The organism is Psychrobacter sp. DAB_AL62B (genome assembly GCF_028895345.1).
GTDB lineage: Bacteria > Pseudomonadota > Gammaproteobacteria > Pseudomonadales > Moraxellaceae > Psychrobacter.
Genome location: NZ_SAXC01000005.1, coordinates 1 through 57,671, shown reverse-complemented (window position 1 = coordinate 57,671; position 57,671 = coordinate 1). Strand labels below are relative to the sequence as shown.

At 43.0% G+C, this 57,671-nt stretch carries 47 protein-coding genes, 2 tRNA genes and 1 rRNA gene (1 of these 50 running past the window's edge); 23 read left to right on the top strand and 27 right to left on the bottom strand.

Features of this window, described 5'->3' with window-relative positions:
- The 5 genes from EPB74_RS08405 to rsmH form a co-directional block, all read right to left on the bottom strand.
- On the bottom strand, nucleotides 1-624 hold the 5' end (the start) of the coding sequence (locus tag EPB74_RS08405) for a UDP-N-acetylmuramoyl-tripeptide--D-alanyl-D-alanine ligase (protein WP_274903808.1). It extends 834 nt beyond the left edge of the window; the window shows 624 of its 1,458 coding nt (coding positions 1-624); it begins with the start codon at nucleotides 622-624; its stop codon lies off the left edge, out of view.
- Nucleotides 625-714: 90 nt separating this feature from the next.
- On the bottom strand, nucleotides 715-2,460 hold the full coding sequence (locus EPB74_RS08400; RefSeq protein WP_274903807.1) for a UDP-N-acetylmuramoyl-L-alanyl-D-glutamate--2,6-diaminopimelate ligase: 1,746 nt from the start codon (nucleotides 2,458-2,460) through the stop codon (nucleotides 715-717).
- Between the two features lie 69 nt (nucleotides 2,461-2,529).
- Nucleotides 2,530-4,638 carry a peptidoglycan D,D-transpeptidase FtsI family protein gene (locus EPB74_RS08395; protein WP_274903806.1) on the bottom strand — a complete coding sequence of 703 codons (2,109 nt, stop codon included), beginning with the start codon at nucleotides 4,636-4,638 and terminating at the stop codon, nucleotides 2,530-2,532.
- Nucleotides 4,635-5,171, bottom strand: a complete 537-nt coding sequence (ftsL, locus tag EPB74_RS08390; protein WP_274903805.1) for a cell division protein FtsL — start codon at nucleotides 5,169-5,171, stop codon at nucleotides 4,635-4,637. Before ftsL ends, EPB74_RS08395 begins: the two co-directional genes overlap by 4 nt.
- A 250-nt stretch (nucleotides 5,172-5,421) precedes the next feature.
- Entirely contained in the window at nucleotides 5,422-6,591 is a 1,170-nt protein-coding gene (gene rsmH, locus EPB74_RS08385; RefSeq protein ID WP_274903804.1) for a 16S rRNA (cytosine(1402)-N(4))-methyltransferase RsmH, read from the bottom strand.
- Nucleotides 6,592-6,863: 272 nt separating this feature from the next.
- On the opposite strand from rsmH, the gene gltX reads away from it, so the two are divergent.
- The 7 genes from gltX to EPB74_RS08350 all read left to right on the top strand — a co-directional run bounded on the left by gltX (nucleotide 6,864) and on the right by EPB74_RS08350 (nucleotide 11,249).
- Entirely contained in the window at nucleotides 6,864-8,402 is a 1,539-nt protein-coding gene (gltX, locus tag EPB74_RS08380) for a glutamate--tRNA ligase (protein WP_274903889.1), read from the top strand.
- Between the two features lie 153 nt (nucleotides 8,403-8,555).
- The gene (locus EPB74_RS08375) at nucleotides 8,556-8,921 is read left to right on the top strand and encodes a hypothetical protein (protein WP_274903803.1); all 366 of its coding nucleotides are present in this window, start codon (nucleotides 8,556-8,558) and stop codon (nucleotides 8,919-8,921) included.
- Between the two features lie 122 nt (nucleotides 8,922-9,043).
- Nucleotides 9,044-9,119, top strand: a tRNA-Ala gene (locus EPB74_RS08370).
- Nucleotides 9,120-9,274: 155 nt separating this feature from the next.
- Nucleotides 9,275-9,350, top strand: a tRNA-Glu gene (locus EPB74_RS08365).
- A gap of 234 nt (nucleotides 9,351-9,584) precedes the next feature.
- Entirely contained in the window at nucleotides 9,585-10,238 is a 654-nt protein-coding gene (locus EPB74_RS08360) for a LysE family translocator (protein WP_274903802.1), read from the top strand.
- A 138-nt stretch (nucleotides 10,239-10,376) separates the two neighbouring features.
- Nucleotides 10,377-10,727, top strand: a complete 351-nt coding sequence (locus EPB74_RS08355) for a glutaredoxin family protein (protein WP_274903801.1) — start codon at nucleotides 10,377-10,379, stop codon at nucleotides 10,725-10,727.
- 63 nt (nucleotides 10,728-10,790) lie between these two features.
- Nucleotides 10,791-11,249, top strand: coding sequence for a hypothetical protein (locus EPB74_RS08350; protein WP_089555948.1), 459 nt, complete (start codon nucleotides 10,791-10,793; stop codon nucleotides 11,247-11,249).
- A 111-nt stretch (nucleotides 11,250-11,360) separates the two neighbouring features.
- On the opposite strand, the gene acnA is transcribed toward EPB74_RS08350, so the two are convergent.
- Both acnA and EPB74_RS08340 read right to left on the bottom strand, forming a co-directional pair.
- Complete coding sequence (gene acnA, locus EPB74_RS08345; protein ID WP_274903800.1) at nucleotides 11,361-14,168, bottom strand: aconitate hydratase AcnA; 2,808 nt, start codon at nucleotides 14,166-14,168, stop codon at nucleotides 11,361-11,363.
- A 294-nt stretch (nucleotides 14,169-14,462) separates the two neighbouring features.
- Nucleotides 14,463-15,476 carry a DUF3025 domain-containing protein gene (locus EPB74_RS08340; RefSeq protein WP_274903799.1) on the bottom strand — a complete coding sequence of 338 codons (1,014 nt, stop codon included), beginning with the start codon at nucleotides 15,474-15,476 and terminating at the stop codon, nucleotides 14,463-14,465.
- 113 nt (nucleotides 15,477-15,589) lie between these two features.
- On the opposite strand from EPB74_RS08340, the gene EPB74_RS08335 reads away from it, so the two are divergent.
- Nucleotides 15,590-16,315, top strand: a complete 726-nt coding sequence (locus EPB74_RS08335) for a metal-dependent hydrolase (protein WP_274903798.1) — start codon at nucleotides 15,590-15,592, stop codon at nucleotides 16,313-16,315.
- Nucleotides 16,316-16,365: 50 nt separating this feature from the next.
- On the top strand, nucleotides 16,366-16,914 hold the full coding sequence (locus EPB74_RS08330) for a YchJ family protein (RefSeq protein ID WP_274903797.1): 549 nt from the start codon (nucleotides 16,366-16,368) through the stop codon (nucleotides 16,912-16,914).
- 20 nt (nucleotides 16,915-16,934) lie between these two features.
- Here EPB74_RS08330 and EPB74_RS08325 read toward each other — a convergent pair whose 3' ends face one another.
- The 3 genes from EPB74_RS08325 to EPB74_RS08315 form a co-directional block, all read right to left on the bottom strand.
- Nucleotides 16,935-17,843: a class II glutamine amidotransferase gene (locus EPB74_RS08325; RefSeq protein ID WP_079692864.1), complete on the bottom strand. Its 909-nt coding sequence runs from the start codon at nucleotides 17,841-17,843 to the stop codon at nucleotides 16,935-16,937.
- The gene (locus EPB74_RS08320; RefSeq protein WP_089556036.1) at nucleotides 17,844-18,104 is read right to left on the bottom strand and encodes a DUF2007 domain-containing protein; all 261 of its coding nucleotides are present in this window, start codon (nucleotides 18,102-18,104) and stop codon (nucleotides 17,844-17,846) included. It lies immediately after the preceding gene.
- A 62-nt stretch (nucleotides 18,105-18,166) separates the two neighbouring features.
- Nucleotides 18,167-19,399: a homoserine kinase gene (locus EPB74_RS08315; RefSeq protein WP_274903796.1), complete on the bottom strand. Its 1,233-nt coding sequence runs from the start codon at nucleotides 19,397-19,399 to the stop codon at nucleotides 18,167-18,169.
- Between the two features lie 190 nt (nucleotides 19,400-19,589).
- Here EPB74_RS08315 and hisF point away from each other — a divergent pair, with 190 nt between their 5' ends.
- The 7 genes from hisF to glmS all read left to right on the top strand — a co-directional run bounded on the left by hisF (nucleotide 19,590) and on the right by glmS (nucleotide 27,707).
- On the top strand, nucleotides 19,590-20,372 hold the full coding sequence (gene hisF / locus EPB74_RS08310; RefSeq protein WP_274903795.1) for an imidazole glycerol phosphate synthase subunit HisF: 783 nt from the start codon (nucleotides 19,590-19,592) through the stop codon (nucleotides 20,370-20,372).
- Between the two features lie 177 nt (nucleotides 20,373-20,549).
- Nucleotides 20,550-21,071, top strand: a complete 522-nt coding sequence (ribH, locus tag EPB74_RS08305) for a 6,7-dimethyl-8-ribityllumazine synthase (protein WP_079692868.1) — start codon at nucleotides 20,550-20,552, stop codon at nucleotides 21,069-21,071.
- 242 nt (nucleotides 21,072-21,313) lie between these two features.
- Entirely contained in the window at nucleotides 21,314-22,525 is a 1,212-nt protein-coding gene (nusB, locus tag EPB74_RS08300; protein ID WP_274903794.1) for a transcription antitermination factor NusB, read from the top strand.
- A 2-nt stretch (nucleotides 22,526-22,527) separates the two neighbouring features.
- The gene (gene thiL, locus EPB74_RS08295) at nucleotides 22,528-23,562 is read left to right on the top strand and encodes a thiamine-phosphate kinase (protein ID WP_274903793.1); all 1,035 of its coding nucleotides are present in this window, start codon (nucleotides 22,528-22,530) and stop codon (nucleotides 23,560-23,562) included.
- Nucleotides 23,563-23,565: 3 nt separating this feature from the next.
- A complete protein-coding gene (locus EPB74_RS08290; RefSeq protein WP_274903792.1) occupies nucleotides 23,566-24,156 on the top strand; it encodes a phosphatidylglycerophosphatase A family protein in 591 nt (196 codons plus the stop codon).
- A gap of 172 nt (nucleotides 24,157-24,328) precedes the next feature.
- A complete protein-coding gene (gene glmU, locus EPB74_RS08285; RefSeq protein WP_274903791.1) occupies nucleotides 24,329-25,705 on the top strand; it encodes a bifunctional UDP-N-acetylglucosamine diphosphorylase/glucosamine-1-phosphate N-acetyltransferase GlmU in 1,377 nt (458 codons plus the stop codon).
- 157 nt (nucleotides 25,706-25,862) lie between these two features.
- The gene (gene glmS / locus EPB74_RS08280) at nucleotides 25,863-27,707 is read left to right on the top strand and encodes a glutamine--fructose-6-phosphate transaminase (isomerizing) (RefSeq protein ID WP_274903790.1); all 1,845 of its coding nucleotides are present in this window, start codon (nucleotides 25,863-25,865) and stop codon (nucleotides 27,705-27,707) included.
- A gap of 250 nt (nucleotides 27,708-27,957) precedes the next feature.
- Here glmS and EPB74_RS08275 read toward each other — a convergent pair whose 3' ends face one another.
- Together EPB74_RS08275 and EPB74_RS08270 are read right to left on the bottom strand one after the other, a co-directional pair.
- Nucleotides 27,958-28,431, bottom strand: coding sequence for a hypothetical protein (locus EPB74_RS08275; protein WP_274903789.1), 474 nt, complete (start codon nucleotides 28,429-28,431; stop codon nucleotides 27,958-27,960).
- Nucleotides 28,432-28,685: 254 nt separating this feature from the next.
- The gene (locus tag EPB74_RS08270; protein ID WP_274903788.1) at nucleotides 28,686-29,159 is read right to left on the bottom strand and encodes a hypothetical protein; all 474 of its coding nucleotides are present in this window, start codon (nucleotides 29,157-29,159) and stop codon (nucleotides 28,686-28,688) included.
- Between the two features lie 257 nt (nucleotides 29,160-29,416).
- Between EPB74_RS08270 and EPB74_RS08265 the strand changes: the two genes are divergently transcribed.
- Complete coding sequence (locus EPB74_RS08265) at nucleotides 29,417-29,743, top strand: hypothetical protein (protein WP_274903787.1); 327 nt, start codon at nucleotides 29,417-29,419, stop codon at nucleotides 29,741-29,743.
- 617 nt (nucleotides 29,744-30,360) lie between these two features.
- On the top strand, nucleotides 30,361-30,612 hold the full coding sequence (locus tag EPB74_RS08260; RefSeq protein ID WP_274903786.1) for a hypothetical protein: 252 nt from the start codon (nucleotides 30,361-30,363) through the stop codon (nucleotides 30,610-30,612).
- A 345-nt stretch (nucleotides 30,613-30,957) separates the two neighbouring features.
- Here the strand turns inward: EPB74_RS08260 and EPB74_RS08255 are convergent, their stop codons facing one another.
- The 8 genes from EPB74_RS08255 to recG all read right to left on the bottom strand — a co-directional run bounded on the left by EPB74_RS08255 (nucleotide 30,958) and on the right by recG (nucleotide 43,948).
- Nucleotides 30,958-31,791 (bottom strand): sulfite exporter TauE/SafE family protein, encoded by an 834-nt coding sequence (locus tag EPB74_RS08255; RefSeq protein WP_274903785.1) that lies wholly within the window; start codon nucleotides 31,789-31,791, stop codon nucleotides 30,958-30,960.
- A gap of 87 nt (nucleotides 31,792-31,878) precedes the next feature.
- Nucleotides 31,879-32,394, bottom strand: a complete 516-nt coding sequence (locus EPB74_RS08250; RefSeq protein WP_274903784.1) for a flavin reductase — start codon at nucleotides 32,392-32,394, stop codon at nucleotides 31,879-31,881.
- Nucleotides 32,395-32,450: 56 nt separating this feature from the next.
- Entirely contained in the window at nucleotides 32,451-33,497 is a 1,047-nt protein-coding gene (locus EPB74_RS08245) for a methionine synthase (protein WP_274903783.1), read from the bottom strand.
- 69 nt (nucleotides 33,498-33,566) lie between these two features.
- Nucleotides 33,567-34,574 carry a DUF1852 domain-containing protein gene (locus tag EPB74_RS08240; protein ID WP_274903782.1) on the bottom strand — a complete coding sequence of 336 codons (1,008 nt, stop codon included), beginning with the start codon at nucleotides 34,572-34,574 and terminating at the stop codon, nucleotides 33,567-33,569.
- Between the two features lie 296 nt (nucleotides 34,575-34,870).
- Nucleotides 34,871-37,972, bottom strand: coding sequence for an efflux RND transporter permease subunit (locus EPB74_RS08235; protein ID WP_274903781.1), 3,102 nt, complete (start codon nucleotides 37,970-37,972; stop codon nucleotides 34,871-34,873).
- Entirely contained in the window at nucleotides 37,969-39,351 is a 1,383-nt protein-coding gene (locus EPB74_RS08230) for an efflux RND transporter periplasmic adaptor subunit (RefSeq protein WP_274903780.1), read from the bottom strand. The genes EPB74_RS08235 and EPB74_RS08230 overlap by 4 nt, the downstream gene beginning before the upstream one ends.
- A gap of 523 nt (nucleotides 39,352-39,874) precedes the next feature.
- Entirely contained in the window at nucleotides 39,875-40,969 is a 1,095-nt protein-coding gene (locus EPB74_RS08225) for an OmpW/AlkL family protein (RefSeq protein WP_274903779.1), read from the bottom strand.
- 606 nt (nucleotides 40,970-41,575) lie between these two features.
- Nucleotides 41,576-43,948, bottom strand: a complete 2,373-nt coding sequence (recG, locus tag EPB74_RS08220; protein WP_274903778.1) for an ATP-dependent DNA helicase RecG — start codon at nucleotides 43,946-43,948, stop codon at nucleotides 41,576-41,578.
- A 283-nt stretch (nucleotides 43,949-44,231) separates the two neighbouring features.
- Between recG and EPB74_RS08215 the strand changes: the two genes are divergently transcribed.
- Nucleotides 44,232-45,272 carry a patatin-like phospholipase family protein gene (locus EPB74_RS08215; RefSeq protein ID WP_274903777.1) on the top strand — a complete coding sequence of 347 codons (1,041 nt, stop codon included), beginning with the start codon at nucleotides 44,232-44,234 and terminating at the stop codon, nucleotides 45,270-45,272.
- A 187-nt stretch (nucleotides 45,273-45,459) separates the two neighbouring features.
- Here the strand turns inward: EPB74_RS08215 and EPB74_RS08210 are convergent, their stop codons facing one another.
- On the bottom strand, nucleotides 45,460-46,047 hold the full coding sequence (locus EPB74_RS08210) for a hypothetical protein (protein WP_079693136.1): 588 nt from the start codon (nucleotides 46,045-46,047) through the stop codon (nucleotides 45,460-45,462).
- A gap of 405 nt (nucleotides 46,048-46,452) precedes the next feature.
- Between EPB74_RS08210 and argA the strand changes: the two genes are divergently transcribed.
- The gene (gene argA / locus EPB74_RS08205; RefSeq protein ID WP_089556013.1) at nucleotides 46,453-47,775 is read left to right on the top strand and encodes an amino-acid N-acetyltransferase; all 1,323 of its coding nucleotides are present in this window, start codon (nucleotides 46,453-46,455) and stop codon (nucleotides 47,773-47,775) included.
- 219 nt (nucleotides 47,776-47,994) lie between these two features.
- On the opposite strand, the gene EPB74_RS08200 is transcribed toward argA, so the two are convergent.
- A complete protein-coding gene (locus EPB74_RS08200) occupies nucleotides 47,995-48,726 on the bottom strand; it encodes an FKBP-type peptidyl-prolyl cis-trans isomerase (protein WP_089556012.1) in 732 nt (243 codons plus the stop codon).
- 403 nt (nucleotides 48,727-49,129) lie between these two features.
- On the opposite strand from EPB74_RS08200, the gene EPB74_RS08195 reads away from it, so the two are divergent.
- Nucleotides 49,130-50,911 carry a mechanosensitive ion channel gene (locus EPB74_RS08195; RefSeq protein WP_274903776.1) on the top strand — a complete coding sequence of 594 codons (1,782 nt, stop codon included), beginning with the start codon at nucleotides 49,130-49,132 and terminating at the stop codon, nucleotides 50,909-50,911.
- 143 nt (nucleotides 50,912-51,054) lie between these two features.
- Here the strand turns inward: EPB74_RS08195 and EPB74_RS08190 are convergent, their stop codons facing one another.
- A complete protein-coding gene (locus EPB74_RS08190) occupies nucleotides 51,055-52,467 on the bottom strand; it encodes a hypothetical protein (protein WP_274903775.1) in 1,413 nt (470 codons plus the stop codon).
- Between the two features lie 273 nt (nucleotides 52,468-52,740).
- Here EPB74_RS08190 and EPB74_RS08185 point away from each other — a divergent pair, with 273 nt between their 5' ends.
- A complete protein-coding gene (locus tag EPB74_RS08185; protein WP_274903774.1) occupies nucleotides 52,741-53,406 on the top strand; it encodes an SDR family NAD(P)-dependent oxidoreductase in 666 nt (221 codons plus the stop codon).
- A gap of 158 nt (nucleotides 53,407-53,564) precedes the next feature.
- Here the strand turns inward: EPB74_RS08185 and EPB74_RS08180 are convergent, their stop codons facing one another.
- The 3 genes from EPB74_RS08180 to EPB74_RS08170 form a co-directional block, all read right to left on the bottom strand.
- Entirely contained in the window at nucleotides 53,565-54,257 is a 693-nt protein-coding gene (locus EPB74_RS08180) for a lysophospholipid acyltransferase family protein (protein WP_274903773.1), read from the bottom strand.
- Nucleotides 54,258-54,401: 144 nt separating this feature from the next.
- Nucleotides 54,402-56,288 (bottom strand): DNA topoisomerase IV subunit B, encoded by a 1,887-nt coding sequence (gene parE, locus EPB74_RS08175; RefSeq protein WP_274903772.1) that lies wholly within the window; start codon nucleotides 56,286-56,288, stop codon nucleotides 54,402-54,404.
- A 110-nt stretch (nucleotides 56,289-56,398) separates the two neighbouring features.
- On the bottom strand, nucleotides 56,399-57,055 hold the full coding sequence (locus EPB74_RS08170; protein ID WP_274903771.1) for a YqiA/YcfP family alpha/beta fold hydrolase: 657 nt from the start codon (nucleotides 57,053-57,055) through the stop codon (nucleotides 56,399-56,401).
- A 174-nt stretch (nucleotides 57,056-57,229) separates the two neighbouring features.
- Between EPB74_RS08170 and EPB74_RS08165 the strand changes: the two genes are divergently transcribed.
- Nucleotides 57,230-57,493 carry a DUF1289 domain-containing protein gene (locus EPB74_RS08165; RefSeq protein ID WP_274903770.1) on the top strand — a complete coding sequence of 88 codons (264 nt, stop codon included), beginning with the start codon at nucleotides 57,230-57,232 and terminating at the stop codon, nucleotides 57,491-57,493.
- Nucleotides 57,494-57,588: 95 nt separating this feature from the next.
- On the opposite strand, the gene rrf is transcribed toward EPB74_RS08165, so the two are convergent.
- Nucleotides 57,589-57,671: ribosomal RNA gene (gene rrf / locus EPB74_RS13445) — 5S ribosomal RNA — on the bottom strand; the annotation flags it as partial.

Here is a 57,671-nt window from a genome sequence, read left to right as displayed (position 1 = left end):
AGGTTGGACAATTTCAGCTGTATAAGCAATCTCACCAATATGATTGGCGCCCAATTCCAAGATGGCATAGCGATGATGATCCGATAGCTCAAGTAGCATCATCGGTACACCCAAGTCATTATTTAGGTTGCCACGCGTAATCAATGTCGGTGCCAATCTACCAAAGATGCTACCGAGCATCTCTTTGCAAGTCGTCTTGCCACTCGAGCCGGTGATGGCAATGACCGTTAAGTCTTTATGCTGCTGACGACGATAAGCGGCCAATTGCCCTAACGCTAAGCGCGTATCACTAACGATTAGCTGTGGGATATTAGTAGTGATGGGACGAGAGACGATCGCCGCTACCGCACCTTGTGAGGCAGCCAACTCAATATAATCGTGACCATCAAAATTATCACCGCTCAGGGCTAAAAAGATATCACCAGTTTTTATCGTGCGAGTGTCAGTGGCGATACGAGTGCTTGTCACTTGCTTGTTCGTGTCTGCAATAGTATTACTGAATTCTGCTTGCTCTGCATCTGGCTGCCAACGCCCATCAAGTGCCGCTGTCGCCGCGAGCAAATTCTCGACTTGCCAAACATACAGCCCTTGCGACTGAATGGTGTTATCGTTGTCGGCTGTCATAGTGATTACCTTATATGATGATTACTTATTTTTATCGTTAAATATTAAAATCATTTGGAGAAATTAAAAACTGGTCGCAATAGCTATGACCTATATTCGTCCAGCCTGCGCCAAAGCGTTATGCAAAATCACACTATCATCAAAATCATAACGGACGTTATTAATTTCTTGATAAGTCTCATGACCTTTGCCAGCGATAACTACGATATCATCAGCAGCTGCTTGATTGACCGCATATTCAATCGCTGTTTGCCGCGCAGGCTCAATATGGGTGCGCTGATATTGCTCAGTGCTCATCCCTGCTTGCATATCTTGCAAAATCGCGTTGGGGTCTTCAGTACGTGGATTGTCCGCTGTCAATATGACTTTATCCGCGCCTACCAGCCCTGCTTGCGCCATCAATGGGCGCTTGCCTGTATCACGGTCACCGCCACAGCCAAACACTGCCCATAACTGACCTTTACAATGGGTTTTTAGACTGGTCAATACCTGACATAAGGCATCAGGCGTATGGGCATAATCAACGATAAAACAGCCATCATTAGACGGTACGCGCTGCATACGCCCAATAGCGCCTTGCAGTTGTGGGACAACTGCGGTAATGCGCTCAATGTTGTCGTTAATATCATTATCATTATCAACATCAATATCGTTATCCGTATTAGCACCAAGTGCCACTGAAGCGGCAACAGCCGCCAGCAAATTCGCCACGTTAAAACGTCCGAGTAATGGACTGACGATATCTAAACTATTAACTTTCCCATCATCGAAATCTGTACGCAGGCTAATCTCGACACCTTGTAAACTTGGCTTGATATCAGCAGCGACAAAGGTAGCCGTTTTTGATGGCTCTAAGCTATATGTCCAAACAATCAAATTGCTGGCGTGCGCCGTATCAAGCATAATCTGCGCATACTCGTCATCAATATTGATAATGGCATGGGTCAACTCTGGAAAGTGTGCTTTATCAAATAGTTTGGCTTTGGCCGCTGCATATTCTGCCATGTCAGCATGATAATCTAAATGATCACGGCTCAAGTTGGTATAAATCGCCACCGACACTGGCATGCCTTGTAAACGCTGCTGATCCAAACCATGCGAGCTGGCTTCTAATGCCAGTAACTCAGCACTTTCGCTGCCCATTTGATACAAAAACTGCTGTACGGCTAATGCGTCACCCGTGGTATGACTGGCCTGAACCAAGGCGCCAAGCTTACCATTACCCGCCGTACCCATAACGGCACTGCTCATACCGGTTAGCTGGGTGAGTTGCGCCACCAATTGACTGATGGTCGTTTTGCCATTAGTGCCTGTCACGGCTATCACCGCCGGTAGTTTTACTGGTTGCTGATACTGCAAACGTGCTTGGATCAAACTACCTAAAAAATCACGAATATTGGGCACGTATAATACGGGGCAAGATAGCGATGCTAATTGCTGCTTGGCTGAAGACTGCGAATGCTCAGTCGTCAGTGTAATATTGGCATGAGGCGGCACATTGGCCTTAGTAAGCAAAGCGATAGGATCAATTTCTGATAGGATAAAAGCCGCATTGTTAGCGGCTTGATAAAGATAATCACGACTTTTCTGACAATTTGCGATTTGGCTTTTTAATAATACAAACACGTCATTGCTGGCTAGCTGACGGCTGTCTAAACGAAACTGCTGGAATGGAATGTTGACAACCGAAGCCATTTGATTCGATGAGCTATGCATAGATGCCTTTAACATCGCTGTTAATGCTTGCTGTAAGCTGCGATTATTACTGCCGCTGGCTTCAATCAGCTGCTGCAAGGTGACAGTAACGCTGCTTGGCGATGAGGGTGACATGGTCATTGGCAAATCCTAAACGGTTAAAACAAATCAAATAGTTAAAAACTGAACATTAAAAAAAGACCGCTACGACTACTGAGCTTCGGTTTTTAACGGTTTATCCAAAGGCACATTATATAAACGCAGCGCCTCTTTCATGACATTATGAAAGACGGGTGCCACTGTTAAACCGGCATAAATCTGACCACGTGGGTCTTCGATTAACATAACACCGACTAGCCGTGGATTCGACGCTGGCGCCATACCAGCAAAGACGTTACGATACTGATCGGTATAATAACCACCCTTCGGATTGATACGGCGTGAAGTACCTGTTTTACCGGCGACTCGATAGCCATCAATGGCCGCACCTTTAGCAGTACCACCATTCTCAGTGACACTTTCCATCATCTGGACGATGGCCATTGCCTGTTCGTGCGCCATAATGCGTTTACTTGGCTGCGCTTTGTCATTCTTAGTCAACGTTAGCGGATGCATCACGCCACCTGCCGCCAGCGCTGAGTAAGCTTGCGCTACCTGTGCCAGCGTCACTTGTATACCATAGCCATAACTGACTGTTGCACGTCTTGAGGTTTCTTTTTCTTTTGGTGTGACCACAAGCCCACTACCTTCACCTGGGAACTGCAGCGGTGTTTTTGTCCCAAAGCCAAACTGCTTTTGCATATTGGTAATGCCATCAGGTGGTAGAGACAAAGCAATCTTGGTCGAGGCGACGTTACTCGATTTCTGTAGTAGCGTTGCCATCGTGATCCGCCCGAGATTGTTATGGTCACGAATCGTATAACCACGGACACGGATAGAGCCAGGATTGGTATCGATCAAGGTGGTGGCCGTATATTTCCCTGAATCTAAAGCCGCAGCCACAGTAAATGGCTTCATCACTGAACCGGGTTCAAAGACGTCAAGAAGCGCACGGTTACGCTGATTTTCACCGGTCATCTCATTCAGGTTATTGGAGTTAAATGACGGCCATGTCGATAGCGCCAGTACTTCACCGGTTTGTACATCGACCACCATACCCGTTGACCAGCGCGCTTTTTGCAAACGCCCCGCCTTTTCCAGCTCTTTATAAAGCAAATATTGTAGGCGCGAATCAATGGTCAACTTCACATCTTTGCCCGGCACTTCTGGCTCAATCTGTTTAATTTCTTTAAGACTGTTTTGTTTGGCATCTTTAAGTACCAAAACCTTACCATCATCGCCCGCCAGCTCTTTTTCATACTGACGTTCGATACCAGCACGCCCCTCGTAACCGCCTTCAGGATCGTTGGCATTTTGCCCCATAAAACCCAGCAATTGAGAATTGGGTTGCGGCTGCGGATAATAACGCTGAAAGAAGTTTTTCTCATTGACACCAGGAAAGTCAAGCGAGCTGACACTTTGGGCAATCTCCGGCGTCACTTTATTTAATAGTGGCAAATAATGCGAGCCTGCACCCGATGGCAGCGCCGCTTTGACCGCTACCTCATCAGTCACATCGATACTATCGTCGATAGCAGTGACTTTTTTTAGCTCAGTAACTGAAATATTGGCAGCAGCAGCTAGGGTGGTCAAATCCATATTATCCAAGCGCTTCTGCATACGTGCGATAAGCTGCGGACTCTCAGGATTGGTGATAATAATACGCTTCAGCTCATAATATTCACGGGCATAATCATGCGGGCTAAAAGAAACGGTCGCCAGTGGCGCACTAACGGCCAATGGCAGATCGTTGCGATCCGTAATCATGCCACGATAGGAGCTTTGCGTGCGCACACTGGTGATAAGCTCATTGCCCTTATCTTGATAAAACTGAGTGTTGAGAACTTGAATATAGTAAGCACGACCGATGAGCGCTACTAAAATAATAAGCGCTATTGCCCAAATCAGACGAAAGCGGTTTTTATCCTGCTCAACGCCACCGCGAGAGGAAGCACCAGACGCTTTACCCAAAAACGCTCTTTTACTTTTTAGGTTTTTAACACTGGTATAAGCACCCTGCTCTTCATTGTTTTTTAAGCGACCAAATAGCTTGGCTTTGCGACTGTCGGATGATTTATTATCAGGTTTGCTGGTCGTTTGCCCAGACTTTGCAGCACTGGCTCGGCGCAACGGCTTAGTAACCTTGCCGCTGGCTGACTTTTTGCTGGCATTCTTTGCAGCGGTTTTAGCAGTATTGGCGTTGGGCTTTTTATCACTCATTGTCCTGCCTCCGCTAGCTCAGAATCGGTAGCAGAAACCTCAACGGCTGCATCACTCGCCGCACCATTAGCAGTATCATTGGCAATATCAGTTTCGATAATATCTGAATCATTGGCTGCTACGACATCTGAGGTACTGGCATCAGGGTCAACCAGTGCAACAGCGGTTGCAGCACCCGGCTGGATAATCAGCTTGTCTTTGAGCGTCGGTGAAAACATACCCAACTCAGCAACCGCACGACTGGCAATTTGCGGCGTCGCACTAAAAGTCTGCTGCTCAATAAGCAAGCGCTGATGTTCAACTTGTAGCTTGCGCTCTTGTTTTTTCATGTCTTGCAAGGTCTTATAATCCTGATGATATTGCTGGACGCCTTCGGCCGTTTTGATACCACTCCATACAATAGCAGCCGCCAACAATATTAATATGGCCACATAAATATTTGATAACTTAAATTTACGCACAAATAGCTCGCCAACATCGGCATTGGGTGGCGTGGCGGCGCGGCGGCTTGCAGGTTTGTCAGATATTGCCATGACCATCTCAAAAAAGTGAACTACAACATATAAGAAGCGATAACTGGTTATGAGTTCTGTTGTGGGTTATATAAACCTCAGCACTCATCAGCACCATCAATAAAAGTAAAACAATAAAAGTAAAACCAAGCGATAAAATCAGAACCAAAGCAACTGCCGAGCCTAGCAGATAATGTTTACAGCTTTTTAACAGCTGCGTAATCATTAAGACATTCAGTCATATTTAAACCACATAATTTAATAAGGGTTTTTACGATTGAATATCTGTCACATAGTCAGTATCAGTACGAGTTGCCATGCGTAACCATGCACTACGCGAGCGTGGGTTATGGCTTATTTCCGCTTTACTTGGACCGACACGTTTCGGCTTACTAAAGTAACGAGGGCGGTTAGGCGGCATCGGCAAATTCTCATCTTCTGGATATTGCCCTTTACTATGACGCTGCAAAAACTGCTTAATACGGCGATCCTCTAACGAATGAAAGCTAATCACTGCTAGCTGTCCGCCTGCTTTTAAAACCGGAATACTTTGTGCTAAAAATTCATCAACATCACCAAGCTCGTTGTTGATAAAAATTCGCATGGCCTGAAAACTTTGTGTCGCTGGATGTTTGCCTTTTTGCCATTTTGGATGCGCAACCTTGATTACTTCTGCTAATGCCAAGGTAGAGTCGTAACTGTCCATCTGCTTAATAGCACGCGCAATACGGCGGCTATGACGCTCCTCGCCAAAATCATAAAGTACATTGGCTAAGGTTTCATCATCAACAGTTTCAAGCCACTGGGCGACCGACTGTCCGCGACTGGTATCCATGCGCATATCAACTGCGCCATCACGCATAAAGCTAAAGCCACGGCTGCCATCGTCAATCTGCGGTGATGAAATACCCAAATCTGCCATCAAACCGTCGACTTGCTTAATTCCCATTTCCGCTAAACTGTCCGTCAATGTCGCAAAGCTATCATGCACCACTTTTACACGGCTATCAGCATTTGCTAATTCGCGAGCAACGGCAATCGCTGTCGGATCTTTATCAAAGACAATTAAAGTTGCATCATCGGCTAATTGACTAAGTAGCAAGCGGCTATGACCACCACGCCCAAAGGTCGCATCGACGTAAATGCCACTCATCTTTAAGCTATTTTGGCTTTCACTGCTTTGTTCATCAATGCCTGTTTGCTTTGGTAGCGATTTGACGCCCAAAACGGCAGCGACTGTTTCTTGTAATAGCACCGCATCATGGACAAAACTTAATTCATCAGAGGTAGCTTGAGGTGATACAGACTCTTGAGCAAGCTGATTAGCAGAATGGTTTTCGACAGCAGATAAATGAACCGCTGACTCAGAGTTATCAGTAGCTGAAGAAGGATTTTCTTTAGAATTTGGCGTATTTTTTGGCTTACTATGCGATATGGACACAAACAACTCAGTAAATGACGGTCATTTTGACCGGTAATAGTAAAAAATCAGATGAAAATAAACAAGTTATGACTTACTTGACATTATTATCGCAAGGATACACGGGTAGTCAAGCGCTAGAGGGGCATTTCGTTAAAAATATTCCCGCGCTCTGTTATACTAGCGCTATATTTTACGCTATTTTTCTACTTTGACCGCTATTGTTTCAGTCGTATTTTCATTCATATTTTAATAGTCATTTCCTCTGACAACCACATTCCGAGATTTCTATGATGCAAACCTCCAGCCATAACCAAAATGCTGCAACCAGCAGTCGTCCTGTTCGTACTCGTATCGCGCCTTCACCGACCGGTTTTCCGCACGTTGGCACCGCTTATATCGCCTTATTTAACTTAGCCTTTGCTAAAGCCCATGGCGGCGAATTTATTTTACGTATCGAAGATACCGATCAAACGCGCTCAACCGAGCAATCTGAAAAAATGATTTTGGATGCGCTGCGTTGGGTCGGTCTTGATTGGGCAGAAGGTCCAGACATCGGTGGACCGCACGCGCCTTATCGTCAGAGCGAGCGTAGTGGCATTTACAAAAAACATGCCGAGCAGCTTATAGATAGCGATCATGCGTTTCGTTGTTTTTGTAGCAGCGAAGAATTAGATACGATGCGCGCTGAGCAAATGGCCAATGGCGAAACACCACGCTATGACGGTCGCTGTGCGCACCTCGCGCCAGAAAAAACTGCGCAATTGGTCAGTGAGGGGAAACCTCATGTGATTCGTATGCGCGTTCCAACTACAGGCGTCTGTCAGGTACAAGATATGCTACGCGGTACGGTTGAGATTCCTTGGACGCAAGTGGATATGCAAGTGCTACTAAAAACCGACGGTATGCCTACTTATCATCTCGCCAACGTCGTCGATGATCACTTAATGGACATCAGCCATGTATTACGCGGTGAAGAGTGGTTGAATTCTGCTCCTAAGCATCAGCTACTTTATGAGTATTTTGGTTGGGAGATGCCCGTACTTTGCCATATGCCATTACTGCGTAACCCAGATAAATCAAAACTGTCTAAGCGTAAAAACCCAACGTCTATCACCTACTATCGTGATGCCGGTGTATTACCTGAAGCGCTGCTAAATTACCTTGGTCGTATGGGCTACTCAATGCCTGATGAAGCTGAAAAGTTTACCTTGGATGAGATGATTGCCAGCTTTGATATTCAACGCGTCTCACTTGGCGGCCCTATTTTCGATATCGAAAAGCTTAACTGGCTTAATGCAGAATGGCTACGTGCGCTCACGCCTGAAGAGCTAAAAAACAAAATCCTTGTTTGGGCAAGTAACAGCGATAAATTAACGGCTATCGCCGCCGCTATTCAGCCTCGTATCGAATTGCTGTCTGATGCGGTTAATTGGAGTGGCTTTTATTTCCAAAATTTACCTGATATCAACGCTGAGAGCTTTACGCATAAATCACTAACGGCTGAGCAAATTGTAGAGATGCTACAACTGGCGCTTTGGCAGCTAGAAACCTTACCAACGTGGTCGGAAGAAAACATCTACGCCACGCTAAAAGGTCTTGCTGCCCATCTTGATATTAAAATGCGTGACTTTATGGCACCATTCTTTGTCGCTATCGCTGGTAGCACCTCATCAACGCCAGTCATGAACTCTATGGCGATTATCGGCGCTGATATGACGCTGATACGTTTGCGTCATGCGATTGATGTATTGGGCGGTTTGGGTAAAAAGAAACTGAAAAAACTAGAAAAACAAGCGGCTGAATTGCCAGACTTTTTGGCAGCAGAATAGTTTTTTAGCCGTTTGTTAATAACATTGTTGATTCATAACATTATTAATGAATAAAAAAGAGGGGTCAGGCTATTACTGACCCCTCTTTACGTTACTCTCATTATTTGAGTACGAATACTGATTCTTTATTTAACATCTTAATTGGAAATAAATATGGTAGCCAAAACCGTTACGATAGAAAGCAAAGATTATGTCTTTAACACACTAAAAGAAGCGCAAAGATACTATGATGCAATCGTAAAAGAGCTATACGACGCCAAGCTAACCCTCACGAGCGGTCAAGACTTTGAAGATTTAAAATGGATATACGCCTCTTATTGCAGTTATACCAATCATAATGTAGATCGATTAAGGGAATCTGATATTGTTGGCTTTAAAGGTATCAGTACAGTACAACAAAAAGGTGGGCAATATATCCCCACTGAATGTGGTGCAGTTATTTTTTCAGATGGTACTGAAGAAGAATTCTTTACCGATAAAGCCATTAAAGAGATTGCTATTAAGCAAAACCCACGCTAATTTGGGCTTGTTAAGTAACTAAAACAGCTTTAATCACACTTTTTCACATATTTATGCATTATTTTTAAAATAGCGGTTGACAAGACTGCTGCACTTACATAAAATACGCACACTCTTAGCGAGGGGCTATAGCTCAGTTGGTAGAGCACTTGCATGGCATGCAAGGGGTCAACGGTTCGACTCCGTTTAGCTCCACCATACTATTTATTGCAAAGCTCAGTTCACTGAAACTTTAACATAAGTACTCGCTAGTAGGACGATATCAGCACCTAGGCACAGCTTGCTCTATTATTAGATAAGCTCTCTGATATTGTGAAGTACCGTTGTAACCGCTTGGTTATAACACTCTATGCGTCCCCATCGTCTAGAGGCCTAGGACACCGCCCTTTCACGGCGGTAACGGGGGTTCGAATCCCCCTGGGGACGCCACTATACGGCGTCACTTATTAGCACTTTTGCTTAGCAGCTTTAAGCATCAGATTAGACTAGTAAGCGAACAATAAAAAAGCCCAGTCATCATACGGTGACTGGGCTTTTTTATGTCTGTCGTTTCTGTAAAGTGCTAGCAAAGCTATATAAACCGTTAGAAATATTGATAGAATGCAATATAAAGGCGCTCTATAAAATATCGAGCTTCACTGCTATCACAAGGAAGTATTGGCTATGTTCGGTATTGAGAATTATCTAGGGTTTGTCATGGCTGCTATTTTGTTAAACCTAACACCAGGCACAGATAGCATGTACATCATCACTCGTAGTATATCTCAAGGACAGACGGCAGGATTTTATTCGGTACTAGGGATTACTTCAGGTATTTTAGTCCATACTTTATTGGCTGCATTTGGGTTGTCCGTATTATTAGCCAGCTCACCACTTGCCTTTACGCTGGTAAAATATATTGGAGCAAGCTACTTATGCTATCTAGGCTTTAAGATGCTGACCAGTAAACAGACGCCTTTACTTGCCAATCATTTACCTGATGAGGGAAAACTGACGACTGCTCGACCGTTAGATAGGTGGCAGATATATAAGCAAGGGGTGATCACCAATACCTTTAATCCAAAAGTTGCTTTGTTTTTCTTGGCATTCTTCCCACAGTTTATCGACTCCAGTTATGCCAATAGCATGCTGTCCTTTTTATTATTAGGATTAAGCTTTGCCACAACCGGTTTTATATGGTGCTTGTGTTTGGCATTATTGGCGTCAAAATTTAGTGAAAATCTGCGTAAAAACCCTACTGTGGAAGTTATTTTAAATAAAATAAGCGGAGCGGTGTTTATTGGCTTGGGTATTAAGTTACTGACTGACAAGGCTTAATGTTTTCTTGCTTGAGCTAAGCTTGTATATAACTCACTTCACTCTATTCTTTTTGCGCAGCGATTAGACTTCATGTTTTAACCCTACTATACTCATTGCCAATGAATCAGCTTAAAATAGAAATAAATAGGTAGTTCTATGAGTTTTGTGAAAGTATTTTCAGGCGTCCTCAGTGTTATTGTATTGATTGGTTGTGTGTACCTCATCAATGCAAGTACCGTAACTCCAGACTCTGTCGCCTGTGACGCCTCTGAAAAAAACGATATTGTTTTATACGGTGCCGTCTGGTGTGGTTACTGCGAACAGACGAGACAGTTACTAGCTTCAAACAATGTCGACTACTGCGAATACGATATTGAACGCTCTGCTGAAGGATTTAGACAGTACGAAAGTCTAGGCGGTGGCGGGGTACCATTGATGCTATTTAATGGCGAATTGATCCAAGGATATAACAAACCTGAGATTGAATTACAGATACGAAAGCAGTAAGTTGTGCTGAAGCTGACTTGTCTTATACTAACCTTATAACTTTAGGTAATAGGAAAAACAATAATGGATGATGATGCTAAGAAAAAAATCACATTATTACTTGAAGAGTTACTTAACGCCACATGCTCAGAATCAAGGCAAATGGAAATAAACCTTGAACTAAACAAACTGTCTCCCGACCCTTTTTGGAGTGATTATATATTCTGGAGTGAGGAATATGTAAACGAAGACTTGAGTATCAATTATGAGAAATTTTTTGATAAAATTTCTGAGTATCCGAATTCACAAGAGTATAAAACAAAGAGTCGCCTTTTAGAGCTGGCTGAAAGGCTTATTATCAGAGATTTTTCTGAAATTAGTGAAGTTGATATCGTAAATGAAATCAATGAACTATCTCCTAATATCAGCTGGACGAATTATCTTTTTGTCGATAAGACTTGCTTGAAAAATGACGGTAGCATCGATAAAAAACAATTCCTAAATAAAATATTTAAGGAGAGCTGGAATGAGAATTTTAGATAACCAATGAAAATAAAAATTCAAATACTTGTTTCCCCTTTCTTCACCTAATAAAAAAGCCCAATCCCAGTAAAGAATAGGGATTAGGCTTTCTGTCATATGAATAACAAGCTATTACGCAGCGTCTTTACTCTCAGCTGCCAATTGACGTAGTACATAGTGTAATACGCCGCCATGACGCACGTATTCACGCTCTTTTGGTGTCTGTAGCATGACGTTGACATCAAAGCTCTCAGTCGAGCCATCGGCGCGTGTCGCAGTGACTTTTGCCGTTTTGCTCTCACCGTTATCTAAACCAGTAATGCTAAGTACTTCAGAACCGTCTAGTTTGTATGTTTCTGCATTCTTGCCATTTTTAAAGGTCAATGGCAACACACCCATACCAACTAAGTTTGAGCGGTGAATACGCTCAAATGAGCTGGTCAATACCGCTTTTACGCCAAGCAAAATAGTACCCTTCGCTGCCCAGTCACGACTTGAACCAGAGCCATATTCTGCGCCACCAAGTACCACGAGCGGACGCTTGTCTTCTTTATACTTCATTGCGGCATCATAGATGGCCATTTCTTCGCCATCTTGTAGCGTGGCGCTATCACCGTTGAAGTAATAGGTATAACCGCCCTCTTTGCCAGCCATCATGGTATTTTTGATACGGATATTGGCAAAGGTACCGCGAGTCATCACTGCATCGTTACCACGGCGTGAGCCATAGCTGTTGAAATCGGCTTGCATGACGCCGCGCTCTTGCAAGTACTTGCCAGCAGGTGAGTCTGGATCGATATTACCAGCCGGTGAGATGTGGTCGGTAGTGATTGAGTCACCGAATAAACCTAAGATACGCGCGCCTTCGATATCGAGGATACCTTCTGGCTCCATGGTCATCCCATCAAAGAACGGTGGGTTTTTAATATAAGTAGACTCCTCGCTCCATGGATATAGCTGGCTATCAGCTGAACTAATAGCATTCCATGCTTCACTACCCTTAAACACTTCGCCGTAGTTTTTGCGGAACATATCAGCATCGATATTATTGGCGATCAACTCATTGATCTCATCCGACGTTGGCCAGATATCTTTTAAGAAGACATCATTACCTTCTTGATCTTGCCCTAACGGATGTGTTGTCAAGTCAATATCGACAGTACCTGCCAGTGCATAAGCGACGACCAATGGTGGCGACGCTAAATAGCTTGCCTTAACATGCGAGTGAATACGACCTTCAAAGTTGCGGTTACCTGACAGTACAGCAGCGGCAACCAGATCACCTTCTTCGATAGCGCCTTCAATCGCTCCTAATAGCGGGCCTGAGTTACCGATACAAGTGGTACAACCATAACCGACTAGATAAAAGCCAATTTTCTCTAGCTCATCCATCAGCTTAGCTTTTTCAAGGTAATCAGTGACAACTTTTGAACCCGGAGCAAGAGAGGTCTTGACCCATGGTTTAGCCGTCAGACCTTTTGCCGCCGCTTTTTTGGCGACTAAGCCTGCGCCAATCATCACTGCCGGGTTTGAGGTATTGGTACAAGAAGTAATGGCGGCGATAACAACGGAACCATCGCGCAATCTATACTCTTCATCTTCAATTTTGACCGTACAATACGTACTGCCTTCAGCACAGAAAGGTTTGGGTTTGGCCGCTAAGGCCTTGGCTTGCTCTTGCTCACCGCCTTCTTGGTCAAAGCGTATTTTTCCAGCAATCTCTGATTTGCGTTCTTTGGTCATTTTCTCTAATGTTTCGCCGAATTTTTTATGCATATCAGATAGGTTAATGCGCTGCTGTGGCAAGTTAGGACCAGCAAGCGCTGGCTGAACACAAGACAAATCTAACTCTAGCTTACTTGAGTAGGTCGCAGATGGGGTATCAGCATCGTGCCATAAACCTTGCGCCTTGGCATATTTTTCGACTAGCTCGATTTGGTTTTCTTCACGACCTGATAGGCGCAGATAATCAATCGCCATTCGGTCAATAGGGAAAATACCACAAGTTGCGCCATACTCGGGTGCCATATTAGCAATCGTGGCTCGATCCGCAAGCGGCATGCTGTGTAAGCCTTCGCCATAAAACTCGACAAACTTGCCAACCACGCCATGGGCACGCAGCATCTCAACGACGCGTAATACTAAATCGGTAGCGGTGACGCCTTCCGTTAACTTACCCGTCAGCTCAAAACCAACGACTTGCGGAATCAGCATCGATGACGGTTGACCGAGCATTGCCGCTTCGGCTTCAATACCGCCTACGCCCCAACCAAGCACTCCGATACCATTAATCATGGTGGTATGACTATCGGTACCAAATACCGTATCAGGATAAGCCGTTAGCTCACCATCGACATCAGCGGCCATCACAACACGCGCTAAATACTCAAGGTTTACCTGATGCACAATACCGGTCGCTGGTGGTACGACGACGAAGTTTTTAAAGGCATTTTTGCCCCAATGCAAAAACTCATAGCGCTCGTTATTACGCTTAAATTCAATTTTTTCGTTCAGATCTAGCGCATCTTCGCGGCCATAGACGTCAACTTGTACTGAGTGATCGACGACCAATTCACTAGGGATAAATGGATTAATTTGCTCCGCTCTGCCACCAAGCTCAACGACAGCATCACGCATCGCGGCCAAATCGACGACTGAAGGCACGCCTGTAAAATCTTGCAAGACGACACGCGCTGGCATAAAGGCAATTTCTTTTGACGCTTCCGCACCAGCATCCCAATTGGCAACGGCTTCGATATGATTTTTACCGACAGACTGACCATCATCTTCGTTACGTAATAGGTTTTCTAAAACGATTTTCATACAGAATGGCAGTTTACTGATGTTCTCATAGGTTTTAGTTAGCGCTGGCAAGCTGTAATAGGCATGTTCCTTGCCATCGACTACAATCGTATCTTTTACATTAAAAATATCACTCATGGTCGCTTCCTTATCGTTGTTATGAATAATTATAAAATTCGTCTTGATAACAGGTGGCTAAATGGGAGCTTTCTTTGGTTATTATAAATTTGATATTTAGTTAACAAGTATTGAATAAAACTAGTGAAAGTAGAATAGTTTGCTTGAATAAGTTGTATAGCATAGACACCGTTAACAATCACTTGCTATAACCATAACAAATAAGCCTAGACTTGTTAACGCTAATTGGTTATTGAATCGTGGCACAATCGTAACCGTAACAATGCTTTAGGCGGTTGTTGGCAAGCTATGAGCTTATACTTTCTGACGGCGACCACTACGAAAGACTTGGTTGTCCTCATAAAAGCTAGGATCAGCGTTTTCAGCCCAAAAGTGTGGCACACCCAAAATGGGCAACGGAGACAGTTTGCGCGGCGTCACATCCTCTCGTGATAATAAATCATGCATGTACTCAGCCAGCTGATTATCCAAATATTCTATACGCTCTGACCGCTTTAATTTAAAGAACTCAGCACTGACATAAATAATGACACTGTGAGCGCATAAAGGTTTGCGCGGCTGCAGCAGTTTCTCAAGCAAGGCATGACCGAAAATATAAACCGCTGCCTTAGCATTATTTTTGTCGTCTGCACTTATCTGTTGTGGATTATCCCAGCACTCGCGCGGCGTTATCAAGCTTGCTTGCCAGTCGAAACTCACCAATGCCTCACCGATACTTGGCTCAGCTGTTACCAATATCGCGCCATTTTCATCAAATACAGTAATGGTATCGCGCACGCGCCCACGGCTTGTACTAATACCTTTTTTAGCAATTTCACACATATGGTAGTAGTTAAGCAGCGCTTTGGTTTTTGGAAAGGTCAGCCAAATGCTACCGTTAAATAAATCATGCAAATTATCACGCGTCGGAATATTGCCAGTTGTGGCAATAAAGCTTTCGTACGCTTCGCCTTCGGGTAGCGCATTTTGGGAGACAAACCTTAAGGTTTGGGCTCGATTATTCAGCGCAGGTTTGGTTTGTGGCAATGACTGTTGTAAATCGTCAGCTTGTTGCTGCAATGCTGTATTTAAGACCTTAGCAATAACATCAGGCGTATTTTCAATTTTATCTGTCTGAGCAGACTCAGTATTTGTACCACTTAGTTGGATGATGGCTTTACTGATATAGCTTAACTGATTTAAGTGGCACAACCACGGCGCTTGCCAGTCAATTTTTGCAAAGCTTTCATCAAGTTTGCTATCACATGAAAATGGCTTATCAAAATGAAGAGCAGAATGCGTATGTACGGTTAAATCAGTAGCAGTCATGTTGAGTATCTGTGTTAGAGGTAAGTCTTGTCTATGGTATCATAGAGCGCTTTTTTGCTGCCAGATATGCAGCTCTGAGCGCCCTCTTTAGCGATATTTTATGGCAAATCTTTATGGCAAATTTTAATACCCACTTAAATGTCGCCTTTATGGTCAGTGGTACGCTGAGTCTAACGGTTTATAAAGCCGGATTGATTAATGATTCTGGGTTTTTGATGTGCGTGGCGCTCGGCACTATCGGTGGGTTGCTACCTGATTTGGATTCTGATAACTCAACACCGATTAAACTTGGCTTTAATATTATCTCTTTCATTTTTGCCTTTGGTTTGGTGATGCATTGGCGCAGTGAGCTGAGTTTATTGGCGCTGATAGCATTATGGCTGGCAGGCTATGGCTTTATGCGCTATGTAGTTTTCTCTATTTTTACTAATATGACGGTGCATCGCGGCGTGCTTCACTCCGTACCCTATATGGCGATACTGGGGCTGGGTCTGACCTATGTCAGCTATGACGTTTTGCATCTGCCATTAACGGCTAGCTGGTTTTACGGCTTGTTTTTATTTGGTGGCGCGCTGGTGCATTTGGCATTAGATGAGTTATATAGTGTTAATTTATCAAATATGAAAATGAAACGCTCATCAGGTACGGCGATGAAATTTTATCAACATAAAGATAAATGGTGGTATCTGCTGCTGTATGCCATCCTTGCGTTATTGGTCTATTTTGCCCCACCTTTTGAGACGTTTTGGGCGCAGCTACGCGACCCTACGCCGTGGGCACAATTAAAAGTGGGTATATTGCCCGAGATGATAGAAAAAATGCTGTATCAGCCAAAGTAAAATCTCTAAAAATTCAAAGAATACGCTTTAACCGATAAGTAGAGTACTTTATGCAACCTTCTATAAAAACCTGCCCTTGCCAAGTCCATCCGCTATTTACCCCTGTTAGCAGCGCATTAACCTATAGCAATTGCTGTCAGCCATATCATGATAACTTTTATCAGGACGGTACGGATAACGGTGAGGGCGCTCGAGCTGAAAGTGCCGAACGCCTGATGCGCACGCGTTATAGCGCGTTTGTATTGGTAAAGGCAGATTATATCGTAGCGACGACCGTGCCAGCTCAGCAAGCCTTGCTTGATATTGAGGCTATCGAGTCGTGGGCAAAACAGACGGATTGGGCAGGATTAGAAATCGTACGACATACGCCAAAGATAGGCAAGCGTCATGCGCAAGTTGAGTTTAAAGCCTATTTTAATACGCCTGATGGGTTACAGGCGCATCAAGAGTTATCTGCTTTTGTCAAAATAGCAGATAAACCTACTAATAAAAATGCACGCTGGTACTTTCTTGACCCAACAATAGCGATGACTGTGAGCCAAAAACAACCGTGTATTTGTGGAGCGGGTGAGAAATTTAAACGCTGTTGTGGGGTTTAGCTATCATAGTAGCTCAACTCCTAAACACTCGCCCCAACTGCTCTCGCAACCGCAATCCCTTCCTCAATCGTCAAAAACTTACGCTGGCTTGGACTGTCTTTAAATAAAATCTCACCATCTTGGAATATCAGGCATTCATTAACGGCTAATTGCTGCCATTTTTCATTTTCTGTCAACGGTACAGTCACTAAGATAGTCACTTTATCTTTATCGGTAGTCACATCACCAAAATTAATTGCCAAATCATCATCTGCCAATTTCGCCTCACCAAATGGCGCTTTGCGAGTCAGATAAAATAATAAGCTACCAGCGTAAGCCAGCTGCCATTTACCATTCGATATTAAGCAATTAAATAAACCATTAGCCGATAAATAACGGCATTGGGTGGTCAAAAAATTAAACAGCGTTTGGTCATCAGGGCGCGTTTTAAAGCTACTTTTAAGACGATTAACGAGATAACAAAAAGCCATTTCAGAGTCGGTTGAGCCAACCGGTTGACAATGTGAGGCGTTACCATTGTCTTGCAGTCGCTGACAGCGTTTGATAAATTCGCTATTCATCTGCCCATTGTGGGCAAATACCCATTGCTCGCCCCATACTTCACGCACAAAAGGATGGGTATTCGCCAAACAGTTTTGCCCTTGGGTCGCTTTACGAATATGGGCGATAACATTCATCGCTTTAATCGGATAATTATTAACCAAATCAGCAACTGGCGATAAATGGCTGGGGTGATTGTCATGGAATAAGCGCAGACCGGTTGAGGCGTTCTCTGCTTTGTCATTATTAGTGCATTCACTGCGCTCAAAAAATGCAATGCCAAAGCCATCTTCGTGACTGTCGGTCATGCCGCCACGGCGACGAAATCCAGCAAAGCTAAAGCCGATATCGGTTGGTGTATTACAGTTCATACCTAAGAGTTGACACATTTATAAAGTACCGCCGTTATCGTCGTCTGATTCAGGCAAACTTGCCTCGTCCGTATCAATGCTATCCAAAATACGTTGGGCCTGCGCCAAATCGGTATCTTGTACCCACAGCACAATCCCTGAATTCATACCCGGCATCGCACTCAACGGTTGTAGAGAAACCGTAATATCATTATTGCGTAGTAGATTGGCATGCAGCTCGCCTTGCATATTGGTGTCATAGCGTGCCAGTTTGTGCCAGTTATCAACTTGATCGGTCATGATAAATTCCTTTTAAATAGGTATAAATATAACTCGTTGCTATATTTTTAGTTGTTATATTTCTAATTGCAACCGAATCCTGATGACCAGTTAATTTGGTTTAACGGATAAGCATCGATATGAAATCCGTTTGGATAATCTTTAAAGCCAGGTTGTGATTTTAATTGCTCGATAGCGGCTTGCGCTTGGCGCTCAGTCGCAAATACACCGATTAACTTAAAATCTTCGACATCATTATTCTTATCATCGTCTTTGTAACGCGCATGCTCAAGTACAAAAACCGTATTTTGCACTTTTTCGACATGCGACCAATGATAAGCCGCTAAGCGTTTCATCAGGTCAGGATTTTTGACCATGATGTTATCGCCCGTACGCCCTTCGGTACGGTTGTAATGGATAACGTTTAAGCGCAGTAACCAAAAGATAACCGCTGCTTTCGCTAGCATAATAGGTAAAGCGCGTTTTTCATCATCGCCAAGTGGGCGTTTAGACTCATAGCCTTGCAAGAAAGCAGCCATTTTACTGCGATCAAAATTGACTGACTCGCCTTGCTCAGCATCACCCCACGTGGTACAAAAATCATTAATGGTAATCGCAATATCCATCACATAATGCTCAACACTGACTTCGGTAAAGTCTAATAAACCCGTAAGCCGCTCTTCACCTTTTTGCAGGTTCCATAAGGTATTGTCGGCAAACATATCTAAATGGCATAAGCCTTTTGGCAAGGTCGCCAGTGGCAAATCGGTATAAGTTTGCCAAATATCGCTCATCAGCTTGGCTTCATCACCTGGCATAAACTGCCTTTCACGGTCGCGCACTTCCGCCCACGGATACAAAGGTACGCCGTAATCTTCGGCAGGCTGTAATGCTTGTAACGTTTCATGTAACATCGCCAACGCTGCGCCAATCTCGTGACACATCGCTTGTGTGGTTTGCTCTGGGTGCGCCCCTGCTAAACAGGGTACAAGCGTAATCGCTTTATTGTCATAATGAATAACGTAGCGTTTATCAGCATCAGCGGCTAAATCAATCAATGCTAATGGCGCGGCAACCGGTAATTTACCATCCAATTGGTTTAAGATAACCGCCATCTTTTCAATATCTTCTGGTGGACGCTCTTCAAATAAAGTAAATACATAAGAGTGCGCACCATCTACATCGTCAGTCGTCTGAATAAACCAGTTTGAGTTTTTGATACCTTGGGTAATCGGTATGGCTCGCGCAAACGATACGCCAAAACGTTGGCAAAAGGTGGCAAACTGGTCATCGGTTAACTGGGTATAGACGGACATGAAATCTCACTTATGGCAATTGAATAAGAAGTTAAATAGCAGAAATTTAGGCGCTAATGACAGTAATTGTACCGCGCACGAGTAAACTTTGGCTAAAAGCATAATAATCTTGCGAAAACCTGCCTGATATGGCGGTGATTTTGCTAGACTAGCGCTTAAAGAATGAATTGATTATAAGGTGAAAGACCCTATGTTAGCAAAGCGTATCATTCCTTGTTTGGACGTTGATAACGGACGCGTGGTCAAAGGCGTGCAATTTGTCGATATTAAAGACGCTGGCGATCCAGTCGAAGTAGCAAAACGCTATAACGAACAAGGCGCTGATGAAATTACTTTTTTGGACATTACTGCCACCAATGATGAGCGCGATACTACGTATCATACGGTTGAGCGTATGGCAGAGACAGTATTTGTGCCGTTAACAGTCGGTGGCGGCGTACGTAAAATTGCCGATATTCGTAATTTGCTTAATGCTGGCGCGGATAAAGTGGCGATTAACTCAGCAGCGGTATTTACCCCTGAGTTCGTCGGTGAAGCAGCGCAAAAATTTGGTAACCAATGTATCGTTGTGGCTATCGATGCCAAACGCGTTGGTGATGTCAATGTTGATGGCATTATTATGCCACGTTGGGAGATATTTACTCACGGTGGACGTAAGCCAACCGGTATCGATGCCGTCGCTTGGGCAAGCAAAATGGCGGATCTTGGCGCAGGTGAATTACTGGTCACTTCGATGGATGGCGATGGTACTAAAAAGGGCTATGATTTAGCATTAATGAAGCAGATTACCAGCCGAGTGAATGTACCCGTTATCGCCTCAGGTGGCGTCGGTAACCTACAACATTTGGCTGAAGGTGTATTAGAGGGTGGCGTCGATGCAGTACTCGCTGCCAGTATATTTCACTTTGGTGAGTACACCGTTCAGGAAGCCAAAGCGTACATGGCAGCGCAAGGCATACAAATGCGTTTGTAAGTCGTTGGTAAAATGCAAATGCATCGGCAAAAAATGTTATCATAGCGCTAACTACTTATTATCACTTGGTTTTCGTTCATTTAAAACATAAACAATTTATAAAATGGACCAAAACAAATCATTTAGCTTAATTAATAATGCCTTAATAACCTTTCAATTAGAATAAAGGACTTTTTTATGTCGAATTTACAACAGCAACGCAATGACGTGACTCATATCGATGGCAACTTACATCAAAATGAAGACGTTCGTATTGGTATCGTCGTCGGTCGTTTTAACGGTTTTGTCGTTGAATCATTGGTTGATGGCGCGATTGATGCACTACTGCGTCATGGTGTATTGGGTAGCAACATTACCGTCATTCGCGTACCTGGTGCTTTTGAATTACCACTCGTTGCCCAGCGTGCTGCTGAATCTGACCGCTTTGACGCTATTGTTGCCTTAGGCGCGATTATCCGCGGTAGCACACCACATTTTGACTTTGTCGCAAGCGAATCAGCAAAAGGCTTAAGCGCTGTAGCTATGGACTATAATATCCCTGTTGCCAATGGCGTTTTGACCACCGACAGTATCGAGCAAGCGATTGAGCGTGCAGGAACCAAAGCCGGTAACAAAGGCTCAGAAGCAGCCATGGTTGTCCTAGAAATGCTTGCGGTACTATCACAGCTAGATATTGAAGATGACAGCACTGACGCTTAGTATTATTAACTGCTAGATAGTGTTTATTAGCTTTTAATTATTATTTAATTGCTATTTCAGCATCATTTTTATTAAGTCAGCTGGGGCTATGGTTATAATCATAGCCCTCAGTATGTAACGTTAGTATTTAATATAAGTATCTAACGCAATATCCAAAACTGACTGGCGAAACTTGCCAGCCGACTACTATTTAACATCTTATTTTAAAACTTATTATCTTAAAAATTAGGTATAGACCCCTTATGACTGACCAACTCAAGCGCGCTATTAGCGCTGCGAAAACCGCACAAACCAATGATAGAGAAGCGGAAGCCACGCGTATCGCGAGCAGCAGTGCGGGTGATCAAACCTTCGATATGAGTGAGTCTTCTTACAAGACCAGTCACACCGCTATCCGTAAGGCGCGGCGCTTTGCCATGCAAGGTCTATATGAATGGCTCGTCACTGACCGCCGCTTTGATATCGATGGCAAGCTTGGCTGGAAGGCCAATGCCCCGCATGATATCGCTGCCCGTACACGTGCCACCAATGCCATGCATACCGTACATATCGGCTATTACCATGAAATGATGCGTGATATTCCAGAACAGATTGAGGCGCTAGACGCCCTTATCAGTCAGCATCTTGACCGTGAAATCGATAAACTGGACACCGTTGAACACGCCATCTTGTTAATTGGTAGCTATGAGCTACAAAATCGCCTAGAGATACCCTATAAAGTGGTGCTTGATGAAGCGATGAAATTGAATAATCATTTTGGTGCCACTGATGCGCATAAACTGATTAATGCGGTACTGGATAGAATGGCGATTGAGCTACGCGATATAGAAGTACAAGCCGATACCAAAGCCAATCTACGTACCTCTCAAAAATCGGCTATTAAGCAAGCTGCTGTACCTACTGCTACTCAAGTAGAAACAACTGAAAATGCTGTCGATACTGATAATAACAGTCAACCAACTGCTTCAAGTAAAAAACGTATCAGTGCCAATAATGCCAGCGTTAAACGTAATAGCGCCAGTAAAGCCAGTGCAAATATTAGTGATTATAAAGCCAGTAAACAGAGCGACGCTCAAAGCACGGTTGAAGAAACTATTATTAAACCAGCCAGCATTGAACCAGTTATCGCAGATAAAGCGAATGAGATTGCAGCTAGTGTAGAGAATACCGTCAATGATAAGCCTGTAGAAGAAAATATAGTTGACAGCAATGACAGCAATGACAGCAATGACAGCAATGACAGCAATGACAGCAATGACAGCAATGACAGCAATGACAGCAATGACAGCAATGATAATGTTACAGCAGAGGTCGACTTACTTGACTCGAATAGCGCTAGTATTGATATAAAAAATGTTGATATAAAAGGCGTTGATATAAACAATATTGATGTAAAACAAGCTGAATCAGAAAGCGTTGAATTAAACGATGCTGATACAAAAAGCCAAGACTAGCCATGAATGAATTTGAGCTGATTGAGCGTATATTTGTACAGATGCAATCTGCACAGTCATTGTCCAATGATGTCGAAAAAGGCATCGGTGATGATGCGGCAGTGATGGTATTGCCTATAGGGTCGCGCTTAGTCAGCTGCATTGATACGCTCGTTCAAGGTCGACACTTTAGCGCCGATTGGGAACAAGTTAATAAACTGGCATTTGCCATTGGTTATAAAGCCGTCGCCGTTAATGTCTCGGATATTGCCGCCATGGGCGCAACACCACATAGTATTTTACTGGCGTTAGCGTTACCTAAACGCCTTGCCAATGAAAAGTGGCTGACTGAATTTGCCAAAGGTCTATTTCATGCCTGTCAGTTATTTGGCGTGGCTTTGATAGGTGGTGATACCACGCGCAGTGATAGTTTGATACTGAGTGTCAGCGCCCAAGGACTGCTTGCCGCAGACACACCAGCCGTCTATCGCTCAGGGGCACAAGTCGGTGATAAAATCTATGTCTCAGGGTCACTTGGCGATGCCGCTTATGCGCTAAAGTACCCTGAAATTGCTGTAGGTATCGAACTAGCGCATCGTCTACATATGCCGACCCCACGTATTGCATTAGGTGCAGCATTGGCAAAAATAGGGGCAACTGCGATGATAGATATCTCTGATGGTCTGTATCAAGATCTTGGACATATCTGCCAACAAAGCCGCGTGTCTATGCGCTTGAATCTTGAGCAGCTACCTACTAGCAAGCCATTAGCCACCGTTGATTTATCTGAGCGCTTGTTATATCAGCTGGCTGGTGGTGATGATTATGAGCTGGCTTTTACCTTGCCTGCTGATATCGAGCCGCCTGTTAGTAATAATACGCCTGTGACTTATATTGGTGATGTGATTGCCTTGATTGATAATAAAGATAGCAGTATAGATAATGTGACGTATCGATGTCCTGAGCTTTATTATCAAGGACAGCCGGTAACACCAACCCATCCAGCACCGTTTTCTATTTGGCCTAATCTTACTGGTTACCAACATTTTGCAGGTTAACCCATGACCGATCACGACCTAGTTAAGCCCGATATCCGTAAAGCCAATGACTGCCCTCCTCTGCCAGTCAATGCCAGTATATTTGACCGCGCGGTTTATTGGCTCGGTCTCGGCTTGGGCAGTGGTTTACCGCGCCGTGCGCCCGGTACTTGGGGCACAGTTGGTGGCTTAATCGTCGCGATACCCCTGCTGAGCTTGGGTTTTGTGCCGTTTTTGATTATCACACTTTTATCCTGCATCGTTGGCATCTGGATATGTGGTCGTACCTCAGATCTGATGGGTGGTCATGATGATCCCCATATTGTCTGGGATGAGTGGGCAGGTATGTGGATTACCCTATTGCCTTTGTCTTATATGGGCATTGCTAATGCAAGTTTTTGGCAAAATATCTCGCAACCTTTTTCTGTCGCTGCTCTGATTATTGCTTTTATACTCTTTCGCTTTTTTGACATCATTAAGCCACCACCGATTGGCTGGGCGGATAAAAAAGTTGCTGGGGGTCTTGGTATCATGCTGGACGATATTATCGCAGGTATTATGGCGGCGGCAGTTTGGGTTATTATTTATAATATAATCTTTTACTTTGTAGATTAGCAGCGCATTTGTTTTATTTTTTAACCAGATACTTTTAACCAAATCGTTTTCATCATTTAGCATTGCTGTTAGCGATAGCTGAATTACAAAGAGGTCACGACATAGCGTTTTAGTTAAATAGCAATTTACGCTATAATTCCAAATTATATTTTGTTACATTTGTAGGGCTATTATGACATCTCCTCTTTCGGTAATTATCCTCGCTGCTGGTAAAGGCACGCGTATGCAGTCGGCTAAGCCAAAAGTGCTACAGACACTAGCTGGCAAGTCATTGCTCGGTCACGTATTAGACACTTGCCATCAATTGACGGTTGATGACACCATCATTGTTTATGGTTTTGGCGGCGAGCAAGTACAAGATCATATTGCTCATCAATACGCACATCTGCCCATTACTTGGGTCGCCCAAACTGAGCAGTTAGGTACCGGACATGCGGTCAAAGTGACTCTATCTGAACTACCGAAAGACGGACAAAGCCTCATTCTGTACGGCGACGTGCCATTGGTTAGCTGTCAAACTTTAGCGACACTACAGGCTGCCAATACTGACGGTATGTCTATGTTGACGCTAACGGTAAACAATCCATTTGGACTCGGTCGTATTAAACGTGACCAAGCGGGTAATATTGAAGCCATTGTCGAGCAAAAAGATGCCACTAGCGATGAGCAAAAAATTCAAGAGATTAATAGTGGAATTTACTGCGTAGACAATGCTCTGCTACACAAGTTTTTACCCAAGCTATCTAATGATAATGCACAACAAGAATATTATCTGACTGATATTGTCAAAATGGCGGTTGCTGATGGCATCACTATTGCGGCGATTGAGCCTGAGCATACCTTTGAGATTGAAGGCGTCAATAACCGCCAACAACTTGCCAGCTTAGAGCGCACATGGCAGGGTAAACTGGTCGCTGATTTACAAGAAGCGGGTGTCCAGTTTGCTGATCCCACTCGTGTTGATATCCGTGGTACATTGAGCGCAGGTCAGGACGTGTTTGTCGATGTCGGTGTGGTGTTCGAAGGCGACTGTACGTTGGGTGACAACGTTTATATCGAAGCCGGTTGTGTCATCAAAAATGCCCAGATTGGCAACGCTTGTCATATCAAACCTTATTGTGTGATTGATAAAGCGACAGTCGGTGCAGGCGTAGATATTGGTCCTTTTGCGCATTTGCGTCCTGAAACCATATTATCTGACAACAGCAAAGTCGGTAATTTTGTTGAGATTAAAAAATCAACTATCGGTCACGGTAGCAAGGTTAATCATCTAAGCTACATTGGTGATGCAACGATTGGTACTGGTGTCAACGTTGGTGCTGGTGTGATTACTTGCAATTACGATGGTGTCAATAAATCACAAACCATCATTGAAGATAATGCCTTTATTGGCTCTAACTCAAGTTTAGTAGCGCCAGTGACGATTGGTGATACCGCTACTGTGGCAGCCGGTTCAGTGATTACTAAAGACGTCGATGCTAATGCACTAGCCTTTGGTCGTGCGCGCCAAACACAGAAAAATGACTTTCAGCGTCCGACTAAAAAATAAAGGCTACCTTGACAGCTAGTTCGATAAAGCGACCTAAAGCAAAACTGAGCAGTACGACAATTATTTGTGGTGCTGCTTATTTATATTTACAGATTGATCATATATCGGCATTTTTCAAAGTATTACAGTATAAAAACATCGAATTTAAGGAATAGTTATGTGTGGAATCGTTGGAGCAGTAGCTGAGCGTAATATCGCCAATATCTTACTTGAGGGACTCAAGCGTCTGGAATATCGAGGTTATGATTCTGCCGGTCTGACTGTCATTCGTGATGGCGAGCTCCATCGTGAGCGCCAAGTGGGTAAAGTTCAGGCGTTAGTCGATGCCGTTGCAGTAAACCCAGAGTTTTTTGATGGTCATATTGGTATTGCGCATACACGTTGGGCGACTCACGGAGAACCTGCTCAGCGTAACGCGCATCCGCATGTATCCGGCAAAATCGCGGTGGTACATAATGGTATCGTAGAGAACTATGCCGAGCTGAAAGAAGATTTGATTGCCAAAGGTTACGTGTTCACCTCGCAAACCGATACTGAAGTCGTCGCTCATCTCATTAATGACATCTATAAACAAACGCCTGACTTACTAGAAGCCGTTCGCGCTGTCATTCCCCTATTACATGGCGCATTTGCCCTTGGTGTTATCCATGTTGATTGCCCAGAAGAGCTCATTACAGTACGTTTAGGCTCTCCTTTGGTGATTGGTGTAGGAATTGGCGAAAACTTTATCGCCTCCGATCAATTAGCCCTGTTACCAGTCACTAATCGCTTTATGTATCTTGAAGAAGGCGATATTGCCAAATTGACGCGTAATCGTATTCAGATTTATGCTGATGGTGTCGAGGTTACACGTCAAATACATGAAATTGACGCCGCACAGCACAATGCGGACAAAGGCGAATTTAAACATTATATGCTTAAGGAAATTTACGAGCAGCCAGATGCGGTCGCTCGTACTATCGAGATGGCATTAGATAGCGATGAGCCCTCTAAACTGCGCGATGATTTTTTGCAACGTCATGAAACACAATTAAAAGGTATTAAGCACGTACAAGTGATCGCTTGTGGTACCAGCTATCATTCAGGTCTGGTCGCAAAATATTGGTTTGAGAGTCTTATCCGTGTACCTTGTTCAGTTGAAGTTGCCAGTGAGTTCCGTTATCGCAATCCAGTCGTGATCGATAACTCCTTAGTGATTTGTATTTCTCAATCGGGTGAAACTGCTGACACTTTATCTGCGCTACGTGACATTCAAAAACAGTCGCCTGTCGGGCTGGTTAGTTTGGCATTATGTAATGTGCCGACCTCATCATTGGTACGTGAAACAGATATATTTTTACCAACGCTTGCGGGTCCCGAGATTGGCGTGGCGTCTACCAAAGCCTTTACCACTCAGCTCGCTGCCTTGATGTTATTGTTATTAAAGGTAGGCATCACCCAACAGCGCATGACTGACGAAAACTTGAGTACGCTGATTGGTGAGTTACAACAGCTACCCAATCAGCTCCATGCCAGCTTACGCTTAGACGCGCCTATCAAGGTCATGAGTGAGCATTTTGAATACAAAAAGAGCTGCTTGTTCCTAGGTCGTGGTTTACAGTTCCCAATCGCATTAGAAGGCGCATTAAAGCTTAAAGAAATCTCTTATATTCACGCCGAAGGCTATGCGGCAGGCGAGCTTAAGCATGGACCATTAGCTTTGGTGGATAAAGACATGCCTATCGTGGTGCTAGCACCTAAAGACAGTATGTTTGATAAGCTAAAAGCCAATATGCAAGAAGTGCATGCACGTCATGGTGAGCTTTTTGTATTTGCGAGCGAATCCAGTCAAATGGTCGCCGAAGATAGATTGCACGTGGTCTATGTGCCTGATGTTTGCGAGACGCTTGCACCGATTGTTTATAGCGTGCCAGTACAGTTGTTGTCATACCATGTGGCAGTGATGCGCGGCACAGACGTCGATCAGCCACGTAACTTGGCAAAATCAGTCACGGTGGAATAATGTTTACTTTTATTTAATGAAAATTTGTCATTGAGTAATTACTTATCATACTGAATCCTTCGCCATCTTCTATAACTGAGGGCGAAGGATTTTTTTATGAGCAGTAAAAACTGAAACGGCCAAATTAAACTTATTTACCATAATCACCGTTATGGGAATAAGATAAAAGTTATCAATGTGAAAGGCCAGCTTAATCTTTAGATTAAGCTGGGATTGGCTCGCGGTTTTTATTGAAAAATATTCTTAGTAATTATTGTGGGTAATTATGAGTCCAACCCTCTGCTATAATTTCCTTAACCGCTTGATCATAATGCTCTGGTAATAAATTATTTCTGTAGTAAATACTGTCTATGAGCTCTTCTGTAGTTAACCCACCTTTTAAACTATTAATCATTCTCTGATACGGCTCGCGAACTTCAGGCCATGACAACTCATCGCCCAGTACTCGACCAACATAAGTCATCATATAACTTTGAAAGGAAAAAGGCTTCTCTATTTTACCCTGTATAGCTAGACGGTATATAGGCTCGAAGGCTTCTAATACTGGTTTAATAACTTGTGTTTCCTTACTTACAGCTTTACTCACATCTTCGTCTGTCCATTGATCACGATATGTAGAGAAAGCCCCTATAATACCTTCTCTTGATTTCCAATTTATCAGCGCCGTTTTAAACTTAATGGCAGATTGCTCTATTTCTGGTTTATTCATATTAAATGTTGTCATGTTATTTCACCTCTATGACGATATAGAAATAAGCATGGTTCCCTAGTGAGGACTTGGATCTTCGGCTGTGGGCTAGTGATAGCTAGGTTTTAGCTCAATGAAACAGTCGCAGTGTACTTCATGGTGTACTTACCACACATATTCTATTCGTGATCGATGCGCTGTACAGGCATCGAACGTATTTCAACAACGGGTGTTAGGTTAATTCACTACTTACCTAAGTAAATCAGCTATTGATGTTACAAAAGCAGAACTCAGTCAATCTTTTTCGCAGATGAACCAAAGTGAGTTCCTATTCTTACCAACCTATTTTTTAGACAGTGTTCTGGTGCTTCAGATTTGAATGAACTTCTTGCAGCCTCAATTTCCTCTTCTCCGTAAAGTATGACACCATTTGTAGAAATAACATCACCAACTCTGAAAACTCTATTCTCTATATAAAGAATGTCTGTCCCTTTATCCCATCTCGATATACCCTCTGGTAGAATTGGCGTAATTAGTACAGTTCTAGCTGGAGCTTGAATTAATAGACATCCATTATCTACTACTAGAATTCCTGAAACACCAGAGTCTACTTGAGGTAAGCGTGGATCAAATTCATAGGTAAATATTTCTCCAGAATTCAAGTGACCTTTAGGGATTGAATTTGCGTCTTTGGTACTAGCAGTTGTTGCACACCCTGAAATAACAATAGTTCCAACTAATAATAGGATTGACTTCATATTCATATTTTATGCACCTTTTAGACTGACTTTCCAAAATAAGAAACCCAATTTTAACAATAATTCAATTAATTTCTTTGAGTATACCTATGGCGAACTAATCAGGTGCTTTCACTGGTTTGGTTCCCTATACAGGCATCGAACCATAGGCTATATTCCAGTACTTTTTCGTCTACTCTATTAACTTAGACAACCTTATTAACCATTTCGATCAGTCGCTACAGATGGCAGCTAGTTGCGAATACTAAAATAGAGCAAATAAAATGATTAGAGCAAGAAGTAAGTTGAATAACCAATTTTTGTATATTTATCAAACTTATTTGCAGACCAACCCTGAGAATGAAGTAGTTTGGCATTATTTATGTAGTGAAAATATAGGTTATGGTTTAAGAGTATATTATTCCAATGAAATAGATAATATGGAAGTCACTAATCAATGTTGTGGTGAAAATATAGATATATCTAAAAAATATATGCACCCTATTTTAAAAGCAATTTTAGACAGTGATTGGGAGCTATACAATGACATCGTAGAAGGAGATCAAGAGTCTTGGCTGGTTTTTGAAAAACTATTAGGTCACAGACCCTAATGAATCATTTACTAGATAAAACCTAAAAACCGGTGAGTAGCTAAAAATATAGTATTGAAAGAATTGTGAATAATGCCAAATATTTACATATTAGAGTATACCCCAAGGGAACCAGTCATTTCGCCCCTTAAACCTATTAATAGACTACTTAAAACAGACTGGTATAATGGAACCACTTATAACAGACTGCTAATCTAGCTGACCTTATTATTCTAATATTAAAGCTTTGAGCAAATAGCAGTATGTTAAATACATATTATTAAAGGATCTTCATACCTCTTATAGGGCTCCTTAAAGCGACAATAGCACTGAGTTCATGAGTGTATTCTACATACTATTAAATGAATATTACTTGAGATGATGGCAGCTATTGCTAAGAAAGATTATAAGGTTTGGCGGCAGGAAGATACTAATAAAGTAGCTTAAGATTGTCGTCCGTTTGCTTAATACAAACTATAGCTATTTATACATCCTAAAATGCTCGCGCTACATGATAGGCTTGATGTGTAAAAATCTGAAAAACTTAGCTAATTCAGTAAACAGTTTCCAAGAATATAGTTACTCAACCTTGATTATAACCATCTCTCATATAATTAAGTCATGTCAAGGAAATAGGAGTGAAACAGAGCCATATTGAAGATAATGAAAGTAATTCAGAATTTTCAAAAAATGTAAAAGTGAGCCAAGAAGAGATCGCCAAGCGGCGCATTCTTTACAAGCACGTTCTCGGTAGTATTGGAGTTGGCGATAGCCCGATTAATCCAAACACTCGTCATATATTTAATGACTTTGTTGAAGGAAGAATTGCCACTACTGAAGAAGTAAGAGAGAAACTAATTAAGTATTACTCACAAATTGAAAATGAGTAAATGACTGAGAATTGAGCTATGCTGAAGAAACCTTAGAAAAGTATTTGGTAAATAAAATAATCTATAAGAATACTTATATCACGAATAAAATAACCAAATGTAGCACAGCGTTTAAAATAAAAGCCATCAATAATATAGAAACATCAGTATGATAGCTAATTACTAGATATTAAGCTCAATAGGTGAGATTAACTAAACCAGTATGATAGGTATTTATTATCAGCCATTTACAGATTCTATATTTATCAATGACTTAGAATACTCTTAGTATGATACTGAATCCTTCGCCATCTTGTATAACTGAGGGCGAAGGATTTTTTTATGAGCAGTAATATTTATAACCAATCAAAGCAGCCCTTTATAAAGAAAGTAACATCCTACGACGGTTAATAAAACAGCAAAACATTTCTTCAACAGCTCTGGCGATAGTATATGAGCGACTTTTGCACCTAGCTTAGCAGTGAAAAAACTCATAATGCTAATCCCTAAAAAGGCATAAATGTGCACAAAGCCAATCGTATTGGGGACGTTTATATCCTCCTGCATCCCAAAAATCATAAACCCTAAAGCGCCAGCAATGGCGATAGGCAAACCACACGCCGCTGAGGTGCCAACTGCTTTTTGCATGACCACCCCATAACGCGTGAGATAAGGTACTGTTAAGCTGCCGCCGCCGATACCAAAAATGGCAGAAGCGATACCGATAATTCCACCTGCTGCTAATTGCTTAGGTTTTGAAGGAAGTACTGTATTAGCATTGCTAGTATCACCAGCATTGGTAGCATTGCTATCTACCGTCTTTTTGCCACCCATAAACATCTTATAGGCGACCCACAACAAAAATACACCAACAATGAGCTGAAGATACAGCCCAGATATCTGTCCTGCAATGCCTGCCCCTAAAAAACAACCAATCGCTAAGCCTGGTGCCAGATTTTTAAAAACAGGCCACATAACTGCGCCCTTTTTATTGTGTGCCATCAACGAGCTGATAGACGTGACAATAATGGTCGCCAGTGACGTACCTAGTGCCAGATGCATAATAACGTCAGCAGGGTAATCCATTTGAGTAAAGACGATAAATAGTAGTGGTACGATAATCGTTCCACCGCCCACACCGAATAGCCCCGCCGCAAATCCTGCTAGAGCGCCTATTATTAAGAAAATGATTAGTTCCACAGGATATTTACTTCTCGGTTAAATGATTGGTTAAAGGGTTATGTTAGTTAAATGCTAATTAATTCGAGCGCTGATTTAATCGTTAACTTAAACGATTTCTACTTGACCCACTTGATGATAAGCACGATTAAAATAAACCAAACTTTCATCAGTCCCATCTTGTTGACCGCTTTGTTGATAGCCGTGCCTGACGGCGACAACACGACATATAAAAACACTATGCGTGCCAACTTCTTGAACTTGCTCAATCTCACAGTCAAAATTGACCAATGCATTATCTAACACAGGAGCACCCGTTTGTAATTGCGTCCAAGAGCCATATTCAAATCGTTCTTCCGAACTCAATTTTGATGCAAATGCATTGGATATTTGCTCATGCTGTGCGCCTAACACATTGACACTTAGGATTTTATTTTCAATAAAATGGGCATGTGACCGAGACGTCTGATTCATGCAAACAAGCAATGTGGGCGGTGTATCTGTGACGCTACATACCGCAGAGGCGGTAAAGCCATGACAACCAGAGGTGCCTGTTGTGGTAACAATATTAACGGCGGTCGTTAACAAAGACATGGCGTCTCTAAAATCAGTTGCTTCAATCATCATGTGCCTCCTAAATTTGACTATCACTGGTCTTGTTCTTATATAGCAGATGGCGCTTAGGCAGTCAGTTCTTTACGAACGATTGCTGCGCCTGCGCTTAAAGCTTTCAGTTTGCCTCGGGATACTTGGCGAGACAACGGTGCCATGCCACAGTTAGTCGAAGGATAAAGCTTGTCCGCATCGACAAATTGCAGGGCTTTACGTAGCGTATTGGCCACTTCTTCAGGGGTCTCAATAGTATTGGTTGCCACATCAATCGCACCGATCATCACTTTTTTACCACGGATCAATTCTATTAAATCCATTGGAACATGTGAGTTTTGACATTCAAGTGAGACAATATCAATATTAGACTGTTGCAATTTAGGAAAGGCTTGCTCATATTGACGCCACTCTGAACCCAATGTCTTTTTCCAATCGGTGTTGGCTTTAATGCCATAACCGTAGCAAATATGCACTGCCGTTTCACATTTTAGACCTTTGATTGCACGCTCTAACGTGGCGATACCCCAATCGTTCACGTCATCAAAGAACACATTAAAAGCCGGTTCATCGAATTGGATAATATCCACACCCGCCGCTTCCAATTCTCTCGCTTCTTGATTCAGAATTTTAGCAAATTCCCAAGCCAATTTTTCACGGCTTTTATAATGATCATCATATAACGTATCAATCATCGTCATCGGGCCGGGCAACGCCCATTTAATCGGCTGATTGGTTTGCTGACGTAAAAACTTAGCATCTTCAACGAATACCGGCTTTTGGCGGCTAACTGCACCAACGACAGACGGCACACTGGCATCATAGCGATTACGAATTCGCACAGTCTTGCGCTTCTCAAAATCGACGCCATCAAGATGTTCAATGAATGTGGTCACAAAATGCTGACGGGTCTGCTCGCCATCACTGACAATATCAATCCCTGCATGCAGTTGTTCTTGTAATGACACACGTAGCGCATCTTGTTTGGCTTCAATCAATTGCTCACCCTCTAATGCCCAAGGTGACCAAATTTTCTCAGGTTCTGCCAACCAAGAAGGTTTCGGTAAGCTGCCAGCGGTTGAGGTCGGTAATAATATTGGTGTCGGTGATAATGTTGTCATATTGATTCGTCTTCTATTTTTTAATCTTTTGTATTGTGATTTTTTATATTTCTGCTAAATTTCAGTCAGTTAAGCAGCTTGTTTTTTAACAATGTGGCTTGTAACATCATAGCTTGCAGCCCACTCTTCAAGAATGGCTTGGTATGGCTTGATGAACTGCTCTTCCGTAAATTTGCCTTGCGTCACCGCCATCTGGCTGCGCTCTTCACGGTCATACACAATTTGAGTTAGTGAATAATCTTGGTACTTTAAGCTTGGCTGATACACTTGAGCCGCTGTAGAATTGGCATTGTAAATCTCAGGCCGGTAGATCTTTTGGAAAGTTTCCATCGTGCTAATAGCACTGATTAGCTCAAGATCAGTGTAATCACTCAGCAAATTACCGGCAAAATAAAACGCTAAAGGTGCAGCACTATCTGCAGGCATGAAGTAGCGAACTGTTAAGCCCATTTTGTGGAAATAATCATCGGTTAATGAATACTCATCCTGTCGGTATTCAACCCCTAATACCGGATGCTGATTGGCAGTACGGTGATAAGCTTTACTGGTTGACACGCTGAGGCAAATAACTGGTTGTTTATTGAAATTAGCTTTATAAGCCTCTGAGCTCAATAAGTATTGAAACAGTTTGCCGTGTAAATCACCAAAATCTTCTGGCGGTGGAGATGATGGATTTTTATCGAAATGTTCTAACAGTACGACGCTAAAATCATAGTCGCGTACATAAGAGGAAAAACTGTTGCCGATCATACCGTCAATACGCTTATTTTCTTTATGGTCAATAATTGTTGTTTTTAGCATCTCGATGATAGGGAATTCATTACCATCGCCTTCAATATCCATGTTTGCAGAAATAATGTCAACATCAACAGAATAACGGTCTGCAGTCGGATTATCCGAATGCGCCAAGGCGTTGAAGCGATTATTGATCATTCTTAACGTTTTGCGTAAGTTCTCTTGACGATGCTCGCCACGAGCCAAATTGGCAAAGTTAGTCGTTAGACGTGTGCTGTCTGCAGGATGATAGTTTTCATCAAAACGTATGCGCTTAATTGAACAGCTAAATTCTTTACTCATGGTGATTCGCTACCTTCATCTAATCTCGTTATCTGAGATAAAACCAAATTTGTGTATGAGGTAATCATACCTAAACCAAACCATGAATAAAAACGATGTAATTTAATTTAAAGATGAGTAAAATTCATGTTATTGAGTTGATGGTAGGAAAGAGGATGAGATAGCGGAGAATTCATAACCAGAGAAATCAAAAAAAATCTCTTTTAATGTCCTATTTTTTAAATGAGCAGCGAGCAGTCAATCACTTCCTATGTGATTGACCTAGACACTTTATCAGCACTGATTATCAGCACTGATTATTTTTCGATGACGGGGCTTTCCTTATCTTTGCCATGCGGTATTAACCATTTACTAAACCATCCTGACAAATCATCCATCAAAGTATAGACCACCGGAATGACAACTAGGCTTAATAAAGTCGAAGTAACCAAACCACCCAGTACCGCTGCTGCCATCGGTCGACGGAACGTTGGATCGGCATCGCCCCAACCAAATACCAATGGCAACATACCAGCACCCATCGCGATAGTAGTCATAATGATAGGACGCGCGCGCTTACGACACGAATCAATAATGGCCTCAAAACGTGCCAAACCACGGCGCTGGGCTATCAACGCATAATCGACCAACAAGATGGAGTTTTTGGTCGCAATGCCCATCAGCATAATAAAACCAATCATCGAGGGCATCGACAGGCTGCTATTGGTAATCACCAAGCCCACAAAGGCACCACCGATAGACAGCGGCAATGCCATCAAAATAGTAAAGGGCTGCAAGATACGCCCAAACAATAATATAAGAACGCCTAAAATACAGACTACACCGACCGACATCGCAATCACAAAGCCACTGAATAACTCAGCCATATTTTCTGCCTGGCCTTGATCAATAATAGTCAAAGACGCTGGTAGTTTTTGCATACTAGGTATATTTTTGACTGCTTGTACCAAATCACCAAGCTCACCATTGGCAGGCTGGACGGTAATGCTAATCGCACGCTCACGATCGAGGCGACTGATTTGCGCAGGTCCAGTACCAAAATCTAACGCCGCAACTTCACCGACACGTACGCCCTGCCCTGCTGGTAGAGCGCTTGGTACATATAAGCCTTCTAGTTGGCTGACGTTTTGCTTAGCGATATCTGGCAAGCGTACTACTATCGGTATCTGCCGCGTATCCAAATTAAGCTTGGATAAACGCTGCTCATAGTCACCGACGGTCGCCACACGCAATGTCGTGGCAATATCTTGCGTCGTCACTCCTTTATCCGCCATTGCCAGTCTATTTGGCGTAACGGTCAACTCTTGGCGCGGCAGACTGCGATCACTGGTGACAGCGCCAGCACTTGGTAACTCACGGATCTCTGCCATCATCTGCTGGGCGGTTTGCTCAAGAAGTTGCGGGTCGGTGCTGGTTAAAGAAAAATTGTAACCCGTCTCACCGCCACTCGATAGACCGACCGTAAAGCGAGCGCCAGGCACTTCTGCTAACATAGCACTAATTTTACGCTCAATTTCTTGCTTAGAGCCACGCTCTGCTCTCGGGGCAAGCACAATATCTAGACCAGCGATATTCTCGGATTTACCACCGCTAGAGGGTGAATCCATTGCGGCCTGCGCCTCGCCTACCGAAGTAAAAATATTGGTCACTTCAGGCATGGCCAATATACGCTCACTTGCCAGCGCGGCAACTCGCTCAGTGTCCTCTAACGCAACATCAGGTGTTAGCTCAATCGATACACGCGTCTGGTCAATATCATTATCAGGGATAAAGGAGGTTGGCAGTAATTTCACCAACGCTAATGAAGCCACAAACAATACTAAGGTAGCAGCCATCGTAATCCAGCGATGATCCAGCGTCCACGAGACCACTTTAAGATACCAATCCATCAGCGCGCTTTGTTTTTCAACGTGCTTTTTTTCTGGTTTCAATATATACGCGGCCATCATCGGTGTGATAAGACGCGCCACCATTAAAGAGGCAAATATGGATAATGCTGCTGTCCAGCCAAACTGGCGGAAGAACTGCCCAACGATACCGCCCATAAAGGCAGTCGGTAAAAACACGGCAATCAAGGTAAAGGTAGTGGCAACCACCGCTAAGCCAATCTCATCCGCAGCTTCCATCGCCGCTTCATAAGGCGTCTTACCCATACGCAGATGTCGAATGATGTTTTCAACCTCAACGATAGCATCGTCGACCAGTACACCAATGACCAGCGACAATGCCAATAGCGAGATGATATTTAAGCTAAAGCCAAACAGATACATACCCAAAAAAGTAGGAATGACGGACAGCGGTAACGCCACAGCAGCAACAAAAGTCGCGCGAATATTGCGCAAAAATAAGAACACCACGACCACCGCTAATAGACCGCCTTCGATCAGCATCCGTAATGATGCTTGGTAATCTTCAGCGACTGGCGTTGCTCGATCATAGACTTTTTCGATATCGATATTGCCGACGTCTGCAGACAGCTTAGCAAGCTCGGCGTCAACCAGTTCCATTACTTCAACTTCACTAGCACCACGTGAGCGGGTAATATTAAATGCAACCACCGTTTGCCCGTCGAGCTTGGCAATGGAGCTTGGCTCAGCAGCGCCATCAGTGATGTCTGCCATACGTCCAAGCGCTTGTGTACCGCCAGTAGGAACAGCTATTTGTAAATTATTAAGCTCGCTTGCGCGCTCAACCGCACCGAGTACGCGGATAGTTTGTGTGGTTTTACCAACTTCAGCTTCACCGCCTGAACTGTCTTGCTGGATACCTGTGATTTGATTAGATAATTGTGCAATAGAGAACTTCAAGCCACTCAGCGCGATAGGGTCAGCGGCGACGGTAATCTCACGCTGCAAACCGCCAATACGGCTGACCGTGCTGACACCGGGTATATCGGAGAGGCGTTTGGTGACGGTATCATCAACAAACCAAGACAAGTCCTCCACATTCATATTTTCAGCAGCAACAGAGTACGTGACGACTGGAAATCCTGAGGTAGAAACCTTGGTGATAATAGGATCATTGGCAGCGGCTGGCAAATCGCCACGTACCTCACCGACTGCTGAACGTACATCGTCGACCGCTTCTTGGATGTCTTTTTCTAAGACAAACTCGGTGACCATAGTCGCCGCGCCCGTCTGTAGTGTGGTGCGAATATGCTTGACACCCTCAATACTGGTGAGCTTGTTTTCTACCTTTTTTGCAATATCATTTTCAAGCTGGGAGGGCGCAGCGCCGGGTAAAGTGACGGTAACCACCACCGCTGGTAAATCAATATCAGGAAACTGCTGCACCTTCATTTTCATAAAGCCATAGATACCGCCCAAGGTCAGCAGCACAAACAGCAAGATAGCAACTAAAGGATTTCTAATCGAATAAGCGGAGACATTTAAACTCATGAGCGCGCCTGCGTGGCTGTGCCAGTTGCTGGTTTACTAGTTGCTGGTTTACTAGTTGCTGGTTTACCAGTTGCCTTCTTATTAACCGCTTCTTTATTTGCACCAGCATCAGCTTGCTTGGTCGCTTTATTAATACCATCGACGATACGTACCAAGTCACCATCATTTAAAAAACTACCTCCTTGCTTCACAAGTCGGCTCTCAGCAGGGAGTGGCTCTGTAATCGCTACACTATCGCCAAAGCGCTCGCCCAATGTCACGCGCTGTTGTTTGATACGACCTGTATTTTTACCATCTTGAGTACTGATATTGGTCACCAGCATCACATAATCATAGCCATCATTGCTGACAATAGCGCTATTAGGTATGGTTTGGGCACTGCTGCTACCCAATAAAAATTCTCCAGTTTGATACATGCCTGCCCGCGCTTTTGCGTTAGCAGCGAGGCTGGCATAAATGGTAATTTGCCTATTATTATCTGCAGTTGGTGCGATACGGCTGACCTGACCCATGACAGAGTCGCCACCTGGCAAGCTAACTTGCACCGGAGTGCCCACATTAACCTCACCGATAAGCTTAGGATCGATATCCGCACGCCACTCTAAAATGCCACCTTTAATAATGGTAAACAATGGCTCTCCACCCGCAACCATACCAACTTCAGCCATTTTTTCACTGATGACACCGCTAACGGGTGCAACCACATTGGCATTAGAGACACTTAAGCGCTGCGTACTCAGCCGAGCTTTAGATGCTTGTAACGCAGCCTGAGCTTGCAGTTTGGAAGTGCGATAGCGATCTGCTTCTTGTTTACTGATGGCATCAATATCAATGAGTGGCAGGACGCGTGCGGCATCGGCAGTGGCATTGGCAAGCGTTGCTTCTGCTTCGGCAACGTCTGCTTCAGCTTGCAAGACTTGTTGCTCCATCGCATCGGTATCAAATATTGCCAGTACTTGACCGGCTTTGACGCGCTCGCCTTCTTCAACCAATATACGCTCAATCGCCACACCATTCACTTTGGCACTGACATTCGCGATATCTTTGGCATTGATGGTTCCATCAGCACTTAGGGTATTACCAATATTATCTTGGCTTGGCATCACAGTTTCTACTGATAGGACGGCTTGTTCAGTATTAACATCATTTACATCTCCGTCACCACTTTGCGTATTAGTAGAAGCTGGCGCATCATTTGTCGCTGCTTTATCGCCACCCCAATACTTTCCAACCAAAACGCCGATAACAAGCACGATTGCCAATACTGGCAACAACCATAGAGGAAACTTTGACGCTGGCTTGTTCGTCAGCGTAGTAGATTGACGGTATGGTGGTAGCTCAGATTCAACTGGTGGCTTGTTGTCTTCAACATCGCTCATGATAACTCTCTATAAATATGGGCAGTAATAAAATTGATATATTTAGTATATTGATGCTAAAAAACTGAGATTAATAAGGTGTAGTAACAGTAATAAGTAACCATAAAACGTCATAAGCAATTGGAATAAAAATCAGAGCGCTTTACTATAAGACCTTATTTAGTAAAGAAGTTGATAACGGTCTCTAAGACACTGTTTATTATTACAATAGTCTATAAATTTATTGAGGATAGCATATATTAAGCCATCATCTTATTTATATATATAGTGTCTTATGTTCGTAAGTTTGAGATTTTCAAAAGATATTTTAGGGCAAAAATTCTTTTACAGCAGATGTCATCAATAGGCGCTATATAGACAAACAATAGTAAGAACGTCACGCAAATTATTTGGGTTGGGTATGAACACTATTTATCACTTATCATTCATAACTGATTATTAGTCACGTAAAAAATATAACGCACACTTTTGAAGGTGTGCGTTATATTTACGCCAATACTTTAAACTCTTTATAGACGTTACATTAAAAACGATAGCCTACGCCGAGATAAGTAATATATGGGTCGATATCAAGGGTAGTACTCGAACGGATTAACTCTTCACCTGCATCATTTTTAACGGTAATAGTAGTATCGCTATTTAGTTTCGCATAAGAAATAGAGCCTACGCCAAACCATCTATCATTAAAGTCATAAGTTGCTCCAAGCGTAACGATCGGTGCAAAAGCGCTGTCAGCTTCAACATCCACGCTCATACCGCTAGCAGATTTCACATCTTCTAAAGCAGCACCGGCTTTATTATCTTTAATATTTTGAATCTGATGCCCCGCAATTTCTAAATCTTGACGAATACCGGGATTTAGCTCAATGTCATTAAAATAGGCGTAAAGCACCCCAGCACCGACATAAGGACGGAATTTATTGACTCCAGATTTACCAAATTGGTAATGTACTTCAGCCGCTGGCAACCATGCGCGGGCACTGGAAGCCACACCATCACCCTGCTCTAAGTTAGTGATAGGTATATCTTTTGAAATCTCGAAATCACCCAACAGTCCTCCTGCAATACCACTTGGACTGACTTTGCCAGTTAATGGTGCAAAAACTTGTCCTTTACCTAAGATATCTACCTTCGGTGGTATACCCGCTTTTATCTCCATCGACCAATTATCAGTAAGATAATAGTTAAACAACAACCCTACCGTATCTACATCGTCAGCTTGCAGTCCCGTGCCAGCGCTACTCCAGCTTTCTAAGCCACTGATTTCAGTAGTACCAGAAACATCACCTAGTACAAGAACATTGGACAAATCCGTCTCAGCACCTAAAGCGCCTAAAGTACCGTCTATAAGACCGAAACCTTTCTGATCTTTAACAAGTACATCTCGTACGGTTTTGACTTTAACACTGCCGTTTTCAGCGACAGTACCATCTTTGATGGCTGTCGTATTTTGCAATGGATTGGGGTCACCTTGCGGAGCAGCATGTAACCAACCGGCAGAGACCGAAAAGCGTTTGAAACTACCATCAGTTTTAAAGTAATCGAATTCTGCAAAAGCAGATTGGCTGAAAAATAATGGCGTAGCGATAGCACAAGTGAGTGCTAAAATCTTTTTCATGGGACATCCTTGTCTGAAAATTTATGCAGGAGATAATCGCCTAGATAGAGCGATAATCATTAAACAGATAAGACATGAGCTGGCAATATTAAGCCAATCAAGCTTCTAACTCCCTGTCAGAATCCGTCAAATTACTAGTTACCATATATTTTCGACAGCGTATTTTTTCGCAAAAAATACTGTAAAAATAAAATACAAGTAAACAATAGACCACTAAAAAAAGCGATCTACTGCATAAACTGCCACATTAGTAGCCACATATCAACATTGACTAGTGAACTGATAAGTAGATATTCGTCGACAAGAATACAAAAAAAATATTTTTATATTCTTACTTTTAACTAGGATGGGATAAGAAACTTGGTTTTTACTAGAGACTCATTATGTTAATAGACTATTAAATATTAATAACTAAAAATCCAGATATTAATAGTCTAGATGATGATAACAAGCGGCGAAGTTTAGATTTTGCGGGTTAAATTCTGGGTTTGATAAAAGTAGCGACGACCTCTCAACTGAGATACTGCTACACTCATTCAATTATATGCAAACGAACATGGGAAATTGTTAGCTATTAGCCATAAACAAAGATGCAATTAGCTAGCCTCAAGCATTAGTATAGCGACTGGCTTCCGGCATCCAGCGATGAATGAGCTGGCTAACATCCGCTTTACGTGCAGGATCTGCGATTAAATGTTTTGCGAGCCGCTGAGCAATGGCAAATAACTGCTCATCGCGAATGAGGTCAGCCAAATAATAGCCAATATTACCCGTTTGGCGTTTGCCTAACAGCTCGCCAGGGCCTCGCAATTCTAGATCTTTTTGGGCAATAACAAAACCATCGGTACTATCACGCAACACGTTTAAGCGCTCAGTACCCGTCTCCGATAAGGGTTTCTGATAGAGCAGCACGCAGTAACTTTTGGTTGAGCCACGCCCGACGCGCCCGCGTAATTGATGTAATTGCGACAGACCCAATCGTTCCGCATTTTCGATGACCATTAATGAAGCGTTCGGCACATCAACTCCGACTTCGATGACCGTAGTGGCAATCAATAAATCAAGCTGCCCTGCTTTAAATGCTTGCATAATAGCTTGTTTGTCAGCCCCTTTCATTTTGCCATGTACCAGCCCAATACGAATATCTAAGCGCTCGCTCAAATCTTCATAAGTCGCCTCGGCAGCTTGCGCATCTAGCACGCTAGACTCTTCTACCAGTGAGCAAACCCAATACGCTTGCCTACCAGCTTCACAATTCACCGCAATACGTTCTATCACTTCATCACGGCGATTACGGTCAATGGTAACAGTAGTAATTGGCGTGCGTCCCGGTGGCAATTCATCGATAATCGAGGTATCCATATCACCATAAACACTCATCGCCAACGTGCGCGGAATCGGCGTTGCAGTCATAATCAGTTGATGCGGTGTGCTACCAGCCACGCCTTTATTGGTCAACGCCATACGTTGTTCGACGCCAAACCGATGTTGTTCATCGATAATGACCAGTCCCAATTTGGCAAATTTGACTTGTTCTTGAAATAACGCATGAGTGCCGACAACAATTTGTACGTTATTTTCTGCTACTCCCTCTAGCGCCTCGCGTCGCTGCTTCGCCGTTTGCTTACCAGCGAGCCAGCCGACGCCAATACCTAACGGCTCAAACCATTGTTTAAAATTAACCAAATGCTGTTCTGCTAAGATTTCCGTTGGTGCCATGACAGCGACTTGCCAGCCACTATCAAGCGCATAGCCAGCCGCGCCAGCCGCAACCAGCGTCTTGCCCGCGCCCACGTCACCTTGTACCAAGCGCAACATCGGAATGGACGTTGCCATATCGGCAGTAATGTCTTTCATGACTCTTTTTTGTGCGCCCGTCAAATCAAACGGTAGCGCGGCAAACAACTGATCAGCCAATGGGCTTTGCGTGGCACATTTGGGTGCTTTGTACTGATGTAATTGCTGACGTCGATATAATAGACTGAGCTGATGCGCGGTCAGTTCCTCAATAATGAGGCGCTGACAGGCAGCATGAGTACGCGCACTTAGCTGGGTTAACAGTTTATACTGCCGACCGGCGTCAGTATAAGTAGGCGGCGTATGCAGTAATACTAACGCTTCAAATATCGTCAGATTATAGACATTATTAGCCGTACTAGCAGCGACTGTATTGGCATGATTATTTACATTATAAAGGTATGGATCAGCTCTATTGACGCTATTACTTATAGTATGGTCAGGCACACTGCGCGCCAATGTTGAGAAGATATCTTCTGGATAGTCGGGCTCTGTTATCGATAATTTAGCTGGCTCAAAAGGCACTAACGGCAAATCAGCAACAACTGCAAAATCCTCAGGCGTAAACAAGGTCATCGGTAAACCCTGACTGCGAACCGTTTGCAAGGCAAGTTTGATTAGCGTGCGCAGCTTATTTTGATGTAAACCTTTTACGCTTGGATAAATAGGCTGTAAACCGGTATTTACTACTGTCTCATTGCTGCTGATAATCTGATATTCAGGATGATGTATTTGCTTGCCGTAACGGCTGACTTTGACTTCACCGAACAACTGCAAATGCGTACCTAAGCACATAGTTTGAGCAAGTCCACGATAAACCTTGAAAAATCGCAAAGATATCGTACCCGTATCATCATCTACAATCACTGTCATGCCGCTGCGGTTGGTATCGACATGCACGACGCGACCAGTAATTAAGGCGGCTTGCCCATGAGCCACATCGCCTATCGATACCAAGCGACTGCGGTCTTCGTAATCACGCGGCAGATGTAGCAGCAAATCAAAAATACGAGCGATACCCAATTGGGTTAATTGCTCAGCTACTTTTGGTCCAACACCTGCCAGCGCCGTCACCGGCATATCAATTGCTGAGACGACCATATCAGAGCTTGCATGCTTTGATGCATTCTTTGATATAGGGTCTGATAAATGAAGTGAAGCAGAGTTAACCGATGTGGGCATCAAGAATCCTAACGATGTTAATATAAATTATATGGAGTCAACCGTCTGATATTAAAATCTCTAGCATTTTATAAGCTGTCTTATAATGTGATAATAATCAATACTCTATAAAACGCTAAGCTATAACGCTAAATTATCCTGATAACTAACCACCTAATGGCTTATGCTAAGCTATTTAGTCATACGACGTCTAGCCGATTTATGAGTAAACAAATAATTAATAGGGTTCATAGGCTATCATCCAGCAATGGTTTGTTTTATGACGCTAATTATAAGGTTTTTTATGTCCGTTCATTCTATGCACTACCCCTATCGTTATTATTTAAGCCCTCATTATTTAAGCCGTCATTATTTAATACTATTGCGTATTGGTCTGCTTACCTTATTTGGGCTATTTATTAGTGCTTGCAATAGTTTGACGCCAGTCGCTCCAACAGAGACACTGGTGCCGAATAAACCTAAGGTGGCTTTAGTCTTGGGTGGAGGCGGTGCCAAAGGTTTCGCTCATGTAGGCGTGATTAAAGCACTAGAAGAGAACGGTATCACACCGACGCTGGTAGTCGGCACCAGCGTCGGTAGTTTGGTGGGTAGCCTATATGCCAGTGGTTATACAGCAAAGCAGCTTGAACGCTTAGCACTGAACACAGCTGATAGTGAGTTGACAGACTTTACCTTATCTAACCAAGGCTTTATCGAAGGTATTAAGCTCAAAAACTTTATTAATGCTCATGTTGGTGGGCGAACGATAGAAAGTTTCCCAATCAGCTTCGCCGCAGTTGCTGCCGAAAAGCAGTCACTAAAAAAAGTCGTCTTTAGCACTGGTGATGCTGGCCTTGCCGTGCAAGCTTCCTGTAGCGTCCCTAATATTTTTATTGCGCCGCGAATTCCTGAAAAAGTCGGTAAAAAATATATCGATGGTGGCGTGGTCAGTTTAGTGCCGGTTGATAGCGCCCGTGATTTGGGTGCCGACATTGTCATCGCCGTTGATGTCACTGCTGCTAATGCTAATATTCCTACTAATAAAATACCGACCATCAATTCATTGACCAGCTTTTGGGGATTTCTTGAAAACAATATTGCCTTTAACGCCTCTAACGTTGCTAATGTCTCTAAGCAATCAAGCATCAATCGTGTCATACCGATGCGTCATGAGCGTGATCGCGCTGATATTGTTATTATCCCCAATGTCGGTCACATCAGCTCAATAGATACGAGCCAGCGCAGCGCCCTTATTAGTGCTGGCGCGCAAGCCACTACCGCTCAGATCAGTGCAATTAAGCAATTAATTCACGAAAAAACTCAATTAGAGAAAAAGACCCGTTAAAGAAAAGACTCAGCGCAAATATGAAATTTTCTAATTGATAGATAAGCATAGTTGCTAAAAAACCCAGCTCTTAACAAAAAAAGCACCGCAGCAATAAACTGTAGTGCTTTCTTTAATGCTGTAAATACTAAGCAAATACCGACTAAGCAGAATCTAGTATTAAAGCATTTACTTAAAAATGGCTCGGTTATTTAACACGCGCACGGTATTTAACCGCGACTGTGTCATTAAGGCCAACACCTTCGAGGTCCCAGCGTACCGCCTTATAGAACTTTAAAGGAATTTCTTGCAGCTGATTGTCAACCTTTCCACGTAACGGCATACGGGCAAAAGTATTGCCGTCCGCACTGCCATAGGGAAAATCAGGAGAGACGGCGCGCAGCAATTCTACTTGTTCTGGGATGCTCATCGTCACGGTCATTTTACGGACTCGATCAGCATTGGTATTGGTAAAATAGCCTTGATACTCTAGGACATTACCTGACTGTAAACGCGTATTTGCCGTCACAGGAACCAGCACTTCTTGACCATTGGCATCCACACTAATCAATGACGCGGTGATTTTACTATTGACCGCTTGCGCATTTGACTGACTGGCTTGATTGGTATTTGACTGAACGGCCACTGAATTATCAACCGCTTGTTCTGGCGTGGGCAACATCGCTGATGCCTGCGTTACTGCCATTACGCCAACGAGCGTACCGGCGACAACATGAAACAAGCGGTGTCCGCTCCATGCACTGAATGGATTAGCAAAATGGTTACTTTTCTTCATGACATTCATTATCCCTGGTTAATGTATCGGTAAAACAAAGCTGGTAAAAAACGAAGCTAATAAAATTTAATGGTTTTTTTAAAATGTATGATGGTGAGCAATCTATCATCATATATTGTCACACTTAATCCCGTTAATTTTTTAAACTTTATTATTTTTATCAATTATCTGCGTAAGCTATCTGGAAAGCAATAGCGCTTAGCATAACAAAAAGCGTTTATACGTATACTAACCGCGTGTTGAGGTTGTGTATATCATTAATCAGCTAGAAAGGCTTATTAAGCCACTGAAATAAAAGATAGCTCATAACGGCGTTTTTTGCTATGGTAAATCTTTAGCGATCCTTTAGCGACAAGCATTTTCTGTCATGCCCTTTTTCTTATTCTAACGACTATTGCTGCCATTATGACTACTAGCGCCATGCCCCAGATCAACCCTGAATACGTCCATTGGTTCCGTAATTCTGCCCCTTATATCAATACGCATCGCGGCAAAACGTTCGTGATTATGTTTGGCGGTGAAGCGGTCAATCATCCAAATTTTAGTACACTGATTCATGACTTTGCTTTACTGCATAGCTTGGGTATCAAGCTGGTATTGGTGCATGGTGCGCGACCACAAATCGAAAAAAACCTCAAAGATGCTGATATCACATCGCCACTGCATCAAGACATTCGCGTGACACCCCGCGTCGCAATGCCTTCTATATTACAAGCCGTTGGTGCTATTCGCTTGCAGATTGAAGCCCAACTGTCGATGGGGCTTGCAAACTCACCCATGTATGGCTCGCGCATTGATGCGGTTTCAGGTAACTTTGTGACCGCTCGTCCTTATGGTATCCGTGATGGCGTTGATTACCAGATGACGGGCGAAGTACGCTCTATCGACGTTGAAGCGATTAAAAATAACCTAATACACGACCATATTGTGATTTTAGGCTCAATGGGTTATTCGGCGACTGGGGAAGTTTTCAACTTACTGGCTGAAGACGTGGCTCTGAGTGCAGCCGTAGCACTTGGCGCTGACAAACTTATATTCTTGGGCGAGGAAGCCGGTATCAATCACGATGATCGTTTATTACGTGAAATGATTCCAAATGAAGTCGACCGCTTCTTACGTGACCGTGATTTGAACTGTGAGATTAATTACTTTTTAAGCTGTGCCAGTAATGCTTGTCGTCAAGGCGTTCATCGCACTCATATTATTTCTTATGCCAAAAACGGTGCGCTACTCGAAGAGCTATTCACTCGTGATGGCTCTGGAACGCTGATTAGCCACGACCCTTATGAAGAGATTCGCCGTGCTGACATCGACGATGTGGTGGGGCTGATAGAACTATTATCGCCGCTAGAAGAGCAAGGCATCTTGGTTAGCCGCTCACGCGAGCGTTTGGAGCAAGAGATTGATAACTATAGCGTCATTGAGCGCGATGGCATGATTTTAGGCTGTGCAGCACTTTATCCGCTCGATGCAGATTCAGCGGAGGTTGCCTGCGTCGCGGTACATCCTGAATATCGCAGCGGTAGCCGCGGTGCTGATTTGCTGGCGTTTTTAGAGCAACAAGCCCGCAGCCATGGACTACACAAGCTATTTGTACTCACCACTCGTACCGCGCATTGGTTTGTCGAGCAAGGTTTTGCTGAAGTTGAGGCGAGCGCCTTACCTGAAGCACGGCGCGAGCAGTATAATAACGGTCGTAATTCTAAAGTTTTTCAAAAAAACCTTTAGGTAACGCCTGAATTGACTCTAATACGCTCACTGATATCGGTTGTGCAAACCCTATGCTGTTGAATTAAAAAATCTTCAATCCTAATAGCTTGCGTTACAAAATCAGTCATAAAACCTGTCACAAAACCCGTTACAAAAAAGCCCTCTAATTTAGAGGGCTTTCTTATTATCCTTTATAGATAATTTTTATCATTGCTTCTTAACAATGCTAATAACGTATTATTTTACTTTTAATAGCTCAACAGTAAAGATAAGCGTGCTGTTAGGCTCGATACCTGCGTTGCCCGCTTCGCCATAAGCGATATCAGCTGGAATATAAAACTCGTATTTACCACCCTCTTTCATCAACTGTAGACCTTCAGTCCAGCCAGCAATAACTTGATTGAGTGGGAATTCAATTGGCTCACCGCGCTCATAAGAGCTGTCGAATACAGTACCGTCGATCAATTTACCTTCGTAATTTACTTCAACCACGTCAGTTGCTTTTGGTGATTTGCCAGTACCTGCGGTCACTACTTTATATTGTAGACCAGAAGCTGTGGTTTTTACGCCTGCTTTCTTACCATTCTCTGCTAGGAATGCCGCGCCTTTGGTTTTATTTTCACCCGCTTTGCTTTCCATATCTTTCACAAACTTCTCTTCTTGTTCTTTTTGATAAGTCATCAATACTTCTTCCATTTGCTCTTTAGTCAACGCTGAGTCTTTGCCTTCATAGCCATCACGAAAGCCTTTCTCAAAGGTATCAAGATCCAAATCGCCAACCGCTTCTTTATTTCCTTCTGCCATCATAAAGCCCAAACTATAACCCACTTTTTCATTTGCTGGGCTTTGCTCAGTGACAGAAACGCTTTGGGCCGCGGTTTCTTGATTACCGTTGTTAGTGCTACAACCTGTGATTAATAACATAGCGCTAGCAAGTGCACTGACGCTTAGGGTAGTAATTTTTTTCATAGAATACTCTCAAATTGTAATAATAGTGGCGAGATGTCACATTCTCTTATAATAGCAAATCTTAGTTTTGGGGGCTATGATTCCCTTAAAATTATCGGTCAAATGTACAGTCTATGTTAATATTTGCCGCAAAAATAACAACTTATCACACAACTATAGTAAGTGGTTAAGCTTTCTGTCTTTAAATCTATCATTACATCAGCTAAGCTAAATTAGTTAAGGTAACAAGTAACAGAACGTAGATTTTGTTAACAACCGCTAAAGTCGGTCTACAATTACGTTCTTAAATAATTTTAATTAAAAATACTAATAATTAGGTATGTGTTTGCTAAAAGTAAAAATGCTCATATTTAGCAGCATGCATTACTTAATCGCTTATACATGATTATTCAAGGAGGACAGGATGAATCCAATGTTTACATCGTTCAACGGTTATCTTGGTGGCCCTATAGGTTCCATCATCGGCGCTATTTTGATTTTCATCATTGGCTGGCTGGTTGCCCTCGGTATTGCTGCGCTTGTGCGCGGTGTGTTATCTAAAGTCAATCTCAACCAGCGTATGAATTCTTCAACCGGTAAAAGCTACGATCTAGAGGGCATTATCTCGAAGATTGTTTTTTGGTTTATATTCATCATCGCTATTTCAGGCGCGCTTAGCCAATTAAATCTAAATTCTATTTCGACACCGTTTGCGAATATGGTCAATCAAGTATTGGCATTTATTCCTAATCTCATTGGCGCAATTGCTGTTGGTGTAATCGGTTGGGTTATTGCGACGGTTGCTCGTACCGCTATCAATGCTGGACTCGCCAAAACAACGATGGATGAGCGCTTAAGTGCTCATGCGGGCGTGAAACCTATGAGCAGCACTATTGCTGACATCGTTTATTGGTTCATCTTACTGATAGTACTAACGATGGTACTAGGTCAGTTAGAGCTTGATGGTTTGTTTGCTCCTTTAAGTATCATGGTCAGCCAAATATTTGACGCAATTCCCAATATCTTGAAAGCTGGGATCATACTGCTGATTGGTTATGTTATCGCTAAAGTCGTGCGTGGCATCGTTACCAACTTAGTGGCAACGTTTGATGTACAAGCATTGGCTTCAAAAGCTGGCTTAAATGATCAAAACAAATTACCTAATATAGCAGGGTCTTTAGCCTTTTTAGTCATCATTATCCCTACTATCATCGCAGCCTTAGAAGCGTTGAAGATCGAAGTCATTGCTCGTCCTGCAACCAACATGCTTAATAAAATCACTGCAGCGTTGCCTAATATTCTTATGGCGATAGCAATTTTAGTAGTGACTTACTATATCATGCGTATGGTCGCTAACATTATTAAAGGCTTGATTGAAAACACTCAGATCAATCAATTACCCGCCAAAGTTGGTCTTCAAGATGCTATGGGTAATCAGAGAGTTTCTGACTTAGTTGGTTACGCTATTATTTTCTTTGCGATGTTGTTTGCCTCTATCGCAGCAGCTGACTTACTAGGTTTTGAGCCTATCTCAGCAATCATTACGATGTTTATCGCTTTCGGTGCCAATATCATCCTAGGCGCGATCATCCTGTTTATTGGTTTCTGGCTTGCCAACATCATTGCTGGTGTCGTCGAGCGTTCTGAACAAGGTTCGCAATTCCTAGCAAATATCGTTCGCGTATTAATCATGGGCTTAGTACTTGCCATGGGTCTAAAAGCGATGGGTATTGCTGATTCTATTGTTAACCTAGCATTTGGTCTAACCCTAGGTGCGGTGGCGGTTGCATTTGCCCTATCGTTTGGTCTTGGTGGTCAAGAAGCAGCAGCACGCTTCCTACGCAAAATGCAGGACAAAATGGACAGAGAACGTGACGAAGCAAAAGCGAAATCTGCTTTAAATCCGAGTTCATCGACTCAAGATAAATTTGCGGCTTCGGTTCGTGAGAACACACCGAGCGCGGCGACAAATAGCACTCCTGTAGCAACTACGAAGCCGGTAGCAACTACCACTCCTGTAGTAAGTACAGATCTTGATAATCCTAATACAAGTACTCCTACTCAATTAGGTTCGGATTCACGTACTTCTAATCATCTAGGTTCAGATACGGTTGATGTCACACATATCGAAACTGACGACAATAGTAATGATTTCACCACCGGTAGTGGTTTTACTAACAAAGATGATGATGATAATTTAAAATAATTCCTCATTATTAATTCATTTTGCACAAAAGAAAGACAGCTCAGGCTGTCTTTTTTTATGGTTGATGATTCATATTTTATTTAGAATTCACCATTGCGTGCTGGGATAGAGACATTTATCTGAAACCATGGTAATTCATTAACTTATAGATTTTTCTTAGGCTCCTGAATTATTTGCCTAGCTTTTGAATTCTCTGGTTCATCCAGACTTTGATGAGAGTGCTGATCATGATTCTGACTTTGCTGATGTAAGCGCTTTATTTGCTTGGTCAGCTGACGTTCGCGTTGGGTCATAGCAGCTACTGGCTGAATCCATAGATCAATATCAATGAAAGTATCTTCAGCTTCAGTTATAAAATCGATACCAAGCACAATGATATGATGAAGCTCAGCAACTGGTAAACGTGTGGCAACGTCTTGCGCAATTTTTGACAGATTTGGTTGAATAGTCGCCTTGCTATGCTGCCCTTCTGACTCCTGTCCATAGAATATCAGCACATAATGCCGCCCTAAACTTTCATAGGAATGTTGGTGCACTACATAGCCTTTTTTCTGCAATACCTGTTCTTGCTTAGGATGTCTATATAAAGTACGAACAAGTTCATGGCATGAAAATAATGACTCGTCTAGTATTTGCTGCTGCCACTGAGCAAACGTTAATCCTAACTCGTCTTTGTTTTTACTAGCGACAAGCTTTTCATTGACCGCAGCAATCATCTGGGTGCTAAGTTGCGACCACAAAATAGCCGCTTGTACCATGTGCTGCTGATACATCTGTGCAGTAGTGCTATGATTCTTTTGCGCAAGCGTCATCGCTATGAGCGCTGAATTAGGCTCATGCTGCAGACCATATTTAATCAGTGCATTATCTATGGCGATAGCAGGCGCAAATAAAGCTGGACTGTTCAGAAACTGAGTGACAATCTTATCTTCAGACTCAGAACTTGACACAGGGCTACTGGCTGTATGCTGCAGCTGCTCTAAACGGTACGCTAAGAATCGCCACAGCTCGCATGGGGTCTGTAGTGCTGCTAATAGAGAGTGCCAATCGTGCCAGCTAAATATTTGTAGCGGCTGCAAACTGTCACTGATATCTATTATTAGATCCTCCATAAAGTAGCGGGGAGCGAAACCATGTTTAAAGCGCTTTCCTATACCGTCTTGAACATTTTTATCGTGCAAGTTATGGGCTTTAGTACTGGCGCTCTTAAACTGAATATCAAAGACCAATACGTTAGCAGTAGGCGTCTGGTTGTTTTTATGGTTAGATAAATAAATCTTGTGCCATGCCAATGCAGACTTAACGGCTGTCCTACGTACAGTCTCCACATTAGCCGATGAGATACTATAAGGTAAATATACCACCAGCTCTAATAGGTGTAATTTACCCAATGGCAATCGATAGTCATAGTACCGAGCATCATATTTAGCCTCATACGTATTTTCAAGTTCTGGCATATTAGGCAATACAATTTCGATAGCATCTGCGTGCAAATAACAGGCTAACTCATTGTCAACATCACCCCAATCAGATATTACGGTAGTCGAATTGGACACAGTCCCAACCTTTTGGTATCAAATAAATATGGCATAGTGTACGTTGCAACTTACACACATCATGCTATCGTGATTGTCATTGCCGCACTACTTAGCGAAAAATCAAACTATATAAGAACAATTATACACAGTCGCTTTCATAGCAGTGGCTTGTTATGATGATATAAAAGCCGTAGCGCTGGTATATCGATTTATAGATTATAAAATGCCTAAAAATTGCTTATCAATTTTACTTATTTAATGACTATCGTATGATAATAAGGACAGAACATCATGAAACGCTTTAAAGAAAAAACCGTTATCATAACAGGTGCAGATTCAGATATTGGTCTTACAACTGCTACTAGGTTCGCAAGAGAAGGCGCTAATTGCATACTGGTCGGCATTAATCATGACCTGTTAGAGTATATCTACAAGGAGCTTCCGCAAGATCATACATGGATCAATACAGGTAACCACCTTACAATAACCAGTGATGTTAATGATCCAACCCAAATTGTAAGATTAATAGAGCATGTGCTCGAGAAATATGAGCATATTGATGTGATGGTCAATATAGATACTGCCGTTGGTATTCATCAATCAGTCATTCCATACTTAATAAAAACAAAAGGTAATATCGTTAATGTATCAACGCTAACTGCTATAGCAGCAGATTGGAATATTAATACCTATAAAGCTGAACAAAACAGCTTGACTGATACCACAAAGGCAATGGCATTAGAAAACGCACTAAATGGTGTGCGTATTAATGCAGTAGCTGCTGGCTTAGTGACAACGGATACCAGTTCAAATCCTTTTTTGACCCACTCTCCACTAGGAAAAACAGCGACACCTGTTGATGTTACAGCCGCTATTATGTTTTTGGCCAGTGATGATGCAGCAATGATTACCGGTGTTAATCTGCCTGTCAATGGTGGTGTTAGCGCTTCTAGTTAATGGTTAACTGCACTTTTAAAATGCCTATAGGCTAGTAAATTGCTTATACCACATAGCATTGAACCAAACCCTTAGAATAAAGATAAAACCCCCTGATACATTCATATCAGGGGGTTTTTATGTATAGATGCTTGTGAATGACTGTTTTAAAAATAATATTAACCAGCTAAATTATTAACGTCCTTTAATGGCTGCGACAGGCGCTCAGGGTGTCTTGGCAAAACACCTTGATACTGGGCATATATTTTCGGCAAATCCGCTTCGATATTCCCGGTAGGATAAACCAAAGACATAAAACGTATTTCTTTGGTCTTATAGTCGAGCGCTACCGGCAAGATGGGCACACCAGCGCCCACGGCTAGATAGTAAAAACCAGTTTTCCAGTTTTTCGTGTACTCGCGTGTACCTTCTGGCGACAATCCTAAAAACAGTGGTTCACCAGTTTTGAATCGATCAATACTGGCTTGTAGGACTGAGCCTTTATTACTGCGATCAATAGGAACAACACCTATCCAGTTCAACAACTGTGCGAGTACTGGTACTTTAAATAACGTATGTTTGCCCATGATGCTGATTTTTAGGTCAAGAGCAAATAAACCGGGTATCGCATAAACACCATCGACATTCGACGTATGCGGAAGCGCTAATACAACTGCCTGCGGAATATTTGGGATCTCTCCAACTGTACGCCAGCCTGCCGCTTTTAATAAAGCTGCAGCGATTACTGGCGCAACTTTATTACCACGTCTTGGCACTAAATTACCCAGCTGTTTTTTGCTAAGTCTTGGTAATATCTTAGAGCGCGTAGATTGAGCAGCAGCTTTAGAGCGATTAAAAAACTTTGATGTCATGACGGCACCATATAGTAAAAGATACTCATATAATAACATTAAGCTTATGCCACTAAGCTGGATTTTGCATGATTTTGTTATGTTATAGCTTACTTAATCATAAATAATGAGAGCCGCTTGATAGTGGCTGTTCACTGATAGCACTTATGAGATGTCAGCTAAGTTGCCTTTGTTCTCAAGCCATGATTTGCGATCAGCAGCGCGCTTCTTAGCCAACAGCATATCCATCACACTGTTGGTCAATACCATGTCATCCATATCCAGCTGTACTAAACGACGAGTATCACGGTTCATGGTGGTCTCACGTAGCTGCTCTGCACTCATCTCACCTAGGCCTTTAAAGCGTGTAATTTGAGCTTTTTTATTGCCAGGTACTTTTGCCAAAATGTGTTTTAACTCAGGCTCATCTAACGCGTAATGCACCTCTTTACCCACGTCCACTCGGTATAAAGGTGGCATCGCCACAAATAAATGACCTGCATCCACCAATGCAGGGAAATGTTTGACGAATAAAGCGCAGATGAGCGTGGCAATATGCAGTCCATCGGAATCAGCATCTGCCAAAATGCATACCTTGTCATAACGCAGCTCAGACAAATCATCGGAAGCTGGATCAACACCGATAGCGATAGCAATATCATGGATTTCTTGACTTGATAACACCGTGTCTGATGATACCTCCCAAGTGTTTAAAATCTTACCACGTAGCGGTAATATCGCTTGATAGTGGCGGTCGCGGGCTTGTTTAGCACTACCACCCGCAGAGTCCCCTTCTACCAAAAACAGTTCTGCTCCATCGCGTAAATCACCGCGGCAGTCAGCGAGCTTACCGGGCAAAGCGGGACCTTGAGTGATTTTTTTACGCGCTACTTTTTTTGCAGACTTAAGGCGGCGTCCCGCTTTATTGATGGCCAACTCTGCAATCTGCGCACCCAGATCGGCATGTTGATTTAACCACAAGCTAAAGGCATCTTTTGCCAACGTTTGTACCGCTCCAGCCGCTTCACGACTCGATAAACGCTCTTTGGTTTGTCCTGAAAACTGCGGCTCAGAAAATTTAAGCGACAAGATGTAATTAATCCCGTCCCACACATCTTCTGCGGTCAGCTTTACACTACGCGGTAGTAAATTATGAATATCACAAAACTCACGTAATGCCTCTAAAATACCTGTCCGCAGACCATTAACATGCGTACCGCCTTGAGCCGTCGGGATAAGGTTTACATAGCTTTCTTGAATCGGCGTACCACCATCAGGCAACCAAGACAGTGCAAAAGTAATACCAGCACGGGCACCATTTTTTGCCTCATGGTGATAATAGAAGGGTACTTCAGGTAACGTTTCAAGACCGTCTAGCTGCTCATCTAAGTATTCAACAACCCCATCAGTAAATTGCCAGACCACTTTTTCATTATTGATATCATCGATGAATTCAATCGTCAGTCCAGCTGCTAGCACCGCTTTGGCTTTTAAGTTATGTTTAAGCTGCTTAATGTTAAATTTAGGGGTATCAAAAAAGCTACCATCTGCCCAAAAGTGTACTTTGGTACCACGTTTACGCTTATTAGAGCTTATAGTTTCAGTTAAAGGCGTTACTGGCGCTCCGTTCTCAAACGCCATCTCAAACTGTGTACTATCGCGCCATACTGTCACCTCAACTCGTGTTGATAAGGCATTGACGACGGAGATACCAACCCCATGTAAGCCACCCGACACTTCATAGTTAGAAGTTGAGAATTTACCACCTGCGTGCAAACGGGTCAAAATGAGCTCAATACCGGATTGATTAAATTCGGGATGAATATCGGTTGGCATACCACGGCCATCATCTTCAACCGACAATGACCCATCACTATGCAGTTGCACCTTGATGACTTTGGCATAACCACCCAACGCCTCATCAACCGAGTTATCAATCACTTCCTGCGCCAAATGATTAGGGCGCGTAGTATCTGTATACATACCAGGACGACGACGTACCGGCTCAAGCCCTTCTAAAACTTCTAACGATTGCGCATTATATTGACTCACAAATGCATCCTTAACTATTCATGTATGGTTAATTCTATTGAACCATTATAACCAAAAATCGCGACATTAACGGTAATAGTCAGTCGCTTACGTCATATAATGTCGTCTAGTTAATCCTGCACTAACTGCCGTAACCTATTAATCACCATTGGTAATTGCTCAGCAAAGTCACTAAACCTGTGATCGCCACCAGCTTGTACGTTTACCGTCGCTCCCTGCTCTTTATAAAACTGTTTAGACAGCTCAGGGTTTAATAGTTCATCACCTTCTTTAATTAGCACAGTAACTTTATTAGGATAATGAACGTTTAATAACTGATGCGCTTCAAACCATTGCAAATCTACTTGGGTGATTGCCCAACCTCCTGTCGTGGTATAAAAAATTCGATTTCCAGACGCTGCTTCTTCGCTTTGACTATCTAGAACTAATTTATCGGCAAAGCGCTGTAAAGTAACGTGTGGCTGAGTACTAGGATTTAATAACAGTGCTGGACAGCCTGTATGGTTGCTAACTAAGGTGGAAAAATATCCACCTAACGAGCTACCTACTAATACCGTTTGAGTAGATTCAAACTGCGCATCTTCAACATTATTATTCAAACTTTCTACTAATGATAATATTTGGCTAAAAACTTGGCTTGGCGATTTATTTAAATCCGGACGTAATACATTAATATCAGGATGGTTTTGCTGACAATAGCGTTCTAGCAACACTCCTTTGGTAGAGTTGGCATCACTATCTAATCCATGAATATAAATAATGTTCACGTATAATCTCACTTATTAATTTTGTTATGATTGTTAAATATAGACGATTAGAGTTGAGCATAGCACCCGCTCAAAGAAAATAGTAACAATTAAACGGCACACTATTATTTACTAGTTACGACATAATAGATTTATGCAGGTCAAAGGAATGACAATAATAGCGATGGAGTCGCCATGAATCAGCAGTTTGAACTGTTCGAGATTGCCAATCCCTGTATTGGTGTTTGTCAAAGCAATAAAAAAGGCTATTGCTTTGGCTGCCTGCGTAGTCGTAATGAGCGTCAATTATGGCATGACATGACGGCCGAACAGCGCCGTGAGGTACTACGACTGGTTTCTGGACGTAAACTGCGTATAGAACAAATGAGACAACGTAAGGGCGAACAGTTAGGGTTTGATTTTGATGAAGTGGTGGAGATGGGTGAGCTTTTCCAATAAAGCAGTATTTAATTTATAGCTCCCTAAAGCACCAAATCCCACGCAAAGAAAATCCCCCGTCTAGTTACCTAGTCGGGGGATATTCAGGAATAGAGAGCTGACGATGACCTACTCTCACATGGGCGGACCCACACTACCATTGGCGCGACGATGTTTCACTTCTGAGTTCGGGAAGGGA

What these genes read in the sequence shown, in the direction of transcription:
- EPB74_RS08400 (WP_274903807.1), bottom strand. Translation starts at nt 2,460, where the DNA reads ATGACCATGTCACCCTCATCGCCAAGCAGCGTTACTGTCACCTTGCAG.
- EPB74_RS08395 (WP_274903806.1), bottom strand. Translation starts at nt 4,638, where the DNA reads ATGAGTGATAAAAAGCCCAACGCCAATACTGCTAAAACCGCTGCAAAG.
- ftsL (WP_274903805.1), bottom strand. Translation starts at nt 5,171, where the DNA reads ATGGCAATATCTGACAAACCTGCAAGCCGCCGCGCCGCCACGCCACCC.
- gltX (WP_274903889.1), top strand. Translation starts at nt 6,864, where the DNA reads ATGCAAACCTCCAGCCATAACCAAAATGCTGCAACCAGCAGTCGTCCT.
- EPB74_RS08375 (WP_274903803.1), top strand. Translation starts at nt 8,556, where the DNA reads ATGGTAGCCAAAACCGTTACGATAGAAAGCAAAGATTATGTCTTTAAC.
- EPB74_RS08360 (WP_274903802.1), top strand. Translation starts at nt 9,585, where the DNA reads ATGTTCGGTATTGAGAATTATCTAGGGTTTGTCATGGCTGCTATTTTG.
- EPB74_RS08355 (WP_274903801.1), top strand. Translation starts at nt 10,377, where the DNA reads ATGAGTTTTGTGAAAGTATTTTCAGGCGTCCTCAGTGTTATTGTATTG.
- EPB74_RS08350 (WP_089555948.1), top strand. Translation starts at nt 10,791, where the DNA reads ATGGATGATGATGCTAAGAAAAAAATCACATTATTACTTGAAGAGTTA.
- acnA (WP_274903800.1), bottom strand. Translation starts at nt 14,168, where the DNA reads ATGAGTGATATTTTTAATGTAAAAGATACGATTGTAGTCGATGGCAAG.
- EPB74_RS08340 (WP_274903799.1), bottom strand. Translation starts at nt 15,476, where the DNA reads ATGACTGCTACTGATTTAACCGTACATACGCATTCTGCTCTTCATTTT.
- EPB74_RS08335 (WP_274903798.1), top strand. Translation starts at nt 15,590, where the DNA reads ATGGCAAATTTTAATACCCACTTAAATGTCGCCTTTATGGTCAGTGGT.
- EPB74_RS08330 (WP_274903797.1), top strand. Translation starts at nt 16,366, where the DNA reads ATGCAACCTTCTATAAAAACCTGCCCTTGCCAAGTCCATCCGCTATTT.
- EPB74_RS08325 (WP_079692864.1), bottom strand. Translation starts at nt 17,843, where the DNA reads ATGTGTCAACTCTTAGGTATGAACTGTAATACACCAACCGATATCGGC.
- EPB74_RS08320 (WP_089556036.1), bottom strand. Translation starts at nt 18,104, where the DNA reads ATGACCGATCAAGTTGATAACTGGCACAAACTGGCACGCTATGACACC.
- EPB74_RS08315 (WP_274903796.1), bottom strand. Translation starts at nt 19,399, where the DNA reads ATGTCCGTCTATACCCAGTTAACCGATGACCAGTTTGCCACCTTTTGC.
- hisF (WP_274903795.1), top strand. Translation starts at nt 19,590, where the DNA reads ATGTTAGCAAAGCGTATCATTCCTTGTTTGGACGTTGATAACGGACGC.
- ribH (WP_079692868.1), top strand. Translation starts at nt 20,550, where the DNA reads ATGTCGAATTTACAACAGCAACGCAATGACGTGACTCATATCGATGGC.
- nusB (WP_274903794.1), top strand. Translation starts at nt 21,314, where the DNA reads ATGACTGACCAACTCAAGCGCGCTATTAGCGCTGCGAAAACCGCACAA.
- thiL (WP_274903793.1), top strand. Translation starts at nt 22,528, where the DNA reads ATGAATGAATTTGAGCTGATTGAGCGTATATTTGTACAGATGCAATCT.
- EPB74_RS08290 (WP_274903792.1), top strand. Translation starts at nt 23,566, where the DNA reads ATGACCGATCACGACCTAGTTAAGCCCGATATCCGTAAAGCCAATGAC.
- glmU (WP_274903791.1), top strand. Translation starts at nt 24,329, where the DNA reads ATGACATCTCCTCTTTCGGTAATTATCCTCGCTGCTGGTAAAGGCACG.
- glmS (WP_274903790.1), top strand. Translation starts at nt 25,863, where the DNA reads ATGTGTGGAATCGTTGGAGCAGTAGCTGAGCGTAATATCGCCAATATC.
- EPB74_RS08275 (WP_274903789.1), bottom strand. Translation starts at nt 28,431, where the DNA reads ATGACAACATTTAATATGAATAAACCAGAAATAGAGCAATCTGCCATT.
- EPB74_RS08270 (WP_274903788.1), bottom strand. Translation starts at nt 29,159, where the DNA reads ATGAATATGAAGTCAATCCTATTATTAGTTGGAACTATTGTTATTTCA.
- EPB74_RS08265 (WP_274903787.1), top strand. Translation starts at nt 29,417, where the DNA reads ATGATTAGAGCAAGAAGTAAGTTGAATAACCAATTTTTGTATATTTAT.
- EPB74_RS08250 (WP_274903784.1), bottom strand. Translation starts at nt 32,394, where the DNA reads ATGATTGAAGCAACTGATTTTAGAGACGCCATGTCTTTGTTAACGACC.
- EPB74_RS08245 (WP_274903783.1), bottom strand. Translation starts at nt 33,497, where the DNA reads ATGACAACATTATCACCGACACCAATATTATTACCGACCTCAACCGCT.
- EPB74_RS08240 (WP_274903782.1), bottom strand. Translation starts at nt 34,574, where the DNA reads ATGAGTAAAGAATTTAGCTGTTCAATTAAGCGCATACGTTTTGATGAA.
- EPB74_RS08235 (WP_274903781.1), bottom strand. Translation starts at nt 37,972, where the DNA reads ATGAGTTTAAATGTCTCCGCTTATTCGATTAGAAATCCTTTAGTTGCT.
- EPB74_RS08230 (WP_274903780.1), bottom strand. Translation starts at nt 39,351, where the DNA reads ATGAGCGATGTTGAAGACAACAAGCCACCAGTTGAATCTGAGCTACCA.
- EPB74_RS08225 (WP_274903779.1), bottom strand. Translation starts at nt 40,969, where the DNA reads ATGAAAAAGATTTTAGCACTCACTTGTGCTATCGCTACGCCATTATTT.
- recG (WP_274903778.1), bottom strand. Translation starts at nt 43,948, where the DNA reads ATGCCCACATCGGTTAACTCTGCTTCACTTCATTTATCAGACCCTATA.
- EPB74_RS08215 (WP_274903777.1), top strand. Translation starts at nt 44,232, where the DNA reads ATGTCCGTTCATTCTATGCACTACCCCTATCGTTATTATTTAAGCCCT.
- EPB74_RS08210 (WP_079693136.1), bottom strand. Translation starts at nt 46,047, where the DNA reads ATGAAGAAAAGTAACCATTTTGCTAATCCATTCAGTGCATGGAGCGGA.
- argA (WP_089556013.1), top strand. Translation starts at nt 46,453, where the DNA reads ATGACTACTAGCGCCATGCCCCAGATCAACCCTGAATACGTCCATTGG.
- EPB74_RS08200 (WP_089556012.1), bottom strand. Translation starts at nt 48,726, where the DNA reads ATGAAAAAAATTACTACCCTAAGCGTCAGTGCACTTGCTAGCGCTATG.
- EPB74_RS08195 (WP_274903776.1), top strand. Translation starts at nt 49,130, where the DNA reads ATGAATCCAATGTTTACATCGTTCAACGGTTATCTTGGTGGCCCTATA.
- EPB74_RS08185 (WP_274903774.1), top strand. Translation starts at nt 52,741, where the DNA reads ATGAAACGCTTTAAAGAAAAAACCGTTATCATAACAGGTGCAGATTCA.
- EPB74_RS08180 (WP_274903773.1), bottom strand. Translation starts at nt 54,257, where the DNA reads ATGACATCAAAGTTTTTTAATCGCTCTAAAGCTGCTGCTCAATCTACG.
- EPB74_RS08165 (WP_274903770.1), top strand. Translation starts at nt 57,230, where the DNA reads ATGAATCAGCAGTTTGAACTGTTCGAGATTGCCAATCCCTGTATTGGT.